Origin of the sequence: Pseudomonas sp. TMW22091 (assembly GCF_022496705.1) — a bacterium.
GTDB lineage: Bacteria > Pseudomonadota > Gammaproteobacteria > Pseudomonadales > Pseudomonadaceae > Aquipseudomonas > Aquipseudomonas saxonica.
Window position 1 is genome coordinate 1 of the sequence record NZ_SCFI01000007.1, and the last position, 57671, is coordinate 57671.

General features: G+C 56.3%; 46 protein-coding genes (1 of these 46 running past the window's edge). 17 read left to right on the top strand and 29 right to left on the bottom strand.

The genetic code is table 11. From position 1 onward, the window contains the following. Positions 1-365: 365 nt before the first annotated feature. Both rhtA and EQV93_RS14500 read left to right on the top strand, forming a co-directional pair. Positions 366-1265: a threonine/homoserine exporter RhtA gene (rhtA, locus tag EQV93_RS14495; protein ID WP_122781995.1), complete on the top strand. Its 900-nt coding sequence runs from the start codon at positions 366-368 to the stop codon at positions 1263-1265. Positions 1266-1427: 162 nt separating this feature from the next. Then, positions 1428-1709 (top strand): hypothetical protein, encoded by a 282-nt coding sequence (locus EQV93_RS14500; RefSeq protein WP_122781996.1) that lies wholly within the window; start codon positions 1428-1430, stop codon positions 1707-1709. Positions 1710-1764: 55 nt separating this feature from the next. Here the strand turns inward: EQV93_RS14500 and EQV93_RS14505 are convergent, their stop codons facing one another. Both EQV93_RS14505 and EQV93_RS14510 read right to left on the bottom strand, forming a co-directional pair. Further along, complete coding sequence (locus EQV93_RS14505) at positions 1765-3585, bottom strand: aminopeptidase P family protein (protein WP_240891797.1); 1821 nt, start codon at positions 3583-3585, stop codon at positions 1765-1767. 56 nt (positions 3586-3641) lie between these two features. Continuing rightward, the gene (locus EQV93_RS14510; RefSeq protein ID WP_146386892.1) at positions 3642-4811 is read right to left on the bottom strand and encodes a cysteine desulfurase family protein; all 1170 of its coding nucleotides are present in this window, start codon (positions 4809-4811) and stop codon (positions 3642-3644) included. Between the two features lie 330 nt (positions 4812-5141). Between EQV93_RS14510 and EQV93_RS14515 the strand changes: the two genes are divergently transcribed. Together EQV93_RS14515 and EQV93_RS14520 are read left to right on the top strand one after the other, a co-directional pair. Then, positions 5142-6233: a sigma-54 interaction domain-containing protein gene (locus EQV93_RS14515; protein WP_240891798.1), complete on the top strand. Its 1092-nt coding sequence runs from the start codon at positions 5142-5144 to the stop codon at positions 6231-6233. Positions 6234-6362: 129 nt separating this feature from the next. Next, positions 6363-7142, top strand: a complete 780-nt coding sequence (locus EQV93_RS14520) for a TSUP family transporter (RefSeq protein WP_122782000.1) — start codon at positions 6363-6365, stop codon at positions 7140-7142. On the opposite strand, the gene nudC is transcribed toward EQV93_RS14520, so the two are convergent. From nudC to gnd, 5 genes are all read right to left on the bottom strand, one after another. Then, complete coding sequence (gene nudC, locus EQV93_RS14525; protein WP_146386888.1) at positions 7110-7940, bottom strand: NAD(+) diphosphatase; 831 nt, start codon at positions 7938-7940, stop codon at positions 7110-7112. The two genes, EQV93_RS14520 and nudC, sit on opposite strands and share 33 nt — an antisense overlap. Positions 7941-7970: 30 nt before the next feature. After that, on the bottom strand, positions 7971-8783 hold the full coding sequence (locus EQV93_RS14530; protein WP_240891799.1) for a crotonase/enoyl-CoA hydratase family protein: 813 nt from the start codon (positions 8781-8783) through the stop codon (positions 7971-7973). 94 nt (positions 8784-8877) lie between these two features. Continuing rightward, positions 8878-9690 (bottom strand): HAD family hydrolase, encoded by an 813-nt coding sequence (locus EQV93_RS14535; RefSeq protein WP_240891800.1) that lies wholly within the window; start codon positions 9688-9690, stop codon positions 8878-8880. Next, positions 9687-11210 (bottom strand): glucose-6-phosphate dehydrogenase, encoded by a 1524-nt coding sequence (gene zwf, locus EQV93_RS14540; RefSeq protein ID WP_240891801.1) that lies wholly within the window; start codon positions 11208-11210, stop codon positions 9687-9689. Before zwf ends, EQV93_RS14535 begins: the two co-directional genes overlap by 4 nt. Beyond that, on the bottom strand, positions 11207-12187 hold the full coding sequence (gene gnd / locus EQV93_RS14545) for a phosphogluconate dehydrogenase (NAD(+)-dependent, decarboxylating) (protein ID WP_122782004.1): 981 nt from the start codon (positions 12185-12187) through the stop codon (positions 11207-11209). The genes zwf and gnd overlap by 4 nt, the downstream gene beginning before the upstream one ends. Before the next feature lie 288 nt (positions 12188-12475). On the opposite strand from gnd, the gene EQV93_RS14550 reads away from it, so the two are divergent. Together EQV93_RS14550 and EQV93_RS14555 are read left to right on the top strand one after the other, a co-directional pair. After that, positions 12476-12640, top strand: coding sequence for a DUF6026 family protein (locus tag EQV93_RS14550; RefSeq protein WP_167654287.1), 165 nt, complete (start codon positions 12476-12478; stop codon positions 12638-12640). Between the two features lie 186 nt (positions 12641-12826). Beyond that, a complete protein-coding gene (locus EQV93_RS14555; protein ID WP_122782005.1) occupies positions 12827-14569 on the top strand; it encodes a phosphoethanolamine transferase CptA in 1743 nt (580 codons plus the stop codon). Between the two features lie 204 nt (positions 14570-14773). On the opposite strand, the gene EQV93_RS14560 is transcribed toward EQV93_RS14555, so the two are convergent. From EQV93_RS14560 to EQV93_RS14585, 6 genes are all read right to left on the bottom strand, one after another. Further along, on the bottom strand, positions 14774-15259 hold the full coding sequence (locus tag EQV93_RS14560; protein ID WP_122782006.1) for a GNAT family N-acetyltransferase: 486 nt from the start codon (positions 15257-15259) through the stop codon (positions 14774-14776). A gap of 113 nt (positions 15260-15372) precedes the next feature. Further along, entirely contained in the window at positions 15373-18567 is a 3195-nt protein-coding gene (locus EQV93_RS14565; protein ID WP_240891802.1) for a transporter substrate-binding domain-containing protein, read from the bottom strand. Positions 18568-18645: 78 nt separating this feature from the next. Further along, positions 18646-19272: a response regulator transcription factor gene (locus EQV93_RS14570; protein WP_122782008.1), complete on the bottom strand. Its 627-nt coding sequence runs from the start codon at positions 19270-19272 to the stop codon at positions 18646-18648. 352 nt (positions 19273-19624) lie between these two features. Continuing rightward, positions 19625-22387 (bottom strand): magnesium-translocating P-type ATPase, encoded by a 2763-nt coding sequence (gene mgtA, locus EQV93_RS14575; protein ID WP_240891803.1) that lies wholly within the window; start codon positions 22385-22387, stop codon positions 19625-19627. 660 nt (positions 22388-23047) lie between these two features. Next, a complete protein-coding gene (locus tag EQV93_RS14580; RefSeq protein ID WP_240891804.1) occupies positions 23048-24385 on the bottom strand; it encodes a lysine N(6)-hydroxylase/L-ornithine N(5)-oxygenase family protein in 1338 nt (445 codons plus the stop codon). A 117-nt stretch (positions 24386-24502) separates the two neighbouring features. Beyond that, on the bottom strand, positions 24503-24985 hold the full coding sequence (locus EQV93_RS14585; protein WP_272492651.1) for a sigma-70 family RNA polymerase sigma factor: 483 nt from the start codon (positions 24983-24985) through the stop codon (positions 24503-24505). 321 nt (positions 24986-25306) lie between these two features. On the opposite strand from EQV93_RS14585, the gene EQV93_RS14590 reads away from it, so the two are divergent. The 3 genes from EQV93_RS14590 to EQV93_RS14600 are packed head-to-tail and all read left to right on the top strand — an operon-like array spanning position 25307 to position 29861. Next, on the top strand, positions 25307-26485 hold the full coding sequence (locus tag EQV93_RS14590) for an efflux RND transporter periplasmic adaptor subunit (protein WP_240891805.1): 1179 nt from the start codon (positions 25307-25309) through the stop codon (positions 26483-26485). After that, positions 26486-28453 carry a MacB family efflux pump subunit gene (locus EQV93_RS14595; protein WP_240891806.1) on the top strand — a complete coding sequence of 656 codons (1968 nt, stop codon included), beginning with the start codon at positions 26486-26488 and terminating at the stop codon, positions 28451-28453. 7 nt (positions 28454-28460) lie between these two features. Then, a complete protein-coding gene (locus tag EQV93_RS14600) occupies positions 28461-29861 on the top strand; it encodes an efflux transporter outer membrane subunit (protein WP_240891807.1) in 1401 nt (466 codons plus the stop codon). Between the two features lie 140 nt (positions 29862-30001). Here EQV93_RS14600 and pvdP read toward each other — a convergent pair whose 3' ends face one another. Then, positions 30002-31633 carry a pyoverdine maturation tyrosinase PvdP gene (gene pvdP / locus EQV93_RS14605; protein ID WP_240891808.1) on the bottom strand — a complete coding sequence of 544 codons (1632 nt, stop codon included), beginning with the start codon at positions 31631-31633 and terminating at the stop codon, positions 30002-30004. A 192-nt stretch (positions 31634-31825) separates the two neighbouring features. Between pvdP and dkgB the strand changes: the two genes are divergently transcribed. After that, a complete protein-coding gene (dkgB, locus tag EQV93_RS14610) occupies positions 31826-32629 on the top strand; it encodes a 2,5-didehydrogluconate reductase DkgB (protein ID WP_240891809.1) in 804 nt (267 codons plus the stop codon). Positions 32630-34093: 1464 nt separating this feature from the next. Here dkgB and zapE read toward each other — a convergent pair. Further along, positions 34094-35209, bottom strand: a complete 1116-nt coding sequence (gene zapE / locus EQV93_RS14615) for a cell division protein ZapE (protein WP_146386870.1) — start codon at positions 35207-35209, stop codon at positions 34094-34096. Between the two features lie 310 nt (positions 35210-35519). Between zapE and EQV93_RS14620 the strand changes: the two genes are divergently transcribed. The 3 genes from EQV93_RS14620 (at position 35520) to EQV93_RS14630 (ending at position 37002) form a co-directional block, all read left to right on the top strand. After that, positions 35520-35777: a DUF2790 domain-containing protein gene (locus tag EQV93_RS14620; RefSeq protein ID WP_122784904.1), complete on the top strand. Its 258-nt coding sequence runs from the start codon at positions 35520-35522 to the stop codon at positions 35775-35777. A gap of 306 nt (positions 35778-36083) precedes the next feature. Continuing rightward, a complete protein-coding gene (locus EQV93_RS14625) occupies positions 36084-36341 on the top strand; it encodes a DUF2790 domain-containing protein (RefSeq protein ID WP_122784905.1) in 258 nt (85 codons plus the stop codon). A gap of 112 nt (positions 36342-36453) precedes the next feature. Continuing rightward, positions 36454-37002 carry a GNAT family N-acetyltransferase gene (locus EQV93_RS14630; protein ID WP_240891810.1) on the top strand — a complete coding sequence of 183 codons (549 nt, stop codon included), beginning with the start codon at positions 36454-36456 and terminating at the stop codon, positions 37000-37002. 78 nt (positions 37003-37080) lie between these two features. Here the strand turns inward: EQV93_RS14630 and EQV93_RS14635 are convergent, their stop codons facing one another. Then, entirely contained in the window at positions 37081-37365 is a 285-nt protein-coding gene (locus EQV93_RS14635; RefSeq protein WP_122784906.1) for a PepSY domain-containing protein, read from the bottom strand. A gap of 162 nt (positions 37366-37527) precedes the next feature. Between EQV93_RS14635 and EQV93_RS14640 the strand changes: the two genes are divergently transcribed. After that, on the top strand, positions 37528-38529 hold the full coding sequence (locus EQV93_RS14640; protein WP_122784907.1) for a FecR family protein: 1002 nt from the start codon (positions 37528-37530) through the stop codon (positions 38527-38529). A gap of 89 nt (positions 38530-38618) precedes the next feature. Here the strand turns inward: EQV93_RS14640 and pvdQ are convergent, their stop codons facing one another. Next, positions 38619-40925 carry a bifunctional acylase PvdQ gene (gene pvdQ, locus EQV93_RS14645; RefSeq protein WP_240891811.1) on the bottom strand — a complete coding sequence of 769 codons (2307 nt, stop codon included), beginning with the start codon at positions 40923-40925 and terminating at the stop codon, positions 38619-38621. Positions 40926-41185: 260 nt separating this feature from the next. Here pvdQ and EQV93_RS14650 point away from each other — a divergent pair, with 260 nt between their 5' ends. Continuing rightward, complete coding sequence (locus EQV93_RS14650) at positions 41186-41572, top strand: fe2+ zn2+ uptake regulation protein (protein ID WP_122784909.1); 387 nt, start codon at positions 41186-41188, stop codon at positions 41570-41572. On the opposite strand, the gene EQV93_RS14655 is transcribed toward EQV93_RS14650, so the two are convergent. The 12 genes from EQV93_RS14655 to EQV93_RS14710 form a co-directional block, all read right to left on the bottom strand. Then, entirely contained in the window at positions 41569-41757 is a 189-nt protein-coding gene (locus tag EQV93_RS14655) for a hypothetical protein (RefSeq protein ID WP_122784910.1), read from the bottom strand. The two genes, EQV93_RS14650 and EQV93_RS14655, sit on opposite strands and share 4 nt — an antisense overlap. A 170-nt stretch (positions 41758-41927) precedes the next feature. Next, positions 41928-42845 carry a LysR family transcriptional regulator gene (locus EQV93_RS14660; protein ID WP_122784911.1) on the bottom strand — a complete coding sequence of 306 codons (918 nt, stop codon included), beginning with the start codon at positions 42843-42845 and terminating at the stop codon, positions 41928-41930. A 247-nt stretch (positions 42846-43092) separates the two neighbouring features. Continuing rightward, positions 43093-43896, bottom strand: coding sequence for an N-formylglutamate deformylase (gene hutG / locus EQV93_RS14665; protein WP_240891812.1), 804 nt, complete (start codon positions 43894-43896; stop codon positions 43093-43095). A 12-nt stretch (positions 43897-43908) separates the two neighbouring features. Continuing rightward, the gene (locus tag EQV93_RS14670) at positions 43909-45330 is read right to left on the bottom strand and encodes a formimidoylglutamate deiminase (RefSeq protein ID WP_336247127.1); all 1422 of its coding nucleotides are present in this window, start codon (positions 45328-45330) and stop codon (positions 43909-43911) included. 23 nt (positions 45331-45353) lie between these two features. After that, positions 45354-45935 (bottom strand): HutD/Ves family protein, encoded by a 582-nt coding sequence (locus EQV93_RS14675; RefSeq protein ID WP_240891813.1) that lies wholly within the window; start codon positions 45933-45935, stop codon positions 45354-45356. Continuing rightward, on the bottom strand, positions 45925-46698 hold the full coding sequence (locus tag EQV93_RS14680; RefSeq protein WP_272492652.1) for an amino acid ABC transporter ATP-binding protein: 774 nt from the start codon (positions 46696-46698) through the stop codon (positions 45925-45927). The genes EQV93_RS14675 and EQV93_RS14680 overlap by 11 nt, the downstream gene beginning before the upstream one ends. Next, positions 46698-47363 (bottom strand): amino acid ABC transporter permease, encoded by a 666-nt coding sequence (locus tag EQV93_RS14685; protein WP_240891814.1) that lies wholly within the window; start codon positions 47361-47363, stop codon positions 46698-46700. Before EQV93_RS14685 ends, EQV93_RS14680 begins: the two co-directional genes overlap by 1 nt. A 59-nt stretch (positions 47364-47422) precedes the next feature. After that, positions 47423-48175 (bottom strand): transporter substrate-binding domain-containing protein, encoded by a 753-nt coding sequence (locus EQV93_RS14690; protein ID WP_146386859.1) that lies wholly within the window; start codon positions 48173-48175, stop codon positions 47423-47425. 51 nt (positions 48176-48226) lie between these two features. Further along, positions 48227-48964 carry an IclR family transcriptional regulator gene (locus tag EQV93_RS14695; RefSeq protein WP_122784928.1) on the bottom strand — a complete coding sequence of 246 codons (738 nt, stop codon included), beginning with the start codon at positions 48962-48964 and terminating at the stop codon, positions 48227-48229. Positions 48965-49708: 744 nt separating this feature from the next. Further along, positions 49709-53383 (bottom strand): translocation/assembly module TamB domain-containing protein, encoded by a 3675-nt coding sequence (locus EQV93_RS14700; protein WP_240891815.1) that lies wholly within the window; start codon positions 53381-53383, stop codon positions 49709-49711. Continuing rightward, complete coding sequence (locus EQV93_RS14705; RefSeq protein ID WP_122784918.1) at positions 53380-55107, bottom strand: autotransporter assembly complex protein TamA; 1728 nt, start codon at positions 55105-55107, stop codon at positions 53380-53382. Before EQV93_RS14705 ends, EQV93_RS14700 begins: the two co-directional genes overlap by 4 nt. Positions 55108-55170: 63 nt before the next feature. Then, positions 55171-55821, bottom strand: coding sequence for a GNAT family N-acetyltransferase (locus EQV93_RS14710; protein ID WP_146386853.1), 651 nt, complete (start codon positions 55819-55821; stop codon positions 55171-55173). Between the two features lie 165 nt (positions 55822-55986). Here EQV93_RS14710 and xthA point away from each other — a divergent pair, with 165 nt between their 5' ends. Both xthA and EQV93_RS14720 read left to right on the top strand, forming a co-directional pair. Further along, positions 55987-56799 (top strand): exodeoxyribonuclease III, encoded by an 813-nt coding sequence (gene xthA, locus EQV93_RS14715; RefSeq protein WP_122784920.1) that lies wholly within the window; start codon positions 55987-55989, stop codon positions 56797-56799. Positions 56800-56903: 104 nt separating this feature from the next. After that, positions 56904-57671 carry the 5' portion of a substrate-binding domain-containing protein gene (locus EQV93_RS14720; RefSeq protein WP_240891868.1) on the top strand. The gene runs 528 nt beyond the window's last position, so the window shows 768 of its 1296 coding nt (coding positions 1-768); it begins with the start codon at positions 56904-56906; the stop codon falls past the right edge of the window.

Below are 57671 nucleotides of genomic sequence, written 5' to 3' on the forward strand. Positions count from 1 at the left end.
ATGTTTTCAAAGTTTCCTCTGTAACATCAACCACTTGCGCTTTCGATCTCTCGTTAGCGGGAGGCGAATTCTACAGCGTTACACGCTGCTGTCAACACCTCATTTCCTGCTTCGATGACTTGAAGCTAGCACCGCCGAAAACCGTATAACTCATTGAATCTCAAGGAGTTTTCCGTTTCGACTGCGCCGGAAGAGGTGCGAATTATAGGCCGTTAGAATTCTGGGTCAAGCACTAATCGAACTTATTAATAGAAGGCCCGCTTTATATAGAAGGACCGCATTTATTGCGCAGTATATTGCACACACCTACCAAGTTAAGCATCATGGTCGGCTTCAAGCACCCTCTCGCTTAGGCACTCTGCGTAATGACAAAGCAACCACATAGCCTTGCCTCTTCCCTGCTGCCCGTTGGCTTGCTTCTCATTGCCATGGCCTCCATACAATCAGGGGCATCACTGGCAAAAAGCATGTTTCCCATCATCGGGGCCCAAGGCACAACTACATTACGGCTCCTTTTTGCCAGCGTCATCATGCTGTTGATACTGCGCCCTTGGAGAGCCAGGCTCACAGCTAAATCACTTAAAACCGTTATTGTTTACGGGATCGCTTTAGGCGGGATGAATTTTCTCTTCTATATGTCACTGCGCACCGTTCCACTTGGCATAGCCGTAGCGCTGGAGTTTACCGGCCCTTTGGCCGTAGCTATTTATGCATCACGCAGACCTATCGATTTCCTCTGGATAGGCTTGGCCATTACAGGGCTTTTGCTGCTTATCCCAACGGGAGCAAGCAATGATGGCATTGACCTGACAGGTGCGGGATATGCCTTGGGCGCAGGAGTATGCTGGGCTTTTTACATCCTCTATGGACAGAAGGCAGGCGCGGATAATGGGGTTCAAACCGCAGCCTTGGGCGTAATGATCGCAGCCCTATTTATCGCCCCTATCGGAATTGCTCACGCGGGCGCCGCCCTATTAACACCGGCCTTGATTCCCATAGCCATAGCCGTAGCAATATTGTCCACCGCTCTGCCTTACACGCTCGAAATGATCGCTCTTACGCGCATGCCTGCGCGCACCTTCGGCACCCTAATGAGTATCGAACCTGCTTTTGGCGCACTTTCTGGTCTTTTGTTTCTGCATGAGATTTTAACGTTCACGCAATGGATAGCTATTTCTTGCATCATCATGGCTTCGGTAGGCGCAACCTTGTCGATGCGCAATCATTCAAAGCCTGTAGTTACCGACAGCTCACCTTCAATTTGATACAGCTCTGGTAATTGACTCTCATTTAAGCGATGTTGGTGCGTTATAAGAGTTGTACAAGGGAGAACTCTGGATCTGGATAAGGACATTCACCTAAAACCATGGACAGATGGTTGGTCGATACCACACCCATGAATCCGACGCATACGCTTAAGGACAGAAATGAAACAAATTTTGATAGCTTTAGCCGTGCTTGCTTTGACCGGCTGCGCTGCAACCTCCGAAACTTCCGTTAAGCACGGCAAACGAGGCATGCATATCAATTGCTCTGGATTGTCCTCATCGTGGAATAAATGCTACGCCGAAGCCGAAAAGTCATGCGGCAAAAAAGGGTACCGGGTCATTGCCAAATCGGGCGACAGCGCTGAAGAACCGGGGGACTATCCTTTTGGTTTGAACCCGGCCGGTTATACCAGCCGGAGCATGATTGTTCTTTGCAAGTAGTCGACTCGTATGCACTGCCGCGCCCGTGGCTGAACTTGTGCGCGGCAGCACAGCATCATACGGTGGCTAAAAGCGGTTGGGTCCGGGCCTGCAACCATTGAAGAGCAGCGCCCTCAAGCAAAGGGCTCAAACGCTCACGCACTTGAGCGTGGTAAGCATCCAGCCACCTCAACTCTTCAACTGCAAGCTGCGACGGCTCGAGACAGCGTGTATCGATCGGACACAGCGTCAGCGTTTCAAAGCGCAGAAAAGCCCCAAACTCTGAAGTATTCGCTTCACGGTTCAATACAAGGTTTTCGATTCGCACCCCCCAACGCCCCGGACGATAGGTTCCCGGCTCGATTGAAGTAATCATCCCCACTTGCATCGCTGTTTGCGGAGCGGCCGCAGCCTGGTAGGCAATGACCTGAGGCCCCTCATGCACGTTCAAAAAGTACCCGACACCATGCCCTGTACCGTGACCGTAATCGACGCTGTCTGCCCAAATCGGTGCTCTGGCTATTGAGTCCAGCAAAGGCGACAAAATGCCTTTGGGAAAATGAGCCCTGGACAAAGCAATGACGCCTTTGAGTACCCTCGTGCAGTCGAGTTTCTGCTCATCCGTGGGAACACCAACAGGGACCATGCGCGTGATATCTGTTGTACCGCCCAGATATTGACCACCCGAGTCGATAAGCAAAAGGCCATCTCCCTCGATCACCGCATGCTCTTGCTCGGTGGCGTGGTAATGAGGCATCGCACCATTAGCATTAAAAGCAGCGATTGTGTTGAAGCTCAAAGATACAAAACCCGGGCGCTTCGCACGGGCAGCGGTCAATCGCTCATCAATAGTCAGCTCGGTAATGCGTTCACGGCCAAGGGCGCTTTCCAGCCAGGCAAAGAATTCGCAAAGGGCGGCGCCGTCTTGCTCCATTGCCTGACGGATATGCTGTGCATCATCAAGACTTTTTTGAGATTTGGCCAAGGTTGTCGGATTCAAACCTTCTATCAGCGTCACATCACTGTGCAGATGACTCAGTAGCCCGCAGGTAACGCGTGCCGGGTCTATCAATAGGCGAGTAGACGGAAGCAGTGCTGCCAATGCGGCCCCTACTTCGCGGTACTCGCGCAGCACAACACCCTGCGTCTCAAGATGCTGTTGCAATGCCCTGCTGACTTTTCGTCCATCCACAAAGATCGTGGCTTGCTCAGACTCAATCAATGCAAACGAAACAAACACCGGATTAAATGAAACATCTGAACCTCGCAGGTTAAACAACCACGCGATGTCATCGAGCGTCGCGATAAAGTGCGCGTCAGCCTTGCGCTCAGCCAGTGTTTTGCGCAGCTGCGCCAGCTTATCTACACGGCTTACTGTCGCCTGCGGTGGCAAGTGTTCATAGACTGGCTTAACCGGCAGCTCAGGACGATCTTCCCAAACCTCATTCAGCAGATCAAAGTCGGTTCGCAGTGAAGCCCCCCGCTCTTTAAGCTTGCTTTCCAAGGTCCGTGCCGAGGCTAGAGCAAGTACGGCCCCATCAACCGCGACGACTGCGCCTTCAGGCGCTTGTTCGGCCAACCACTCCAAAGGGCCCGGCTGGCCCGGCTGTAGCTTGACCAACTCAATGGTGCTACCGGCAAGTTCTTTTGTCGCTTGCTCCCAGTAACGACTGTCTGCCCATAGCCCAGCAAAGGTCGGGGTGACTATTAATGTACCCACTGAACCGAAAAAACCTGACAACCATTGCCGACCCTGCCAATAAGCAGGCAAATATTCCGAAAGATGGGGGTCAGCAGACGGCACCAGCAACGCCTGAATTGCATGGCGGCTCATTAACTCACGTGTGCGCGCCAAACGCTCTAACACCAATCCCGAATTCAACGACTGGGAACTCATACTGTCTCCTGCTCAACACGGCTATTTATTATTCGTTTCGGATAATGGATCAGCCGTCAGGACTGAGCAACCGCCCAAAAAGGAGCTGGCGTGGCAACTGCCGCCTTAATGGCCTGAACCGCGGCATCAATGTCCTGCTCGCGAGTGAAGCGCCCCAGACTCAAGCGAATGGTTCGTGCCGCATCTTCAGCATCAAGGCCTAGTGCAAGCAGCACATGAGACGGCGCTTTGCTGGCCGAGTTACACGCAGAAGTCGCCGAATAGGCCAGGAAAGTACTCAATGCCGAGCTATTGAATTGCCCCTGACTGAACGTCAGGCTCAAAGTGTGAGGGATTCTTTGCGTAGGACAACCGTTACATCGCACTCCCGGAATATCGGCCAACTGCTCCAGCAAACGCTCACGCAAACGGCTGATATGATTGAGGTCTTCCGCAAATGACTCGCTGGCCAGCGCGAAGGCAGCACCCATGCCAGCAATTTGGTGGGTAGCCAGCGTACCGGAACGAAGGCCGAACTCATGCCCGCCCCCATGTATCTGCGCCTGCAAACGAGCCTGTGCTCTCGGCCCCACATATAAAGCACCAATACCCTTGGGCCCATACACCTTGTGACCCGAAAACGACATCAAGTCGACAGCCCAATTCTCCAGATCGATAGCGATCTTGCCTGCACCTTGGGCGGCATCAACATGAAATAACGCACCGTGCTCACGCACTCGCAAACCAATGGCCGGAATGTCATTAACCGTACCCAGTTCGTTATTGACCAACATCAGAGACACCAGCAGCGTATCTTCACGCAAGGCCTCACCGACCTGTTGAACACTGACAAGGCCATTGCTGTCCGGGGCCAGGTACGTCACGTCAAAGCCGGACTGCTCAAGGAAACGCGCAGTATCCAGCACGGCCTTGTGCTCAATTTGACTGGTAATGATGTGCCCGCGCACTTTGCCGCTCGCATGCGCAACACCTTTCAATGCCAGGTTGTTGGATTCTGTGGCTCCAGAAGTCCAGATAATGTGCTCTGGCTGCGCGTTAATCAGTTCAGCGACTTGCTCTCGAGCACGCTCTACCGTGTGGCGGGCCTGTTGGCCAAACACATGGGAGCCAGATGCTGGATTACCAAAATTGCCTTCAAAACCCAGACAATCAACCATCACCTGAATGACACGGGCATCTACAGGTGTGGTGGCGGCGTAATCGAAATAAAGAGGTCGTTTATTCATTTTACAAACCTACTGAGCGCGTTCCGGAACCAGGCAGTGCTTGATACCCGAAAAATGAAGCCACTATAGAAGCGACCATTAGGAATAACCGATTGAGCCAGAGGAATAAAGAGACTGACTTAAGAAATGCCGTAAGAGCTTTCCCAAAATTCCAAACTTTAAAATAATCCACCCTTATAAAGCGCCTTTACCGCTCCCTTCGCAAGTCACATATGCCATAAGGATATATAAATATGGAATTACGTTAGTTTACGGAATATCTAAATAACTTTATAAAGCTGTCTCCGGCTTTCCTTTTGTGGACAGAGCCCCTGCAAAAAGGAGCTTTTAATGCAGCTTTTGACTTTACCTGCAACGCCAGCCCTCGCAACGTCTATCAGAGCCACCGCTCAGGTGTTCGAAGACCCGTCTTCGAAAGCATTACTCACCCATTTGCAGCAAATTGCCCCTAGTGACGCGAGCGTGTTGATCATTGGCGAAACTGGCACCGGCAAAGAGTTGGTTGCACGGCACATCCATCAACTCAGCAACAGGAATCAGCAGCCATTTGTGGCCGTCAACTGCGGCGCCTTCTCCGAGTCGCTTGTCGAAGCCGAGTTGTTTGGCCACGAAAAAGGCGCCTTTACCGGGGCATTGGCAGCCAAGGCCGGATGGTTTGAAGAGGCCAATGGAGGAACCCTGTTTCTGGATGAAATTGGCGACTTGCCCCTCCCCATCCAGGTAAAACTGTTGCGCGTGTTGCAAGAGCAAGAAGTGGTGAGACTGGGCTCTCGCAAAAGCACACCGATCAATGTTCGTGTGCTGGCCGCTACCAACGTCAATCTGGAGCAAGCCATTGATGCAGGGCACTTTCGTGAAGACCTGTATTACAGACTGAATGTTGTGAGCCTGGCGTTACAGCCACTGCGGGAACGGCCGGGAGACATCCTGCCGCTGGCCAGGCACTTCCTCCAGACCTATCGGCAGCGTTTACAACATGGCCCCAAAACGCTGAGCCTGTGCGCTGAAGAGGTGCTCAGGGAACACCCTTGGCAAGGCAATATCCGCGAGCTGGAAAACGTCATACATCACAGCTTGCTTCTGTGCCGCAATCCGACCATCACCGCGAAGGATCTGCGCTTGTCACACTCACGCGGCAGACGATCAGAGCCCGCGATCTTGCCGCAAAGTATCCCGGATACCACGCAGCACTTACTGCAACGCGCCTTTCACAAGCTGTTTGAAGAGGAGCCCGGCGCTTTGCACGAGACAGTTGAGGACAGCCTGCTGCGTGCCGCCTACGAGTTCTGCCATTTCAATCAAGTGCACACGGCAAAACTGCTCGGTTTGAGCCGCAATGTCACACGCACACGCCTGATCAAACTGGGCGCTCTTTCAGTCAACACGCGCCGCGTTGATACACACGCATGCCCGGCGATTTAGCAAGCTCACATTCACAGCGGCAGATAGCAAACGAGGCACACGGTCTATCGCCGCTGCACTGAGTTATCGGTAAGATGGCGTCCTTCCTGCGCGTCAGCGCTGTACGTTCCGTCGAATTAAGCCGATCCCATGCCATTTGAACTCAGCGTAGATGTGACCACCCTCGCCATTCTGGCCGCCGTTGCTTTCGTTGCCGGTTTTATCGATGCCATTGCCGGGGGCGGTGGCTTGCTCACCACACCCGCACTGCTCACTGCCGGCCTGCCGCCCCATCTGGTACTGGGCACCAACAAGCTCAGTTCAACGTTCGGTGCCGCTACTGCCAGCCTAACGTTTTACCGACGCAAACTGTTCCACCCAAGGGAGTGGAAACTGGCGATTTTCGGGACCCTTGCAGGCGCATTGATTGGTGCGGTTGTCGCCCATTACATGCCCGCCGAATGGCTCAATAAAATGCTGCCGGTGATTGTCTTTGGCTGCGGACTGTACCTGTTGTTTGGTGGCACACCGAAAACCCCGATCGACAACGACGCACCGATCAAAAAGAAATGGCAACTGCCGCAAGGCTTCAGCCTGGGGTTTTATGATGGCGTGGCAGGCCCGGGGACGGGTGCATTCTGGACCGTCAGCAGCATGCTGATGTACCCGATTGATCTGGTGAAAGCCAGCGGTGTCGCCCGCAGCATGAACTTCGTCAGCAACATTGCCGCATTGACCGTGTTTATCATCGCCGGACATGTGGACTGGGTGATAGGCCTGACCATGGGGTTTGCCGTCATGGTTGGCGCTTTTTTTGGCGCACGCAGCGCGATCAGTGGCGGCGCCAAATTCATTCGCCCGGTATTTATCACCGTCGTATTGGGATTGACCGTACGGCTAGCTTGGCAGCACTGGTTCGGCATGGCCTAAGCGGCGCGCCACATACAAGTCGATAAGGTAGCGCGCGATTGAGCGCGACGCGGGCAACGGCGGCAAGTGGTGCACATTGAACCACTGCGCATCCTCTATCTCATCGGCTTGAGGCACGATGTCGCCGCCTGCATATTCAGCATGAAAGCCCAGCATCATGGAGTGCGGGAACGGCCAGCACTGACTGCCTACATACTGGATATTCTTGACCTCCAGCTGCACCTCCTCGCGCACTTCACGAATCAGGCACTCCTCGGCAGACTCACCCGGCTCGGCAAACCCCGCCAACGTGCTGTACACGCCCGGCACGAAGCGTGGCGAGCGCGCCAGCAACACTTCATCGCCACGGGTGATCAGCACAATCATACTGGGCGAAATACGCGGATAACTGCGTAAGTCGCAAGCCGCGCAGTACATGGCACGCTCCAGCGGAACTTGAGTCATTGCCTGGCCGCAGCTGCCACAAAACCGATGTTCACGCGACCACGTGCCAATCTGCGCCGCATAGCCCAGCACCTTATAAAGGGTGTGATCACCCTCAAGCATAAATACCCGCAAACCCTGCCAACGACACCCTTCAACCTGTGCCTGCCCTTCCAGCTCCAACAGGTACACAGGTTCGCCGTCCAGATACCCGATGCCGTGCTCGGCCAATACGGGCAGCGCCTGACGCTTGAGCCACTCACGCGCAAAGAGCGGCCCGTTGTCATCCAGCAAAAAACCGTCAGGGCCGCGCACCACTGCCAAGCCGCCAGGTTGCTTTGTATCCAATACTGCCGTGGTCCAACGCGGTGTCATCAAAGGATCCTTGGTCAGGGTGAAAAAATATCAATCCAGAAATTCAGGTTTTTGCTTGGTCATATGCGCCGTCATCGCCAAGCGCAGGTCGTTGGACTGGAGCATGGCTGCGTTCCAGGTCGCTACATACTCCAGGCCATCGTCAACCCGATGATCGCGCATATAGCTGATCATCTGCTTGGTCCCGGCGATGGCAATCGGTGATTTGCCGGCAATCTCCTGTGCAATCGCCATAACCCCGTCGAGCAAGGTCTGTTTATCCGCGAAAACCCGGTTGACCAGACCTATTGCTCGGGCCTCATCAGCAGCAACCATGCGCCCGGTATACGCCAGCTCACGCAGCATACCGTCCCCGATAATGCGTGGTAGGCGTTGCAGGGTGCCGACATCAGCCGCCATACCCATGTCAATTTCCTTGATCGAGAATTGCGCATCTTCAGCGGCATACCGCATGTCGCACGCAGCGATCAGATCGATGGCTCCACCCAGGCAATACCCCTGAATAGCCGCCAGAACAGGCTTTTGGCATTGATCGACAGCGTTGAAAGACGCTTGCATGCGCAGAATTTTGCGTCGTAGCAGCCGCGCGTTACGGCCCACATCTTTGCCCATCTCATTGGCAACAGAGGCAAGTAACATCAGATCAATACCGGCCGAAAAGTGTTTGCCCGCACCGCTGAGCACCACCACTCGCACGGCGTCAATCTCATCGGCCCACTGAAAAATCTCAACGATTTCGGTCCAGAATGCCGCATTCATCGCATTGATCTTTTCAGGGCGATTGATCTGTACATGGGCAATATTGCCCTTTAACTCAACCTGAAAAGCCTGGTAATCGGACATAACCTGAATCCTTTTTGGAGTGCTGCAGCCGGTCAATTAAACGCGGACTATAACAAGCACTGCCGGGGTCAAGCAGGCCGTGATTACGCCAAAACTAGAGAATAAAACGGTCAATGGCCTGCGCAACGCCATCCTCCAGGTTAGTGCCGGTCACCACGTGCGCCTGCGCCCTGACCTCCTCAGGAGCCTGGCCCATAGCTATCGAAAGGCCGGCACGATGAAACATGGCAGGATCATTGCCACCATCACCAATGGCCGCCGTGCGCGACAACGGCACGTTCAAAAACTCGGCAAGTGTCACGAGGGCATTGCCCTTGTTGGCTTGAAGTGCGGTGATATCGAGATAGCGCGCCTGTGAGCGACTGGCCACTGCCAAACCATTCAACAAAGGCTGCAAGCGCTGCTCAAGGTCCATCAATAACGGTGCGTCACTGCAGGTTGCAACGATTTTGTGTACCTGATGCAGATAAGGTTCGAAGCTCTCCACCACCTGAGGTGCATAGCCCAACCCCTCTTGCTCATGGGCCACCATTTCGCCGTGTGGGTCACGCAACAGCCACTGGTCATCGACGAACAGCCAGACTTCTACCTTGTGCTCAGCCAGAAGATCCAGTGTTTTACGTACGGCATCCGGATGGACATGATGGGATTGCAAATAGTCGCCCTGAGGGTTGACCAGCAAACCACCATTGAACCCCGCGAAGGGCAGTTTAATGTCTAACTGACTGATGATTTCGCGCATAGCCCTGGGAGGCCGTCCGGACGCCAGGGTGAAGTAAATACCAGCGGCTTGAAGTGATTTGACTGCCTCACTATTTCGCGAGCTGAGCGTATGATCAGGCAAAAGCAGCGTGCCATCCATGTCACACAACACCAGCTCAATTGCGTCTTTCTTCACGTCTTTCATCCTATTTTCAGCCACACGCGGCCATCACGGGCAAGCAACTCCTTGGCCGCCTGCGGGCCATCCTCGCCAGCCTTGTACGGGTATACCTCGGTGTGTTTACGCCAGGCATCCAGAAACGGCTGAACACCGCGCCAGCCATTTTCGATGTTGTCAGCGCGCTGAAACAGGGTCTGGTCGCCGATTAGACAGTCGTAAATCAACGTCTCATAGCCGGTAGAAGGCTGTACCTCAAAGAAGTCCTTGTAGGCAAAGCCCAATTCGACATTGGCCATTTTCAGACCCGGCCCCGGACGTTTGGCTTGAAGGTCAAACCACATTCCTTCGTTGGGTTGAATCTGGATACGCAAATAGTTGGGCTGCAACCGCTCGACTTCAGTGTCACGGAACTGGGCATAAGGCGCAGGTTTAAAGCAGATCGCGATTTCGGTATCGCGAGCACTCATGCGCTTGCCGGTGCGAAGGTAAAACGGCACACCCACCCACCGCCAGTTATCGATCATCACTTTGAGCGCAACGTAGGTCTCGGTTGTGCTGTCGGGGTCAACGTTATTTTCTTCGCGATAACCCGCAACCGGCTTGCCGCCCGATTCACCCGCGGTGTATTGCCCACGCACCGAATTTTTCAGCGCATCCTCTTTTGACCACGGACGAATCGCACCAATCACTTTGGCCTTTTCACCGCGCACCGCATCTGCGCCAAAGGCGGCTGGTGGCTCCATCGCTACCATCGCCAGTAACTGAAACAGATGGTTGGGCAGCATGTCGCGCAAAGCGCCCGTATGTTCGTAAAAACTGCCACGTGTCTCGACACCGACGGTTTCTGCCGCCGTAATCTGCACATGGTCAATGTAATGATTGTTCCAGAAAGCTTCGAAAAGCCCGTTGGAGAAACGACTGACCAAAATGTTCTGGACTGTTTCCTTGCCCAGATAGTGGTCAATTCGATAGATCTGCTTCTCACTCATCACGGTCAGCAAGCAAGCGTTCAATGCTTGAGCCGACTCAAGATCCGAGCCAAAAGGTTTTTCAATGACTACCCGGCGAAACCCATTCGGGCTTTCCTTGAGCAATCCGCTGGCGCCAAGCCGCTGCACGACCTCACTGAAAAAGCGCGGTGCAGTGGCCAGGTAAAACACCGCATTGCCGGTGCCGCTGGCATTGATTTTCTCTTCCAGCGCTTTATAAGTGCTGTCATCCAGAAAATCGCCTTGAACATAGCTGATGTTTTTCGCCAGCGAAGCCCATAACTCGGGGTTTAAACCCTGGCCGTCAGGATGATCCACTTTGCTGGAGGCCTCATTGCGAATGAAGTCCTCCAACTTTTGGGCGAAGCCTTCATCACTGATTGCATTGTGGTCAACGCCCACAATGCGCAGACCATCGTCCAGCAAACCGTCCCGACTCAAGTTGTAGAGCGCTGGCATCAGCAGGCGCTTTACGAGGTCGCCGTGGGCACCAAACAAAAACAGTGTGGTGGGCGGCGCAGGGTGGGAATCGGACTTGCTGGACTGATCAATCATTTTTTAGACGTCTCCACGTGGCCACCGAAACCAAAGCGCATGGCCGACAGCATTTTGTCGCCATAGAGGCTTTGCTGACGTGAACTGTAGCGGGCAAACAAGGCTTGCGACAGTACAGGTACCGGAGTCGATTGCTCCATTGCAGCTTCAATAGTCCAACGGCCTTCACCGCTGTCTGCAACGGCGCCCGAGTAGCCATCCAATGCTTCGTCAGTAGCCAGAGCATCGGCGGTCAGGTCGAGCAACCAGGACGACACGACGCTGCCGCGACGCCATACCTCGGCGATATCACCCAGGTTGAGGTCAAAGCGCTGATCTTCGGGCAGGTTTTCACCGCCCTTCATTTTCATCAGGTTGAAGCCTTCGGCATACGCCTGCATCAAACCGTACTCGATACCGTTGTGAACCATTTTCACAAAGTGCCCTGCGCCTGCAGGGCCGGCGTGGATGTAGCCACGCTCAGCACGGTCGTCATCTGACTTGCGGTCTTTAGTGCGAGGAATGTCGCCCATGCCCGGTGCCAGCGCTGCAAACAATGGGTCCAGGTGTTTTACCACCTCGGTATCACCGCCGATCATCATGCAATAACCGCGTTCCAGCCCCCACACGCCACCGGACGTTCCGACATCGACGTACTGGATGCCTTTTGCAGACAACGATTGCGCACGACGAATATCGTCTTTGTAAAAAGTGTTACCGCCATCGATGATGATGTCATCCGCGTCAAGCATCTGGCTCAACGCCTCGATGGTGTCTTCGGTGGGTGCACCTGAAGGTAGCATCACCCACACTGCACGCGGTTTGGACAGGCCGTCGACCATCGCTTGCAGGTCGGCAACAGCGGTTGCGCCTTCCTTTTCCAGCGTGTTGACGAAGTCGGTATTGCGGTCAAAAACCACGGTTGTATGCCCATTGAGCATCAGACGCCGTGCGATGTTACCGCCCATACGGCCCAATCCAATAATTCCCAACTGCATGTACTGTTGCTCCCAACGACAAATAAATAGGTGTGCAGCACCTTACTGCAGCATTGCTTAAGGTGCCCGGCTTGGATTAGTCCTAGCGCATGGTGCGTAGTTTCGCACAAGCAGCCACTCAGATTCGCGATTCAATGCGTCCAAAAGACGAACGAACGTGCGCAGACAGCAAAAAATATAAAAGTTCCCTTCGCAAGCAAAAGAAATCAGAATTGGCGCTGACAGTGATCCACGACCCTAAATGGGTCGTTCGGGTACTTGATGAAGACACCAAGGGCTTAACGAACCATGAACACCGTATTGTCTGCACGACCTGCACAAACGCTGTATGTCACCATCCGCCGCGATGAACTGCGCCAGCTCAAAGACGAGCGAGCGCAACTGCAACTTCAGGTCGAACAGCTGCGCCAGCAGCTACTCATCGCCCAGTCAGGTTTAACGCCTTTGCGTTAAAGGCCTTATCGCCTGCACCTCAGGCGTGGCCCGCTGCTATTTTTTGCGTCATCTCACTACAAAGTTTTCACATGGCCTTGGCAATAATGAAACACTTTGCGGCTGCTCATCATCGAAGCAGCCCTCATGTGTTGTGCCGGGCTATTCGGCATTAACAATTCAAGTTGTTATCAGCTGGAGCGCTGTATGGGGATGTTCAAACGCAGTCAAACGTCTGCGAAAGGTTTCGATTGGGCCGGGTTGGGCTGGCTGTTTCTGTTCTTCTGGTATTTTTCCGGCATCACCCAACTGCTTATCCAGCTGACAGGCACTTCCGGGTTTTCAGGCTTTCGCCAAGCGTTCATCATGAGCGCCGTCTGGCTGGCCCCGATGCTGATGTTCCCCAAATACACCCGCACAATGGCTGCCGTAATTGGCGTCGTGCTGTGGGCATGCTCCATGGCCAGCCTCGGTTACTTCTTCATTTATCAGCAAGAGTTCTCGCAGAGCGTCATCTTCATCATGTTCGAATCGAACATCTCTGAAGCGGGCGAGTACATGACGCAGTACTTCGCGTGGTGGATGGTTCTGGCGTTTCTTGCGCATACCGCTTTTGCAATCTTCCTGTGGACCCGCCTGCGCCCTGTTTACATGCCCCGCCCGCAAGCCTGGGCCGCAGCCATCGCCTTGCTGGTCGCGATTGTGGGCTACCCGATCATCAAACAGACGATTAAGCACGACACAATGGCAGCCGCCATGGAAAGCTTCGAAAGCCGTGTAGAGCCTGCTGTTCCTTGGCAAATGGTCGTCGCTTATCGCCGTTATCTTGAGCAACTGGACAACATGCAAGGCATGCTGGCCACTGCCAGCAAGATCCCGCCCCTGACAAACCTCAAGGACAACGAGGCCGGCAAGCCCGCCACACTCGTGCTGGTAATTGGTGAATCCACTAACCGGCAACGCATGAGCCTCTACGGCTATCCTCGAAAAACCACGCCCAATCTCGACAAATTGCGTGATCAACTGGCTATTTTCGACAACGTTGTAACGCCACGCCCCTACACCATCGAAGCGCTGCAACAAGTGCTCACCTTTGCTGACGAAGAGAACCCTGACCTTTACCTCAGCACGCCGTCACTGATCAGCGTCATGAAGCAAGCGGGTTACAAAACCTTTTGGGTGACTAACCAGCAAACCATGACCAAGCGCAATACCATGCTCACCACATTCTCGGAACAGGCAGACGAACAGGTTTACCTGAACAACAACCGTAACCAGAATGCGCGGCAATACGACGGTGACGTGATTGAGCCGTTCAACAAGATCCTGGCCGATTCTGCCCCACGCAAATTGATCGTGATTCACCTGCTGGGTACTCACATGAGCTACCAGTACCGCTACCCTGCGACCTTTGACACGTTCACCGATCGAACAGGCGTACCCGCAGGGCTGACCGATGATCAGGTGCCCACGTACAACAGCTACGACAACGCTGTTTTGTATAACGACTTTGTTGTTTCCAGCCTGATCAAGGACTTTGCCAAAACCGATCCGAATGGCTTTCTGCTGTATCTGTCCGACCACGGCGAAGACGTATTCGACTCGGTGGGCCACAAAACCTTGGGCCGTAATGAGGCCAAGCCGACCGCTCCGATGTACACCATTCCATTTATGGTCTGGGCTTCACCTAAATGGCGTGAGGATCATGCGTGGAACTTCACCAGCGATCTTGACCGCCCTTACAGCAGCTCGCAGTTCATTCACACCTGGGCTGACCTGGCGGGCTTGAGCGCCGACGAGCTGGACGACAAGAAGAGTCTGGTCAGCGATCAATTTGTCGCTCGCCCACTGTTGATTGGTGACCCCTACATGCGTCCGCAGAAGGCTTTGATCGACTTCAGCCTGATCAAACCCAAGCATCCGGCTCCAGGCGAAGTAGCCAAGCAGTAAAACTGCTGCGGGAGAAACACCCGGAATCGAGCATTATTTGTTTGATTGGCCAGTGCCCTGGTCATGGTCATGACGTTATCAATAACTTCATGACCATGACCAAGGACACATCTCAAGCCCTGAGTGAGACCAAAACTGCTTGCTGCGTGCAGATTTGATGGGCAACGCCATCAAAACCTACGACTCTCGCAAACACAGGTAACCCTATAAATACTTGTTCCAGAACAACATCCGCCCGTGTGCCGGATCGAGTTGCCCCTCACTAAAGCCGAATTTGCGATAAGAGCCTTGAGCGACCGGATTACCCTCCAACACCTCAAGGGTGATCTTGCAACATCCGCGCTCACGAGCGATGTCCTCAACCTTGAGCAGCATCTTCTGACTCAGCCCCAAGCCGCGAAACGTGTTAACCACCGACACGTCGTGCACGTTGACCAAAGGCTTGCCAGCAAAGGTTGAAAAACCTTCAAAACAATTCACCAGACCTGCAGCTTTACCACCAACAAACGCCAGCACGCTGAAAGCATGAGGACGCTTGGCCAACTCACCCGGTAGATGCTCAAGCACCTCTTGCGACAAGGCCTCACCACCCCCCATCGGGTCTTTGGCGTAGTGATTCAGTACATCTCTCAGCGCTTGGGCATGAATCGGATTTTTATAGTCTGCTTGCACTACCACGACTTCGGACATTGCTCGTTTTCCTCAACCACACAGGTCATTGGTGCCCATTTGTGACAACGCCAGACATTAGCGCGAGCACAGCGAGACAAACAAGACGTCGTGTCAAAACAGGCGGTTGAGCATCACTGGTGCAGCCCACTGCCCTGTTCGTAATGCTCCAGCACGTCCCCCAGTTGCTCCAAGAAAAGGTGTAACGAGTCGACATTCGCTGTAATCAGGGGTAAGTCCCCCAACCTGCAAGCTGCCTCAAGCTTCTCACAGCAGGTAAACAGCGCCTTTGATCTAATCATTCCGGCCATCCCCTTTACGGTGTGAGCTAACGTCATCAACCCCTCAAAATCGTCATTCACGAATAGCTCAATCAGTCGTTTCAAGTCTTGACGGTTACTGGCAGCCAGCTCACTTATCAGGTTTTTCACAACGGCATCATTTCCCTGACTTAGCTGCTTGAGATAAGTCAGGTCAATTCCATTGGCAGGACCCGGTAATGTCGCGTCATCAAATTCTTCGCTGGAGTGCTCGGGCATTGCGCACGCCAGAGAAACACTTAAATCCTTGAGGCTGATGGGCTTGAACAAGCACTGATCCATCCCGGCCTCGCGACAGCGTTCGACTTCTTCAGGTTGAGCATTGGCCGTAAAACCAAAAATCTGCGACGGTTGCAGGCCGGACGCGCGCTCTTCGGCGCGTACGCTCCGAGCCAGCTCATAACCGTTCATGACCGGCATGTTGCAGTCGGTGATGACCACATCGAAATCATCCGCACGCCATTTACTCAAGCCCATTGCACCGTTTTCAGCGTCAGTCACGCGGTGCCCCAGGTACGTTAACTGCTGGGCCAATAGCAGGCGGTTGGCTGGATAATCGTCCACCACCAAAATGTTCAGCGCACGGGAGTTTGCCCAAGGATTTTGTTCGTCAACATCGCTGGACGCTTCAGGCACAAGCCGTGGCACCTCCAGCATGACCTCGACCTGAGTGCCCTCCCCCAGCGTACTCACAAGAGTCAACCTGCCGCCCATCATTTCGCAGAGTGTACGGCTGATCACCAACCCCAACCCCGAACCACTTCGCGCCGACTGAGTGTTGTTGCTGGCCTGAACAAACGGGCTGAACAAACGCTGTTGATCTTCCTGTGAAATGCCCATCCCGGTGTCTTCAACGCGCAAGCAGATCGACACATTCGGTTCATCGGGGGCGTGCGTCATGACCACTGACAGACGAACCTCGCCCGTGTCGGTGAACTTGATGGCGTTGCTCAATAGATTTGAAACTATTTGTTTGAAACGCATGGGATCAAGCAATACATCTGGTGCCGTCAAGGTAGAACGCAGATCACACTCCAGACTCAGACGCTTCTCACGGGCCAGCCCATCGAACATCCGTACCACAGACTCCACAAGCGTCTGAACATTGGCGCGCTTGGGACTTAATGACAAATGCCCGGACTCAATGCGCGCAATGTCTAAAATATCGCCAATCAAATCCAGCAGCTCGCGGGCTGAGCCCGATGCCACTTCAATTGCAAAACGATCTACAACACCTTCCTCGGCCTTTTTCATGGCCAACTCAAGCATGCCAATCACCGCATTCATCGGCGTGCGAATCTCATGACTCATGGTCGCCAGAAAGGTTGTTTTAGCCCGATTGGCCTCATCGGCACTTTGCTTGGCGATTTGTAATTGCTCCAATAAATGCTGGCGCTTTGCAATCGTTCGCCGCAAGTAGGCAATCCATCCCAAAGCGAACAGCAGCAGGGCTGCGGCAATGGCGAACCCCTGAACAATGGCGCTACGGTTTCGTAACCAATAGCTCTGCTCCTGCGTGTCATCGCGCCAGCGGCTGGTCAGCACACTCATTTCTTCTGGCGTAATGCTCAGCAGCGCCTTATCAAGAATCGAATTCAACAGCGGCACCTGGGGCGAGGTGGCAAAACCAATTTGAGCAGGCTGGGTACCCACTGTACTGGTGATCTGCAACTGCTCGCTGAAACGCCGGGAAATCATGTAACGCGCACTGATCAGCGCATTGACGGCAGCATCCGCCTTGCCCTGCGCCACCATGTCCATGGCCTGGGCTGCATTATCGGCCTCCAACAGTTGAATACGCGGATAATGCTCGCGGATAAACGCCTGCAACACATTTCCTTTGACCAACACCAATCGCTGACCGTCCATGTCATCCAAAGTCGCCGAGCTGGACGGGTGTTTACGTGTGACCAGCACAAAGGGTGTGGTGAGATAAGGACGGGTAAAGTGCAGATGGTTTTCACGATGGCTGCTGGGGGTAAAGGCACCTACCAAATCGGCGTCTGAACTGCCTACCTGTTTAATCATGTCCTCAACGGTGACGGCTTTCACTGCATCGAATGTGAGGCCTGTGAGGGTGCTGATTTTGTTCAGCACATCGGCACTGACGCCCTTGAAAACACCTTGCTCATCAAAAAAAGACAAGGGCAAGTATTGATCGTTAATCACCACGCTCAGACGCGGATGCGCTTCGATCCAGCGGCGCTCCTCGGGTGTCAGGTTCAATTGGGCATGGGTATTGACTTGCGGCCCTTCAGAACTCCAGCGACGCACAATCGTCATCCGCTCACTGGGCGGTATCGCCGCCAGTGCAGCATTAACAATCCGCAGCAATCGCTCATTGGGGCGCGATACGGCAAATGAGAAATGACTGACGTCAATACGCGAGAAGTCAGCCAATTGCACATTGTTGAGATAGTTTTTGTTGATCAGGTAACTGGCACTGATGAAATCCCCCAGATAGGCATCCGCCTGACCGAAAGCGACCGCGCCGATTGCACTTAATGTTGAGGAGTACAGCTTCAAGGTGGCTTTAGGGTAAAAAGCTCTGACGGTCGTCGGGGGTAAATAGTGATCAAGCATTGCCAAACGCTTGCCTGCCAGATCGATCGGTAACACCTCTCGATTATTACTGCGGGTCACTAACGTGGGCGAATCATCGGCATAGGCAAGCGACAGTTTCAACCTGGGGTCTTGTGCCTCAAAAGCGTTGGCGCTACTGAGAAAATCGAGTTCACCACGCTTCAGTGCATCCATTGCCAAGGGTCTGGAAGCGTACCGTCTGACCTCAATTTTTACCTGTAGCATCTCGGACAGGAGCCGCGCGTAATCCGCGGTCAGGCCTTCAAAGTCTTGCCCGTTGGCCGTTATGTCGAACGGTGCGTAATCGGGTGCGGACACCCCCAAATACAACGTTCCTTTTTGCCTTATCCATTGCCAGTCAGCAGGCTCAAGTACCACGCCATAGGCTTCAACACTTGAGCGCCCCAACAGTTTCAGGTGCTGCACCGGTGACTCAGAGTAAGCGTTCTGTTGCCCCAACAAGAGCAACAGCCCGAATACTATCTTTCGTGCGAGGGTGTTCAATTAGATCAAGTCGTTGCGCTTGGCAAAATCTGCCAAATAAACCACAGACTTCATATTGAGCTTTTCGATCAACCTGGCCTTATAGGTGCTGATGGTTTTACTGCTCAACGTCATGTCTTGAGCAATCTGTTTATTACTGGAGCCACGGGCCAACTGTTGCAGAATGCTCAGCTCGCGGGCGGATAAACCCTCGATCATTTCCATGTCAGTCAAGGTGATATCGCTGTTGCGCACTGAACTGATAGCCAGATTGGGAAAGAAGGTGTAGCCATCCATGATCAATTTGACGGCTCTGATCAACTCACAGAGATCCTGCCCCTTTGTGACAAACCCTGCGGCGCCAGCTTTCATGCATCGTTGTGAATAAAACAACGGTGATTGAGACGTCAGTACCAACACACGGCTGGTGACCCCGCTCGCTTTGAGCCGCCCAATGACCTCAAGGCCATCCAGGCCCGGCATGGTGATATCCAGCACAATCAAGTCAGGTACATGCTGACGTGCCAATTGAATGGTATCGATGCCGTTAACGGCTTCAGCCACCACCCTGTAGCCTTGGTTTTGCAGCAGTAATTTCACAGCTGACCGAATAAGCGAATGGTCGTCAGCAATCAGTACGTTAAACATTTGAGCCCCTGCTATAAACCTGAATCACAGTGCGCGCCAGGCGTAGACATGTCTTTTTGAATAGGTTAATCCAGCTAAAGTCTGCGAATGGATATCTCAGGAGCGCCAACGTAATTATAGGATATTTCCTACGTTCGACCTTTTCACACCCCCTACCGACCAATGGCAGCCTGCTGAAGTCCCGTTGAAATTTAGCCGCGAATAATCGCTACTAGACTGCTGCGCACAAGAAGGGAATGGTCTACAGAACTTGTAGGGAATTTCCTAAAGAAGCAGGAATTGGAATCAATACCTGCTTCCTCAGGAACAAAGCACCTTTCTCAGGCTTCTACGCCCGACACGTAGATACTCGTCACTGCCAGCCAAATTTGCGGATATAAAATCCTTTAACGGCTTGGGTCAGCGCCATGTACGCCAACAGAATCATGGGCAAAAACACAAAGTACAGCGGCGGTAATGCCTGCAATTTGAAGTAAGAAGCCAGCGGCCCCATCGGCAGAAAGATACCGACAGCCATGATCACGCCTGTCATGACCATCAACGGCATGGCTGCACGACTCTGCAAGAACGGTACTTTCGGGGTCCTGATCATATGCACGATCAGCGTCTGAGTGAGCAACCCCACGACAAACCAGCCTGACTGGAACAAGGTTTGGTGTTCAGGCGTATTGGCCTGGAATACATACCACATCAGAGCAAACGTCAAAATGTCGAAAATCGAACTGATCGGTCCAAAAAACAACATAAAGCGCCCCACCTCCGCCGGCTGCCAGCGCTGCGGCTTTTTCAGCATTTCCTCGTCGACGTTATCAAACGGGATGGCGATTTGTGACACGTCATACAGCAAGTTCTGAACCAACAGGTGCATCGGCAGCATCGGCAAAAATGGAATGAATGCACTGGCCACCAACACGGAAAAGACATTGCCGAAGTTCGAGCTGGCGGTCATTTTGATGTACTTGAGCATGTTGGCAAAGGTACGGCGCCCTTCCAGCACGCCCTCCTCCAGCACCATCAGGCTTTTTTCCAGGAGGATGATATCAGCGGCCTCTTTGGCAATATCCACCGCGCTGTCGACTGAAATCCCGATATCCGCTGTCCGAAGCGCTGGCGCATCGTTGATCCCGTCGCCCATAAAGCCGACGACATGGCCATTGGCTTTGAGCAGCCGCACAATGCGTTCCTTATGAGTCGGCGTCAGTTTGGCGAACACGTTGGTGGTTTCCACAGCCCGCGCTAATTCAGCATCACTCATGCGCTCAATGTCGTTACCCATTAACAAGCCCTGCTGCTCCAACCCCACCTCGCGGCAGATTTTTGCAGTCACCAGCTCGTTATCGCCGGTCAAGACTTTCACCGCCACACCATGCTCTGCCAGTGCCTTTAACGCAGGTGCTGTACTTTCCTTGGGCGGATCCAGAAACGCCACATACCCAATCAATGTCAGCTCTTGCTCATCCGCCAGGCTATAGGTATCACGCCCGGCCGCCATCGACCGTGCAGCGACGCCGACAACGCGCAGGCCTTCTTCGTTGAATGCTGCCGTGACCTGGCGAATGCGGGCCAGCAGTTCGTCGGTCAGGACTTCTTGCGACTCACCATGGCGAACGTGTTTGCACACTGACAGCACTTCTTCGACCGCGCCTTTGCAGATCAACAGGTGTGGCTGATCCTGCTGAGCTACCACCACCGACATGCGACGACGGGTGAAGTCGAACGGGATTTCATCCACCTTCTGGAATGCCGTCCCCACATTCAATTCGCGATGGACTTCAACGTGCTCCAGCACGGCCACGTCCAGCAAATTTTTCAAGCCAGTCTGGTAGTAGCTATTGAGGTAGGCCATTTCCAGAACGTCGTCAGACTCTTGCCCCCAAACGTCCACATGACGGGCCAGAAATATTTTGTCCTGCGTCAGAGTGCCGGTCTTGTCCGTGCACAACACGTCCATCGCACCGAAGTTCTGAATGGCGTCCAGACGTTTGACAATGACCTTTTTGCGCGACAGAAACACCGCCCCTTTGGCCAGCGTCGAGGTCACAATCATCGGCAGCATTTCCGGGGTCAGACCCACCGCCACCGACAAGGCGAACAGCAGGGCTTCAGTCCAGTCGCCCTTGGTAAAACCATTGATGAACAGCACCAGCGGGGCCATCACAAACATGAAACGAATCAGCAGCCAGCTGACCTTGTTGACCCCCATCTGAAACGAGGTAGGCCCGCGATCAGTCGCCCCTACCCGCTGCGCCAACGCGCCGAAATAGGTGCTGTTGCCGGTGGTCAGCACCACCGCCGTTGCGGCACCGGACACCACGTTGGTGCCCATGAACAAAATATTGTCCAACTCCAGTGGGTTGATGACTTCACAATTGCCCTGGCGTGCGAACTTCTCTACCGGCATCGACTCGCCCGTCATGGCCGCCTGGCTGACGAACAGATCTTTTGCGCTGAGCACTCTGCAATCAGCTGGGATCATATCCCCCGCAGACAGCACGATAAGATCGCCCGGCACCAATTGTTTGATCGGCAGCTCGACGCGCTGCGCGCCCTTGATACGCAGCGAAGTCCCATAAAACTTGCCGAAAATCGGTGCCGCATCGGCACTGAAATCCCGTCGCATTACCGTCGCGGTGTTACTCACCATTGCCTTGAGGGCATCGGCAGCCTTGTTTGATTTGGCCTCTTGCCAGAACCGCAACACGGTGGACAACACCACCATCGTACCGATGACGACAGCCGCTTGAACGTCATCAGTGGCCAGTGACACGGCAGCCAGCAACGTCAGCAACAAGTTGAACGGGTTTTTGTAGCAGTGCCACAGATGGACCCAACGGCTGAGTGGCTGTTCGTGCTCAACCTCGTTAAACCCATGCTGCTGGCGCAGCGCATCAGCTTCGGTCTCACTCAAACCATCGGTATGAGTGCCCAACGTGTCGATCAACACCGCACTGTCGCTGTTGGCCGCGGCCACCAGCGTGTGGGCCAGCGTAGGCGGTACTTCTCGGCTGACGGTGGTATCCGTCAGGCTGTCCAGCACTGCGAGGCGTCGAAAGTGCCGGGCAATGTGGCGGTTACGCAGAAAGCCTGCGAAAAATTCTTTCAGGGTGAGCTTCATGATGGTTCTCCTGCGCCGCCTGCGCTCACCCTTCAGGGTTTACGCAGGCGGCCTTAATCTTGTGCCGTCATTCATGGTGATCAGTCTCGTGTGCGAGCCGGCTGGCCGCGTTCAATGGGCAATCGCACGCCACCCGGCAAGGCGGGACGATGTTGGCGGCGGCGGATTAGCTTAAAAGTGTGACCCATAGTCATTCCCCTGACGATTTGCATCAGCGGTGTTCCACAGCAGGTACAGTCGAGCACTGGGCCAAATGCCATTAAGGCAAGGCACACGTCTGCGCTCTGTTGCGACCACACCCTTGTCACAGGTGCAATCACACAGCTCTGAGTATCGATGAGAGGACTTCAAAGGTCGGGTCATCAGTGACCCGATCAGGATGCCGCTTCTCGCTGTTTGGCAAGAAAACGACAGGGGAATCTGCGCGTTAGCTTGCCGAGATGATGCCGGTTATCAGAACCGGCCCACTACTGTCACTCGAACTGGTACCCACTGAGGGACTCCGCTATTGATTAAAACGTGGGCAGCTTACGCCCGACATTCCGGGGAGTAAACCGCAGAATGACGCCGATTTGAGGATTCAGAAACGGCTTCAGGAAACGTTCAGTTTCACCTCATGAATGCCGGAAAAACCCGGCATTCATAGGCGCATTTGCAGATTCAGCCAACATTGGCCAGTGCACGATCAGCCATTTCCAGAAGTTTGCTGCGGCTCTTGTCGCAGGCATACAGTGATGCCGAAATTTCCTCGGCGCGAATCGGCAACACGGACAACAGTGTGTCACTCAGACCATGGCTTGCCTGGCTGAAACCCTGCATGTAAATACCGGCCTTGCAGCGCGGATCGGTGACAATGCGGTAATCGCGGTCCACTTCAAAGTCACCCAAATATTCAGCCAGCGGGGCCAGCAGATGACGGTGCATTTGCCGTTCGTAGCCTGTGGCCAGTATCACCGCGTCGTAGTGCTGCTCGACCGACTCGCCGTTGGCCGTGTTACGTAAAGTCAACTTGATGCCCTGCCCGTCTGCCACTGCACGTTCAATGCGGGTGAGGCTGCGGAACGTATGACGTGCTATTCCCGACACTTTCTGACGGTAGAGAATGCCGTAGATACGCTCAATCAGATCAATGTCGACCACCGAATAGTTGGTGCTCTGATACTCGTTGATCAGCCGCTCACGCTCTAGCGTGTCCTGTGCGAAGACCAGGTCGGTGAACTCCGGTGAAAACACTTCATTCACGAACGGGCTGTCATCAGCAGGTTTAAGCGCCGAGCCACGCAGGATCAGATCCACCTGGGCAGATGGAAAGCTGTCATTCAAATCGATAAACGCTTCGGCAGCGCTCTGCCCGCCGCCAATGATCGCGATGCGCATGGGCTTGCCGCTCACACACGGCTGCTTGGCCATGCGTTCCAGGTATTGCGAGTGGTGGAACACCCGGCTGTCGTCTTTGAAGGATTTGAACGGCGCAGGAATGCGCGGCGTACCACCGGCACTGACGACCACGGAACGCGTAGTACGAACGTGCTGCAACCCTTGGCTATCACGGGAAATCACGCGCAAAGCTTCAACCTGTTGCTGATGCAACACCGGCTCGATGGCCAAGACCTCTTCGCCGTAGCGGCTTTGCGCCTCAAAGTGCGATGCCACCCAACGCAGGTAATCATTGAACTCCATACGACACGGGTAAAAGGTCCCCAGATTGATGAAATCAACCAGACGCCCGTGAGCTTTCAGGTAATTGACGAAGGAATACGGACTGGTCGGGTTGCGCAGCGTGACCAGATCCTTGAGGAAAGAAATCTGTAACTCACTTTGCGTGACCAGTGTATTGCCGTGCCAGCGGTAGTCAGCCTGCTTGTCTAAAAACAGCACGTCCAACGGACCTTCGATTTGCCCACGCTCTTCCAGGGCGATGGCCAAGGCCAGATTGGAAGGTCCAAAACCGATGCCGATCAGATCATGGACGACGGCCGAAGCGATAGCCTGTGTCATTTTCAGTGTCCTCTGGATTGCCCCTCAACAGAGGGAAGAAAAAGCCCATGACACGACCGCTCTATAGCAGGGCAGCCGATCACCTGTTGAGTAGGAACGAGGCTACAGAAATGAAATTTAGGCGTTGTCCCACAGCCGAATACGATTTCGGCAATGCTTCATGGCATTAACGATGTGCTTCTCAACCACACTGCGCGAAACCCCGAGGCGCTCAGCGATTTCGGGATGTGACAAGCCCTCCAGCTTGCGCAGCAAAAAACTCTCTCGACACGCCACCGGCAATTCTGCCAAGGCCCGCTGAACCATTTCAAGGCGCTGACCATGATCCATCGATGCGTGGGGCGAAGGGCTGAAAAACCGTTCATCGCAATCCAGCACCTCAAGAGGTTCTACTTGGCGCAAAGTATTGCGCCGGTGACCGTCGATGACCAGATTCAAGGCCGTGCGATACAAAAAAGCACGAGGCTGCTCAATCGGGTCATCGGCGCTACGCTCCAGCACTCGCACGTACGCGTCATGCACCACATCTTCGGCTGCATGAGCATTGCCCATCCTGGCGCTTAACACGCTGACCAGTTCGCGATAGTAGTTTTCCAACATGACTCCTGGCCGCAATAACTGCGGCAACTTTCCATGAGCGCTGAAACATGGCCAATTGGCATAGCGGCATGATGATGGCACTTTTGCCGATGTAATTTATAGTAATTCTCATATAGATTTAACTTTCTTGGCGTAAAACATCCGAAAAAACTTACGAATTATTCAGTAACCCCCCAGCCTGACCCTCAGTAAATTCCTCGCGCACCGTTTCGTTTACTCAGCAGCTCCCCGTGTCTGTCGCTGCGTCGACAACGTTGTCTCTTGGGCTTTAAGTGCTCAACTGCTAAACGACGGGCCGATCCCTTTTGGCCGGAACCCTGCATGAAACGCCCCCGACAGACCCGCCGCGCGCTGCTCATTTGCCTGTTTTTACTGTTGGTTGCCAGCCTTGTAGCCTGGCTTTTACTGGCTCCCGGCCGCGAAGCGTACGACACGGTGCCGGTGACCCGTGGCGACATTGAAAACAGCGTAACGGCCCTTGGCACCCTGCAACCTCGGCAATACGTTGACGTAGGTTCACAGGCGTCGGGGCAAATTCATAAAATTCATGTCGAGGTCGGCGCCGAGGTCAAAGAAGGCCAGTTACTGGTAGAGATCGACCCGTCAACGCAAACGGCCAAACTCGATGCCAGCCGCAATGCCATCGATAACCTCAAGGCCCAGTTGCAAGAACAACGCGCCCTGCACGACTTGGCCACACAGAAATATCAGCGCCAGCAAAACCTTGTCAAAGGCGGTGCCACGCGCGATGAAGACGTTCAAATAGCCTTGGCCGAAGTACGCACCACACAGGCCAGAACCGACATGTTCCAGGCTCAGATCCGTCAAGCACAGGCCAGTTTGCGCAGCGATGAAGCCGAGCTGGGCTACACCCGCATTTTTGCCCCAATGTCAGGCACCGTCGTGGCCATTGACGCGCGCGAAGGGCAAACCCTCAACGCACAGCAACAAACGCCTCTGATCTTGCGTATTGCCAAACTCTCACCCATGACCGTCTGGGCTGAGGTTTCTGAGGCCGATATCGGTCACGTCAAACCCGGCATGCAGGCTTACTTCACCACCTTGAGTGGCGGTAGCCGCCGCTGGAACAGCACCGTGCGGCAAATCCTGCCCGTGCCACCCAAGCCCCTCAACGAAGCCAGCCAGGGCGGCGGCAGCCCCGCCAGCTCAGGCAAAAGCGGCAGCGCCCGTGTGGTGCTTTACACCGTGCTGCTGGACGTGGACAACACCGATCAGGCGCTGATGGCCGAAATGACGACCCAAGTATTCTTCGTCGCCGATCAGGCAAAAGACGTGCTGCTGGCCCCCATCGTAGCGCTGCAGGGCACAGCCACAGGGGATCGCCAGACCACATATATCGTCGCCAAAAACGGCAAGATCGAACCCCGAGAAATCCGCACCGGCATCAGCGATCGCCTGCGCGTGCAAATACTTGAAGGGTTGAATGAAGGCGATCACCTGCTGATAGCCCCAGCCACCGGCAACGGCAACGGAGGCTGAATGCCTACTCCCTTGATCGACCTGCAAGACATTCGCAAGGTCTACGGCGGCATCGACACGCCTGAAGTTCATGTACTCAAAGGCGTCAGTCTGTCGATCCATGCCGGTGAGTTTGTGGCCATTGTCGGCGCCTCAGGGTCGGGCAAATCGACGTTGATGAATATTCTTGGCTGCCTGGACCGGCCTACCTCGGGCCGCTATTTATTTGCTGGCGAGGATGTCGCCCACCTCGACTCCGACGCGTTGGCCTGGTTGCGCCGCGAAGCCTTTGGCTTTGTGTTTCAGGGTTATCACCTGATCCCCTCGGCCTCAGCTCAGGAAAACGTCGAAATGCCTGCCATTTATGCCGGCATGCCCGCCGCCGAGCGTCACGCCCGCGCGGCCGCCCTGCTTGACCGGCTAGGTCTGGCCGAACGCACAGCCAACCGCCCGCATCAACTGTCAGGTGGCCAACAACAACGGGTGTCCATCGCCCGCGCCTTGATGAACGGCGGGCATATCATTCTCGCCGACGAACCCACCGGCGCCCTCGACAGCCACAGCGGCGCCGAGGTCATGACCTTGCTTGATGAGCTGGCCAGCCAAGGCCATGTGGTGATTCTGATTACCCATGACCGCGAAGTCGCAGCGCGTGCCAAACGCATCATCGAAGTACGCGACGGCGAGGTCATCAGTGATAGCGCCAATGGCGACCCGGCCCCCACTGACAACCCGCAGGCGCTGCAAGCCCTCGACCTGCGCAAGCGCCTCGAAGAGGGCAGTGAAGCTCGTGGCGCGTGGAAAGGCGAATTGGTGGACGCAGTGCATGCCGCCTGGAGAATCATGTGGATCAACCGCTTTCGCACTGCCCTGACCCTGCTCGGCATTGTCATTGGCGTCGCCTCGGTGGTGGTGATGCTGGCCGTGGGTGAAGGCAGCAAGCGCCAGGTAATGGCCGAAATGGGCGCGTTCGGTTCCAATATCATTTACCTCAGCGGCATGTCCCCTCGACCACGAGCGCCACTGGGCATCATCACCCTGAGCGATGTGGCTGCGCTGTCGACCTTGCCCCAAGTAAAAATGATCATGCCCATCAATGGCGCAGAGATTGGCGTGCGTTACGGCAATGTTGATCACACGATGTACACCGGCGGCAACGGTATCGATTTCTCGGCCATCTTCAACTGGCCTGTGGTGCAAGGCAGTTTCTTTACCCAGGCCGACGAAGATGCCGCCGCTGCTGTCGCGGTTATCGGAAAGAAGGTGCGCGATAAAGTACTCAAGGATGTGCCCAACCCGATAGGCCAATACATCCTGCTGGAAAACGTGCCGTTTCGCGTCGTCGGGGTTCTGGCCGAGAAAGGCGCCAGCTCCGGCGACTCGGACAGCGACACGCGCATCGTGGTGCCCTACTCCGCCGCCAGCGTGCGCCTGTTTGGCACGCACAATCCGGAATACGTAGTGATCGCAGCGGCAGATGCCAGCAAGGTCAATCAGACCGAAAAGGCCATCGAACAGCTGATGCTTAAACTGCACCACGGCATGCGCGATTTTGAAATCACCAACAACGCGGCGATGATTCAGGCCGAGGCCAAGACGCGCAACACCCTGTCATTGATGCTGGGCTCAATTGCAGCGATCTCACTGCTGGTCGGCGGTATCGGTGTCATGAACATCATGTTGATGACCGTACGCGAGCGCACCCGTGAAATTGGTATTCGCATGGCCACCGGCGCCCGCCAGCGCGACATCCTGCGCCAGTTTCTGACTGAAGCCCTGATGCTTTCGGTCGTGGGCGGCGCAGCCGGCATCGCTCTGGCCTTTGTGGTGGGCGCGGTGCTGTATCTGTGCGATGTAGCCGTCGCCTTTTCCTGGGTTGCCGTGCTGGGCGCATTCGCTTGTGCACTGGTGACCGGCGTCATTTTCGGCTTTATGCCGGCCCGCAAAGCTGCCCGGCTTGATCCGGTCACGGCCCTTACCAGTGAATAAACGATTGATGAAGCCGTCTTTGAGTCTGTTGTCCCTGTGCATGCTGCTGGGCGCTTGCAGCACGGGGGTCACCCATGACAATAACCCTGTGATCGTACCGCCTGCCTGGCAGATGGCTCACGGGATGAGCCGCCAGCAAAGTACCCAGCAATGGTGGCAGCAATTTGGCAGCCCTGAGCTGGATCAACTGATCGCTCAAGCCAAAACCGGCAGTTACGACCTGGCGGCAGCTGTTGCACGGGTGCAACAAGCACAAGCCAGCGCCGTGATTGCCGGGGCGCCATTGATGCCCGAAGTCAAATGGGACGCTAGCGGCAATCGTCAGAAATTGTTGCGTGGCAAAGGCTATAGCCAACTGGATGCGACGGATGAGAACAAGGCGGTGGATTACTTTGAGGCCAACTTGACCGCCAGCTATGAAGTGGATTTTTGGGGGGGCAAAGCCGCCGCCCGGGACAGCGCCGAACAAGCGCTCAAAGCCAGTCAGTATGATCGCGACACGGTCGAGCTGACCTTGCTCAGCAGCGTCGCCAACAGCTATGTCCAAACCCTTGCTCTCAACGAACAACTGCGTATCGCCCGGCTTAACCTGAACAATGCACAGCGGGTGTTACATGTCGTGCAAACTCGCCATGACGCAGGCTCTGCTACAGCGCTGGAACTGGCTCAACAGAAAAGCCTGGTGGCTGCACAGCAACGTCAATTGCCGCTGATGGCACAGCAGGCACAAGATGCACGCATTACCCTAGCGGTATTACTGGGCAAACCGATTAACACCCTTGCTGCGAGTGATACCCCCTTCTCACGGCTGCGCTGGCCCGATATTGGCAGCGGCGTGCCCAGCGAGCTACTCACCCGGCGCCCTGACATCGCCAGCGCCGAAGCCAAACTGGCGGCGGCTCGTGCGGACGTCAGCGTCGCCCGCGCTGCCATGTTGCCCAGCCTGACATTAAGCGCCAGCCTGGGATCGGGAGCCGACCGGCTCAGCGATGTGTTACGCAGCCCGTTTTATAACCTGACGGCGGGATTGGCCGGGCCGATCTTCAACAACGGTCGCCTCAGTGCCGAGCGTGACAAAGCCACGGCGCGGCAACAGGAACTGCTACAAACCTACCGTTCGAGCATCATCAGTGCCTTTGCCGACGTCGAAAAAGCCCTGAACAGCGTCACAGGTCTGGATCAACAGCGGCAGTGGCAAGACGAAGAGCTCAAGCAAGCGCAGCAGGCTTTCGACATTGCCGAGCGCCGCTACAAGGCCGGGGCCGAGATGTTGCTGACCGTGCTTGAGACTCAAAGAGTGTTGTATGCGGCCCAAGACCAGCACGTACAACTGCGTATGGCGCGACTGCAGGCCAGCATCGCGATGTACAAAGCGCTGGGCGGGGGCTGGAACACCCAACCTTTGTAGCCGCTCTATTCCTGTAGGAGCTGACGAGCTCTGCGAGGCTGCGATCGGCGGCGAAGCCGTCGTAGCACCTGACACACCGCGCTGGCCCAATCTTACGAGCGCTACGCGCTCGAACGCAGCCTCGCGCTGCTCGTCAGCGGCTACAAAATGTGTGTGTTGCGCTTGACCACCAGATGCCGCGCGTACCACGGGCGACGCGGTACGCGCTGAAACAGATTGCCCATCTTTTTTTCATCGCCAAAGGTGATACGCAGCGCGAGCTTCATCGTCTCGGGATCCATTTCAACGGTTTTTCCCGTCGCCAGTCCTGGCGTGGTACTACAACCGTGAGTCACTGGGCCCAGCCACGGATCTTCCACTTCCACCCAACGACCCGCCGCAAACCAGGGCACACCATTGATCTCTTCGCGCTGGAGCTGCCCTGGATGAAAACGCTCATGGGCACGAAACCAATCCTCTAAACGATCATCGATCCAGCCATGAAAGCTCCAGAACACCGGATTGACATGAGAGGAGAACGGATCGCCCAAAAAGTCATTTTCGGCCTCGTACCAACGCGCCGCGAAGTCGGCTGGATCACGGGCCATCGGCACGGGTGCGCCGTTTGAGGGATCACGTGGCACCGAGGCCCAGCGCATATGCAACCAGTCATGCAGGCCCAGTTCAACCTCGGAACCGAACTGGCCCAACGTCAGCGTCGACAAATAACGCGGGTCGCGATAGCGCGATTCCCACACCTCGAAGTTGGAATGAAAAGTTTCAGGCTGTTTGATATCACTCAGCCATTGGGTATACACCGCATCGCCTTCAGCCAGCCACGTCGGCGGCAAGGCACTGCCGTCGTGATTGTCAAAGTAGCGGGCAAAACCTGCACGGTCGCGTTCAAGTTCAGGTTGAGGCAACGGGAACGCCGTCCACGACGGTAGATCCTGCATCGAACGAGCGGCCCGCAACATATGCCGATGCATAAAGAAAAAATCGACCCCGGAACCATTTCGGTCCTTGCGTGGCCCTCGCGCATCCCGCTCCCGGTCTCTCTGGCCGGGTTGCCAGCCGAGTCCACGCAAGGCGTTGCGTTTGTCATCCGAGAGCTCATGCCAAGTGTCGCGCGAAGCGTGCCATAACTGATGGAATAAACGATGCTCCGGCGCCACCAGCCAGGCCAGTAAATCTGGATTTAAACCGATGCGCTCCCGCGCCTCTGGGAAAGTGCGCTTAATCGCAACAAATCGGTTGTCTTGTTCAGGCAGTGCCAAGGGCCGGTCCAGACGTTGCACAGTACCGCTGAGGGTGCCACTGCCAGCATTGCCGTACATACCCCAGACTTCGTCCAGACTAAAACTGAACTCGTAATCCGCCTGACCGTTGGCAGAATCACTGCGGGTGATTCGCCAGTGCATCCTTTTAGGGTCGGGCTCGACCAGATCCCCCAGAACGCGGTAACGCGGCGTTTGCGTGCTGTTCAATACCGCGGCACTGTCCAGATAACCGCGAACACCTCGGCCACGCGGGGCAATGTCGAGCCACACCTCAAGGCCTTCTTGAGGCACCCCCTCCAGCCCGCCATCGGCGCCACTGAAAGAAATGCTCCAAAGCCCGCGTAATTGATCAGCCAGTTGCTGCCCCGCCGTGTCTGCCAACTCGACCGTTGCCTCACCCGGCGTGATGGGCTCGTCCACCCGCGTCAACTCGCGATGCCCATAGAACACTGCTGGCGCTGCTGCGCCGGTGATCGCTAAGCCAGCGATGAACCATCGTCGAGAAATCGTCATTGCCCTACCTGTCCCGGCCTGAATGCAGGCGTTATCCAAGCTAGAACGTACTGTGCGCGCTCAAATTTAGCCTGAGGGCCTCAGTTGAATTCATGACGTGCAGTCAAGACTGCTTTGCGTGAGCTACGGTGTTTCGTGCGGCTCAAGGCGAGGATACTCGACCTTATTCTTACAGCACTCCAGGAGTTATCCATGACAGTTCCAGCATTCGGTCTCGGTACATTTCGCTTACAGGGCCAAGTCGTTATTGACTCGGTCAAAAATGCGCTGGACGTAGGTTATCGGGTGATCGACACCGCGCAGATTTATCAGAATGAACCAGAAGTCGGACAGGCGATTGCCGAAAGTGGCATCGACCGTGAAGCGCTGTATATCACCAGCAAAATCTGGATCGACCATTTTGCCGAAGGCCAGTTGATCCCGAGCCTCAAAGACAGTTTGGCCAAGTTGCGCACCGACCATCTGGACCTGACACTGATCCACTGGCCATCACCCGACAACGCCGTGCCGGTTGCGGTATTTATGAAGCAACTGCTGGAGGCAAAAAAACTGGGGCTGACCCACGCCATCGGCGTGTCCAACTTCACCATCGCACTGATGAAAGAAGCGATTGCTGCGGTCGGTGCCGAGAACATCGCCACTAACCAGATTGAACTGCATCCCTACCTGCAAAACCGCAAAGTGGTGGAATTCGCCAAGAGCCAAGGCATTCATATCACTTCGTACATGACGTTAGCCTACGGCGAAGTGTTGAAAGATCCGGTGATCAATCAGATTGCCAAGCGTCATGACGCCACAGCCGCACAAGTGACACTGGCGTGGGCCATGCAATTGGGTTATTCGGTCATTCCGTCCTCAACCAAGCGCGCCAACCTTGAAAGCAACCTCAAGGCGTGCGAACTGATGTTGAGCGAAGACGACATGGCGCAGATCGCAGCCCTGGATCGCGGCCATCGCCTGACCAGCCCTAAAGGCCTTGCACCTCAGTGGGATTGATTGTTGCGGGTGTGCAAAATGCCGCTGACGAGGAACGAAGGCTGCGATCGGCGGCGTAGCCGTCGTAAAACCTGACACACCGAGTCATCCCATCTTGCGACCGCTTCGCGCTCGATCGCAGCCTTCGGCAGCTGCTACAGGTTAACGTGTCGCTGTGAGCAAGGCGCGTAGCCGCCGTAAAACCTGACACACCGAGGCGTCCCATCTTGCGACCGCTGCGCGCTCGATCGCAGCCTTCGGCAGCGGCTACAGGTTAACGTGTGGCTGTGAGCAAGGCGTGTAGCCGTCGTAAAACCTGGCACACCGAGGCGTCCCATCTTGCGACCGCTTCGCGCTCGATCGCAGCCTTCGGCAGCGGCTACAGGTTTACGTGTGGCTGTGAGTAAGGCGTGTAGCCGCTGACGAGGAACGAAGGCTGCGTTCGGCGGCGCAGCCGTCGTAAAACCTGACACACCGAGTCGTCCCATTTTGCGGCCGCTTCGCGCTCGATCGCAGCCTTCGGCAGCGGCTACAGGTTTACGTGTGGCTGTGAGCAAGGCGCGTAGCAGCTGACGAGGAACGAAGGCTGCGTTCGGCGGCGTAGCCGTCGTAAAACCTGACACACCGAGTCGTCCCATCTTGCGACCGCTTCGCGCTCGATCGCAGCCTTCGGCAGCGGCTACAGGTTAACGTGTCGCTGTGAGCATGGCGCGTAGCAGCTGACGAGGGACGAAGGCTGCGATCGGCGGCGTAGCCGTCGTAAAACCTGCCACACCGAGTCACCCATCTTGCGACCGCTTCGCGCTCGATCGCAGCCTTCGGCAGCGGCTACAGGTTAACGTGTGGCTGTGAGCAAGGCGCGTAGCAGCTGACGAGGAACGAAGGCTGCGTTCGGCGGCGCAGCCGTCGTAAAACCTGGCACACCGAGGCATCCCATCTTGCGACCGCTTCGCGCTCGATCGCAGCCTTCGGCAGCGGCTACAGGTTTACGTGTAGCTGTGAGCAAGGCGCGTAGCAGCTGACGAGGAACGAAGGCTGCGTTCGGCGGCGCAGCCGTCGTAAAACCTGGCACACCGCGGGGTCCCATCTTGCGACCGCTTCGCGCTCGATCGCAGCCTTCGGCAGCGGCTACAGGTTAACGTGTGGCTGTGAGCAAGGCGCGTAGCAGCTGATGAGGAACGAAGGCTGCGATCGGCGGCGCAGCCGTCGTAAAACCTGACACACCGAGTCGTCCCATCTTGCGACCGCTTCGCGCTCGATCGCAGCCTTCGGCAGCGGCTACAGGTTTACGTGTGGCTGTGAGCAAGGCGTGTAGCCGTCGTAAAACCTGACACCCCGAGGCGTCCCATCTTGCGACCGCTTCGCGCTCGATCGCAGCCTTCGGCAGCGGCTGCAGGTTAACGTGTCGCTGTGAGCAAGGCCGCTGACGAATAACGAAGCCGTCGTGCATGACTCGTCAGCGGCTACGAAACTGGATGCTGCCTATCAGACCCCGAACCGCTGCAACTGCATTTCTTGCAGGCGGCTCAGGGTGCGGCGAAAGGCAAATTCCAGATAGCCTTGTGTGTATAGCTGTTCCAACGGAACGTGCGCTTCAATCAAGACCGGGACCTTGCGGTCGTAGCACTCATCGATCAGGGCAATAAATCGCCGCACGCTGTCGTCGAAACGTGACAGCTGCGGTAATTCACGATCCCCTGCCTCAACTTTCACCGGGCCGTCTTCAGTCCCCCGGGCAATCTTGCCTTCACGTTGCTCAGCGCTCATACAGGGCACGTCACTGAGTAAAATCGCCTGATAGCGACCACAAAGGTCCATAAACTCGATGGCGGCCAGCGGCTGTTCGCACAATTCATGAAAATTGCACCACAGCACACGTTCACTGGCCCGCACCACGCTCAGTGAACGGTGCGCAACCGCAATCGGCTCATGAGAAACCGACTGCCCCTGGGCCAACTGCGCGAATACGTCCCCAAATACACTGGGCTGCCCCGTGGGTGTCACCCAAAAACGCTGCTGCGCAATCCCGGGGTGCAAACGGTGATCTTCAACCCCATCCACCGACACCACGTGCATATGCTCCACAATGGCGGTGATCGCAGGCGCAAAACGCTCCTTGTTATGGCCTTGGCTATATAACTGCTCAGGGGGCTGGTTAGAGGTACATACCAGCACCACGCCTTCGTCAAACATCACTTTGAACAACCGGCCGAGAATGATCGCGTCACCAATGTCATTGACGAACAGTTCGTCAAAACACAACACCCTCACCTCTTTGCTTAACGCTTTGGCGATCGTTTCAAGCGGGTCAGAGGTGCCGGTCAGTTGAAACAGTCGCTGGTGCACCCATTGCATAAAATGGTGGAAGTGCTGACGCCGTGCAGGCACCCGCAGACTCTTGTAGAACTGGTCCATCAGCCAGGTTTTGCCCCGCCCAACCGGCCCCCACAAATACACACCCTCAGCGGTCTTCTGGGCTTCGTGCAGCTGCTCATGACAATGCTGCAACGCCTGTACCGCCCGCGCTTGAGCCGGATCGTGAACAAAACCGTGCTGCTCGATGGCCTCTTTCCAGGCATGGAGGGGTGACTCGACATTCATGCTGTTGACTGACTCCGGAAGGGAATTGGCAGTATGCCAGCAAGGCAATCGTCCAGCACCCCTTGAAAATCTCACGGGAGCCACCACATTGTTACCCGGGCGGTAATAGAGCATTTTGCCATTAGGTCTTTTTCGATGAAGACATCGGCGTATACTTGGCAGCATGTAAAAAGCTTTACCGAACACGGAATACATAACACGGAACTTCGTACGGCTACTTGATCATTGAAACAGGTGCCGTAACTTCTTCCCGCCGTTGGCAAATGAAGTCAGTCAGCTTTAACTCTTGATTACTTTAGAGGCCACCACAATGAAAACTTTAATTGCTTTAGTCCTGGCTGGTAGTGCATCGATTGCCTTTGCTGGTGAAACAACTGCCGCCACTTCAGCACCGGCTGTAGAACAATACTCTTATGGGTCGACACTGGACATCGCTAAAGTTATCAGCCTGTCCGACATCCCCAAAGTGTGCAAAGTTGTACCGGCGCAAATGACCTATGAAGACCATCAGGGTCAGCGCCACACGGTTGAATATCAAGTGATGGGTGACGGTTGCAGCACTCACTAACTCAACGCTTTGAGCATCAGGTTGCCCGCAAGGATGCGACCCCAGGCCCTCTCTTCGGAGGGGGCTTTTTAGTGAGGGTGCTGGGACAGATTAATTGTTACCGATTTGGAAAGGCTTATTGTCAGTCTTTTGACTTCAATCATTGATTTAACACCGTATGATAGCGACATCCCTTACCAAACATTGAAACATTAAAACAGGGCACGGTACTTCGTGCGGCATCTTCCTTCGAGAACAACGCCGCAACTTCGACCGCCCACTGGGCAACTGAAGTCAGTGAAACGTGATTGTTTTGAGGTGTGAATAATGAACCGTTTGATTGCTTTTGCTTTGTTAGGCTTTTCTACATTGGCAGTGGCTGAAGAGGCTAAAGTTGCACAGGCTCAACCTGTTGTCGAACATTACACTTACTCCACTGACCTCGATATCGCTAAAGTTATTAGTGTTTCGCCCACCCAGGATGTGTGTGAAGTGGTGCCAGCGCAGATGACCTACGAAGACCATCAAGGTCAACGCCATATACTGGAATACCGCATCATGGGTAACGGCTGCTCGAACGGCTAATCGCTGCGCAGCCTTGCAGAAATGCCGAGCCCCCGTTTTTACGGGGGCTTTTTGTATGGCGGCTAATAAGGGTTATGCTCAAAACCACATTCACGGCAAGGAGCGCCCGTTCATGCAACAACCTCCCACGCTCAAAACCTCACGGCTCTTGCTCGAACCACTGTGCATTGGCGACGCGCAGGCCATTCAGGAGCGCTTCCCCCACTGGGAGGTCGTGCGCTATCTCAATGCGTGTGTGCCTTGGCCGTACCCGGACAACGGAGCCCTGAGCTACCTGCAAGATCACGCATTGCCGGCCATGGCACTCGGCAAGGAGTGGCACTGGACGATCCGGTTGATTACAGAACCCGAGGACGTCATCGGTTGTATCAGCTTGATGGACCAGGACAACAACAACCGCGGGTTTTGGCTGTCTCCGCCATGGCAAGGCCAGGGCTTGATGGGGGAAGCGTGCGAGGTGGTGGACAGGTATTGGTTTCACACACTGCAGCGTGACTGCATGCGGGTGCCCAAGGCTGCACCTAATGAGGCTTCGCGCAGAGTATCGCAACGGGGCGGGATGACATTAATCAGCCGCTCACAGGCTGAGTTTGTCAGCGGCTCGTTCACCAACGAGATTTGGGAAATGACCCGTGAACACTGGTTGGCGCAACGAGGATAAAGGCGTTTAAAAAAAGCCCGACTCTGCGTAGGCAAAGTCGGGCTTGAAGCGCTCAACGAGCGCTTCAGGTGCCGAGTATCAGTCTTTCTTCTCGGAAAGCACTTTGCCAGTGTGGTCGATTGTGGTTTCTACCTGAACTTCCACACCGTCGATTGTCTTCACACCTTCAGCTTTCCAGATACCGGTCGCCGGGTTTTCCAGCTCGATGCTCTTGATGGTTGTATAGCCAGCCTTGTTTTTGAAGACTTCGATCGCCTCCTTGGAAAACGCCCAGTTCGGGTCTTGTGGGGCTTGAGCCATAGCAGCCCCGGAAGCCAGCACAACAGCAGCGGTGATCACAGCAGCAAAAGTTTTCTTCAACATGTTCTTAACTCCATTAATTGATGTTGCGTCTGGTACTTGAATGCCGAGATAACCCTAGCAGAGAAAAATCACCTCAGAAGGCTAAATGACATGCTTTTGACATGGCTCATGTTCTCGTATCCCCAAGCGCAGGGTTAGAATGCATCGCACCAAGGAGAACTAATGAGCGAAACACGCCTCACCGAAGCCCAATACGATGCCATCACTGAGGCCGCTGCTCAGTGGTGCATGCGCGTGCACGAGCCTGATTGCACCGACCGGGAACGTGAAGCGTTCGCTGAATGGTTAAACGCCGACCCGCTGCATGCGTTTGAATATGAGGCCATGCTGGACATCTGGGACGTCAGCGAACACTTGCAGCAGCCCCTGCCTATGGCGGCTGGGGTGGTGCAAAAGCTGCCAGTGGCCCGCCGCAAGCGCTGGCAAACATTGGCCGTGGCAGCGGCCATCACCCTGATCGCAGCGCCTGTTGCGGCCTACAGTGGCTGGCAACTGGGGTGGGTACCGAGTTCCTATCAACGCCTGCAAGCCGACACGCAATTGAAAACGGTGACCTTGCCGGACGGCAGTGAAGTGGAACTCAACCTCGGTACGCAGCTGACATTTGCCAACTATAAAGACCAGCGTCGAGTCACCCTGAACAAGGGTGAGGCCTTTTTCAAGGTGAGCCACGATGTCACGCACCCCTTTTTCGTCAGGGCGGGAGAAGGCCAGGTGCGCGTCACCGGCACCCAATTCAATGTGTGGACGTATGAAGATCAGGTCAAAGTGACGCTGCTGGAAGGTTCGGTGCTGGTGACCAGCAACAAGCGCCTGAGTGGCGAAGGCCTGCGCCTCGAACCGGGCATGCAGGCGCGTTACAAAGCGGGCGATTACGCCCCGCAGATCAACCAGACCTACGCCAACGCCCAAGATCTTGCCTGGCGCAACGGCAAGTTGGTGCTGGACAATCTGTCTCTGAGTGATGCATTACCGTTGATCAACCGTTACCTGGATACGCCGCTGGTTCTAGCCGACAGCGCAACCGGCAAGTTGCGCATTGGTGGTGTATTCAACACTCAGGACATTGATCGTCTGGTGACCTCACTGCCCAAAGTCTTGCCGGTCTACCTGAGCATCAGCCAGAACGGCAATCCCGTGATAAACGGGCAGCCACAGGGTTAAGCGCCCTATTTCGCAGCAGTTGCCGCAGGCCACGTCCGATTGCGAAGCGATAGTAAGGCTGCATCGCCGGACTCAGCCTGCGCCAGCGGCTACGGATGTTGGGACTTTATCTGCACACGCTGATAGCTCGGATCGGCCTTGATCTGTTCTTCGGCAAAGGGCAATTTTTGCCACTGCTTATTCGAAAAGGCCCGCGTTTGATCCTGTGAATGTGGGGACGCCGGATCACTGGAAATCGAGAACGCCAACACGCCCTGCGCCTGCGGCCCGTGCTCATCGAATGTGACGGTTTGCAAATAGCTGGTGCCACTGACCACTTCGCGCTTTGCGCCCTCACCCGCAACACTTTGCATCGCGTTGTACACACCCAACGCCGCCGGACCACCATGTATTGGCGTGTGCTGTGTACCCCTGCTGACTTGCTGAATATCACCCCACGTGACGTCTGCGCTCAAACCCGCTTCAGTCACCGCCGCTGCCGAAGCCAGCAATGCTGTACGCACCGCTTCACGCACGGCCGGTTGCTCCACATCCAACCCACGTGGCGTGTGCTGCGGGTCGGACGGGTCAAACGGCACACGCCACACATTCTCTACCTCAAGCAACGGCACCATGATGTTCTGGAAATGCACCAGACCAATGCCACTGTTCAGATTGGCCTGTTGATCCCAATTCTTGAGGCTCGCGCACACCTGCGTCAGTGTGGGCTTATCCGCCGCAGAGGCTCCATCGCAGACCTTGAGCAGGTCAGGCAGTACTTGCCCGGCCAGATACACCCGGTTATCCATCACCATGCCTTGCAAGTCGTTAATACTCAGCCGCCCCGGTTGTCCGAGCCGTTGCAGGGCAAAACGGGCACGCAGCCCCAATGGCTGACTGTCTTGGCTGATCAACGGCGAAAAGCCGGTCTGCGGTGCATTGGGGTTGGCCATCCAGGCCGAGTCATTGGCATGCTGTACGTAATCATTGCGGCGCATTTGCGGCAGTTTGCTTGCCGGGTAGATCCCCTTTTGTGCCGCGCTCGGATCAATCGTCCACGCGCAGGCACTGCGACTGCCATCCAGCAAAATCATCTCAAGGCCTGCACGCGGATCACTGCACGCCGCCAGCTTGGCCGCATCGACATAGGGCACCACCGACGCGTTCATGTACAGCGCTTGCCCCTGGTCATCCACCGCCAATGTATTGACCCATGGAATACCTTGAATCTTGCTCACCGAGGCTTGCAAGGCATCGAGGCTGTTCGCCTGATTCATCGCATACCACTGCTGCAGCACACGGTCGTTTTGCAGATTGGCATCACGCAGACTGAAGGCTGTGTGGTCATTCCAGTCGAGCTTGCCCGGCCACTGCACAACCGGCCCGAATACAGAGCTGTAAATCACCCGCGACACAGGCTGAACGCTGCCATCTGCCTGTTTCACATTCACCGTGACCGTCTGCTTCGTCAGGGGTGTTGACTGGCCGTCCAACAGATAACGTGTCGGGTCTTTGGGGTCGAGTTCCAGGCGATACAGGGTGAAATGCTTCGACGTATCGACCGTGTGAGTCCAGGCCATATGCTGGTTGAAGCCAATATTGATCAGCGGCAACCCAGGCAACGCCGCCCCCATCACATTCAGCTTGCCGGGTATGGTCAATTGCATTTCGTAGAAGCGCATACCGCCCACCCACGGAAAATGTGGGTTGGCCAAAAGCATTGCGCGTCCCGTTTGCGAACGTTCGCTGCCAATGGCCACCGCGTTACTCCCCCGGTCCAGCGCAAAGCGCTGCATGCGCTCAGCTGCGATTTCGAATTGCCCAGCCCGAGTCTCGACCTGTGCTGTGGCCTGGGGTGGCGCAGCAGCAACCAACGCTTCGGCAAACTGACCGACGCCACCTTCGACCAGCAGACGACGGGTCAACTTGACCAGATCCTGCGGTGTGAGAGGCCGAACGGAAGCGTTGTCGCACTCCGCGGGCAGGTTTTTACGCTCACTGAGCTGGCGGTTATACCCGTCCACATAACCTTCGATCAGGTCTCGCACCTCAGGGGTTTGTGCCTGCCAAAAAGCCGCGACCGCCTCGGGCGTGTTCAGCCAGTTGAAAAACACATCACTGGCCAGATTGTCTCGCTGCTCAAGGGTCAACGCCTGAGGCCCAAAGTATTTCGAACGTTCGCCATTGACCGTGACCACTTCGTTGGCCAGCAAGCACAGGTTGTCCTGAGCATAGGCATACCCAATGCCGTAACCCAGACCGCGCTCATCGGCGGCGCGAATATGAGGCACGCCAAACGTCGTGCGCCGAATCTCTGCACTGACATCACTGACGGCGGGCTGGGCCAAGGCTGAAACACTCAGCCCCAGGCACACGGCGCCAAGACACACTTTGCTTAATGGCCGGTAATTAATCACGCGTACTCCTGCTGGATCGAGGGATAAGCCAGGCAGCGTGATCGAATTGAAACCCACCCCCCGGCCCCCTTAAGACGAAGCCGGTGAAAAAAATTTAATCACGGTGTAAACGCCCGTATAGAAAGGGCCGGTGACGGATACAGCACTCGCCATAACAGAATTTCTACACGTAAGGGTTCATGATTTTCACCGCTCATACGTCTAGTTAACTGAGAGCATTTTTTATTTTCCTGATCAGGCTCTGAAAAGGAGTTTTTTGCATGCACAACTCGCAAATACCAACGGATGGTAGTCAACCACATTGCGAAACCGTGTTTCAGCCGAACTCAGGTTTGCTGAAAACGCTCACGCCTTTGCAAGGCAACGAACGCATACGCCACCTGCTTAAATATTTCGGGCTACGTACCAGCCTGGTGCGGCTCAAGGTCATTGATGCGCTGCTGACAGCCGCTGGAAACGATCGACGATTGGGGGTCAGGGGGATGCACAGCCACTTGCAGGCGCTGGATATTCCGCTGTCATTTCTGAGTGTGCGCGAAGTGTTGAAGCGCTTATGCAGCGAGGGTGTGGTGGTGCTCAACAGCGATAAAAGCTACAGCCTGCATCCGCAGGCCGAGGCTGTGCTCATGGGTAAAATCGAGGCTTAAATCTTGGTTTTACGGCGCATCACGCCATTGATCACAACAACCACTACCGCCACACCGATGGCGATGTACTGGAACATTTTCTCGGAGATCATGCCGTGGTTTTGCATGTACGAAAGACCAAACATGATCCCCAGAACCACCAGTGAGATCAGAATCGAGTATTTCAAGCGCTGCGAAGGGGTCATTACCGGTTCCTGAAAGTAAGGCTGAAAATATGCTGAAAAATGTAGCAAACATTTCGTGACTGCGGGTTGGCCCGCGTTGATTCGGGGGCCATGTTACACCGCAAAAAGGCTACAGGGTCTGTTCCCGTTTCATTGCCGCCGGGCGGTTTGCACTGCAAGGGGAACAGATCCTAGCTGGATTTAGCTCGACGAAAGCCGCTGGCTGGACGTGAACAGAGGTCCACCAACCAGTCTACAAACACCCGAACGCGCGGTGACAATTGCCGATGCGCTGGATACAGGGCGGTCAATGCCAGAGGCGGCGGCTCATGCTCGCTCAAGACTTCTTGCAAACGCCCTTCACGTACCAGCTGAGCCACGTGATAGTGCGGTGATTGCACCAGCCCATAGCCCGCCACGCAAGCCGCCAAGTAGCCTTCTGCGCTATTGACCGAGACCTGTTTGGGCAGATCGATCAAACGCACCTCATTGCCGAATTTAAATTCCAGCCCGTAGCGTTTTCCCGATGCGCTGGAAAAGTACTCCACGACTTGATGACCGCTCAACTCGTCAGGGGATTGCGGTATGCCGTGAGCGCGCAGGTAAGCCGGGCTGGCGCAGGTCACCTGATCCATCTGCACCAATGGCCGCGCCACCAGCGAATCATCCATCGTTAACCCGCCGCGAATGACGCAATCAATCCCTTCGCGGATCAAGTCCACGGGGCGGTCATTGAGGCCGATCTCGAGATTGATCAACGGGTAACGCCCGGTAAATTCGGGCAAAGCCGGGAACACCACCAGCCGCCCAACCGCTGCAGGCATTTCAACCCGCAAGGTGCCCTTGGGTTGGTTGCTGCGAAACAATCCTTCGGCCTCTTCCAGATCGGCCAGCAGATGGACACACCGTTGGTAGTAGGCAGCGCCGTCCAGCGTGGGGCTGACTTGGCGTGTGGTGCGATGCAGCAACTGCACGCCTAAATGCGCTTCCAGTTGCTTAATCAGCACGGTGACCGATGCACGGGGCATTTGCAGGCTGTCGGCGGCTTTGGCAAAACCGCCCAACTCAACGATACGGGTGAACACCAACATCGCGTTGAATCGATCCATGAAAGCTCCACTGTCTGGGTTGGATGAACGCAGCTTTCAGATAAAAGCTTCGGACCTGTAGCTTGTAGGTAAGCGGCTGGCGAACACACCTTCCGACCCAGAGTATTAAGGACGATTGTGTCCGCATAAGCGGACACAATCACCATTAATCTCAGGATCGCCAGGTGCCAATGTAAGTCCTGTCCGAAATCCTTCAAGGCCCAAGTCGTTCAAGCGAGCGAACAGCGGATTTTATAGCACTGGGCCATTACACCGGCCTGAAACCCATAAACGCCTCGATCAACGCCTGCAGCACCGGCTTCAACCGCGCCACCCGCTGATCATCCAGCGCATACGGCGGCACTTCCTCCATGTAGCCACGCTGCGCCAGCTCCAGCTGCACGGCGTGCACGCCCTGCGCAGGGTTACCGTACGTGCGAGTGATGTAGCCGCCCTTGAAGCGATCGTTGAGTACGGCGGGCAGGTCGGGCATGCGTGCCTGGGCCGTGGCCAGCAAGCCTTGAGCAACGGCTGGGTCGCAGGAGGCGCCGTCTGCGGTGCCGAAGTTGAACACTGGCAACGTACCTTCGAACAGCCGCGGTATCACCGAGCGTATCGAGTGCGCTTCCCACAGCAGCGCATAGCCGTGAAGCGCCTTTATGCGCGCCAGCTCTGCCTGCAGGGCGTTATGGTAAGGGTGCCAGTAGAGCGCCAGGCGGCGCTGGATTTCGGCTTCATCCGGCTCGCAGGCTTCGCGGTATAGGGGTACGCCGTCGAAGGTGGTCAGCGGGCACAGGCCGGTGGTGTTCTGCCCGGGGTACAGGTTGGCACCGTCGGCGGGACGGTTCAGGTCGACCACGTAGCGCGAGCAGGTCGGCTGCAGGTACGAGGCGCCCAGGCCGATAGAGAAGTCGTAGAGTGCCTCGATGTGCCAGTCGGTGTCGTCGACTGCCAGCCCGGTCTCGCTCAGTTGCGGGCGGATGTCGGCGGGCAGATGAGTGCCCACGTGGGGCATGGAAATCAGCAGCGGGCCTGTGCCTTGCTGCAGGCTGAAAACTGTTTCGTCGTTCATGGGGCCTCCGGGTTATGCGGTTTCATTCAGTAGGTCGGCCAAGGTTGCGCGATACCCTGCGCGGGCCTGCTCTTGCAGGGCGTGCTGGCCGTTATCAATTACCTGCTGACCACCCACGAACACATCGCGCACCGGGTTGCCACCGTGCTCGCAGAACACCAGCGCCGACAGCAGCAGGCCGTGTGGCCGATCGCCGATATTCGGGGCGTCGCGGTCGAGCACTACAAAGTCTGCCCGCTGGCCGGCGGCCAGCCCTGCCACGTTTCGGCCGGTCGCCCGGGCGCCGCCCGCCAGTGCCTGACTGAACAGGCGGTCGGCTACCACTGGGGTGGCCTGGTCGGCCAGCACATTGCGCCGGCGCTGGCTCAGGCGCTGGCCATATTCCAGCAGGCGGAACTCGGCAAATGGGTTGACGCAGGTATTGCTGTCCGAGCCGACGCCCCATTGGCCGCCGGCCGCGAGGTACTGGCGGGCGTCGAACAGGCCGTCGCCCAGATTGGCTTCAGTGGTCAGGCAGAGCCCCACGGTGGCACCGCTGCGGGCTACCGCGGCGTATTCACTGTCGTCCATATGGGTGGCGTGCACCAGGCACCAGCAGCTGTCTATCGCCTGGTGTTCCAGCAGCCACTGCACCGGCCGCTGGCCCAGGTTGGCGAGGCAATCATCTACCTCGCGGGTCTGTTCGGCGATATGGATGTGAATCGGTGCCTGCGGGTCAGAATGCTGCAGCCCTTCGACCAGTGCTTGCAGGGAGGCCTGCGATACAGCGCGCAACGAATGCGGAGCTACGCCATACCGGCGATTGCCGTTTTCCGGCAAGGCCTGTTTCATGCGTTCGCGCAGGCCCAATATCCACTCGGGCGAGGAAATAAAACGCTGCTGATGTGCCAGCGGTGCGCTTTGGCCGAAACCGCTGTACTGGTAAAGCACCGGCAGCAGGGTCATACCGATGCCGACTTCCTCGCCGGCGCGCACGATCTGTTCGGCCAGCTCTGCCGGGTTGTCGTAGGGCTGGCCATCGGCGCCGTGGTGCACGTAGTGGAATTCACACACCGAGGTGTAGCCGGCCTTCAACATCTCGATGTACAGGTGCCGGCCAATGGCGTGCAGGTGGTGCGGCAGCAGGCGCTGGGCAAAGCGGTACATCAAGGTGCGCCAGCTCCAGAACGAGTCGGCCGGGTCACCCAGGGTTTCGGTCAGCCCGGCCATGGCGCGCTGGAAGGCGTGCGAGTGCAAGTTGGGCATGCCGCTGACCACTGGGCCGGCGGCTCTTGGCGTGCCTACCGGGGCTGTAGCCCCCGAGCGGACTTCACACAGGTCGCCAGCATCGTCCCAGCGCAGCATGACGTTCTCTTGCCAGCCTCCGGGCAGCAGGGCGACTTCTGCGAACAGGCTGCGCGCGGTTGTGGTGTTGTGGGGGGCGTGGGTGTTCACGATAACCTCTGGCAATGAGCGATTCACTTCTTGTCGATATGCACCGCGAGCACCACGGCGTCGGTGCCGCACTGCAACTGCGGCCTTGCCTGGCCTTCGCCGAAGCACACCCGGTCACCCGCGCGCAGGCGCTGCATACGGCCATCTGCATCGGTCAACAACGCCTCGCCCCGGGCAACGAACAGCAGGCTGGCATTGGCTGCCAGCAGCAATTGCTGCGGGCAGCTGTACACGGCGATGCTGCCGGTAGCGGCGCAGCGCCGTACCATCAGGTTGAAATCCCGAGTGGCCCCGCCTTGCACCGTTGCCTGCACCTGCAACTCACCGGCGAAGGTAAACGGCTGATAGGCGCTGGTAAGCGGGTGCAGCAGCCCACCCGGAAGTTGTAGATGCAGACCGCTGCCGTTGAGCAAAACGATGGTGCGATCAATGCCGTCGAAGGTCGAAAACGCAGAGTCGGCCGCCACTTCGGCAACGCTGACGCGCCAGATGAATGTGTTCAGGTCACTGCCCGGCGGCTCGATACACAGCTCGCGGGTAATGCCGGCGTGGTTCTTCCAGGGCACAGCCGGGATGTCGGCAAGGGCCAGCACTTCAAATGGCATGGGACGCCTCGCGGGCCAGGATGCCCTGCAGGAAACTGCGCGTGCGCTCCTGCTTCGGGGCACTGAACAACTGCGCTGGCGGTGCGGCCTCGACGATAACGCCCTGGTCCATTACCACCACAATGTCCGCCACTTCACGGGCAAAGCCCATTTCGTGGGTCACGATGATCATCGTCATGCCCTCGGCGGCCAGGTTTTGCATCACTTGCAATACTTCGCCGACCAGTTCCGGGTCGAGCGCCGAGGTGGGTTCGTCGAACAGCATCACCTTGGGCTCCATTGCCAGCGCCCGGGCAATCGCCACGCGCTGTTTCTGCCCGCCAGACAACGTGCCCGGGTACACATCGGCCTTGTGCCCCAGCCCGACTTTTTCCAGCAGCTGCATGGCCAGGGCATGCGCCTGCTTGCGTGGCGTGGCGCGCAGCGACATGGGTGCCAGGGTGATGTTTTCCAATACGGTGAGGTGCGGGAACAGGTTGAAGGACTGGAACACCATGCCGACTTCGCTGCGCAGGGCGTCGAGTTTTTCTTCGCTCATCATGCGGCCCTGCTCGACCACGGTGTGCCCGCAGGCGACCAGAGTGCCGCCCTCGGCGGTTTCCAGGCCGTTCATACAGCGCAGGAAAGTGCTTTTGCCAGAGCCGCTGGGGCCGATGATCACCACCACCTGGCTGGGCTGGACACTGAAGTCGATGCCGCGCAATACATGGTGAGTGCCGAATGACTTGCTCAGGTTGCTGATATCAATAATGGGCGCGTTCATCAGACTCTTCCTTCAGCACGAAGCAGTTTTTCGGTGTGGCGCAGAATCAGCGTGGTGGTGCCGGTGAGCACCAGGTAAACCGCCGCAATGGCCAAATACACTTCGAGGGAGCGGTACGACACGCTGATGATCTTTTCGCCCTCATGCATCACGTCGGCAATGGTCAGCAGCGACACCAGCGCGGAGTTCTTGATCAGTGCGACAAATTCGTTGCCCAGTGCCGGGATCATGCGCACAAATGCCTGCGGCAGGATCACCTTGCGCATCGCCATCTTGTAAGGCAGACCGAGGGAGCGAGCTGCTTCCATCTGGCCTTTTTCCACCGACTGAATAGAGCCGCGAACAATCTCCGAGACATAGGCCGCGCTATAGATGCCCAGGCCGAAAATGCCGCAGACATAAGCCGGCAGCTGGATGCCGAAGTGCGGCAGGCCGAAGAACAGAATAAACAGTTGCACCAGCAGTGGGGTGCCGCGTATCAGCGTCAGGTACGTGGTGCACACGCCATAGATGATGCGGCGCTTGGGGTTGAGGCGGCCAAGGCCGATCAACAGCCCGAGCACGCAGCCGAGTATCAGCGCCGCCAGGGTGATTTCAATGGTAACGGCGGCGCCGGAAGCGAGCGCGCGCCAGCCATCCCACACCGGGGAAAAATCGAGATCCATGGTTTACTCCGCAGGTAGTGCTTCAGGGAAACACCGGGCGTAATCGCCCGCTGCCGTGGTTATTCCTGGGTACCAAACCATTTCTGAGTCAGCGCGGCGTATTCGCCGTTACTGCGAAGGGTTTGCAACGCGGTATTCATCTGTTGCGCCAGTTCGGCGTCGTTCTTGCGCAGGGCGAAACCGTACAGCTCGGTGGTCAGGCCTTCATCCAGCACGCGCACGCGCGGCTCAGACTTGGCGAACTCGATGGCGGCCGGGCGACCGGTCACTGCGGCGTTTACCCGGCCGATGGTCAGCAGGTCGAACATTGCCTGGTTTTTCTCCACCTCCACCACGCTGGCAGTGGGGTAGTTGTCCTTCAGAAACGAGATGGATTTGGTACCGACTTGAGCAGAGACTTTTTTGTCGCCGCTCAGGTCCGCCGGGCTATTGATGCTCTGGTCATCCTTGAGTACCACTACCGCCAGGCCGCCACGGAAATACGGGTCAGTAAAGTTGACGACCTTGCGGCGCTCGTCAGTCATGTAGATGGCCGACGCTGCCACATCGAAACGGTTGGAAATCAGACCGGGGATCAGCCCCTTGAAGCCGATATCGATCCATTCGACCTTCTTGTTCATCTGTGCGCCCAGCGCTTCGATCAGCTCTACATCGAAGCCGGTGCGTTTGCCGTCCTTGATGAACTCCATGGGCGGGAAGGTGGCATCGGTGCCAACCCGCATCACGTCACCCGCCGCGGTGGCAGCCATCGGGATGGTGGACAGCAGGGTGAATGCGGTTGTAACGGCCGCGAGCAGCCTGGAAAACTTCATAAGGTGTTCCTCGAGATTCTGAGTGGGCCAAATCGTGATGTAACCGGCAGGTTAGAATCGGTTGCAGATGCGGCTGGCCGCTTTTATTGTCATTTTTATAAGCTCTTCTTCCCTGGCGCCTACGCGTAGCGATGGCGCCATCAGGGTTATGGTTCCTTCCAGGCGTTCATTGTCGGAAATCAGCGGCACGCTGATCCCCCACACGCCCTGGTCCACTTCACCTTCGCTGGTGGCGTAGCCCTTCTTGCGGATCTCGGCGACCTGCTTTTCAAGGGCGTCCACGGCGACCGGGTCATGGCCCAGCTGTTCTTCGATCAAGCGTTTTTGCAGCAGACGGGGCAAAAAAGCCAGCAAGGCCTTGGCCGACGCCCCGTACATCAGTGAATGCGCACGGCCCTTGGTAAACGAGCAGCGCAATGACAACGTACTTTCTTCCATGGCGATGCACACCACTTGTTCGTTGGTGTACACCAGCAAGCCGACACTTTCGCCGGTGCTTTCTACCAGCGCGCTGATTTCGTCGCGGCTTTGGTTGATCAGGTAGGAGTTCTGGTCAAACCCCCTGGCCAGTAGCACCCCCGTAGCGCCGGGTTCGTACAGCCCCGTGGCCATGTGTTCCTGAACCAGGCCCCACTTTTTCAGCGCGCCAAGGTGCCGGTAGACGGTGCTCAACGGCATACCAACCTGGGCGGCGATACGTTTGGCGCCGATCGGATGGCCGGCCTTGGCGATACACACCAGGACATGCAATACGCGATCTACGATGCTTTTGTTTTCTGGGTCGGTCATGGCCGCACTATAGGGCATGATTCTCAGACTGTGGTTTTGATTCCCATCCAGCGAGAAAATTGACTGGTTTTTTCAAGGTTCGCAGTGTCAGGGCTCTTAATAGTTCCCTCGCTCCGGCCCCGCTCCGTGGGCACAACACGGAGGCCCCTCACAGGAGGCTGAACGCAGGTGCTGTTATGGGGGGGACGAGGCAGGACGCCGAGCCAGCCTAGGCGAGCTCGGCCGTATGGTAGGGCGCAGACCTTTTGGGTATTTTTGGGATGGTCCGACACTCGGCGTTTGCCAAAAGTACCTCGCCGTAAGGGCGAAACCCGTAGAAAGAATTTACACATCCAATGGATATGTACTCAGTGCTCCAGTTATATAAACCGCGTACATATCCATTGGATGTAATAAGACTTTCTACGGGTTCCGCCCTTACGGCGGCTCACTTTTGGCAAACAGCCCCAAAAGTAAGCAAAAGGTCCTTGCCCCTGCGTACGGCTTTCGCTGCGCTCAAGTTCCCTCGCTCCGGTCCCGCTCCGTGGGCACGCTGCGACGGGCCATCCTTGGCCCGATCGCAGCTCTCCCGGCATCCATGCCGGTCGACCCACTACGCAGAACCTCCACTCGGCCTACCGAAAGGGGCGGCAGATCAAGATCAAAAACCAGATCAAGATCTACTGCAACCGCAACTGCAACTGCAACTGCAACTGCAACCGCAACCGCAACCGCAACCGCAACTGCAACTTCACGCCTTCGGCGTTAGAAATCGCGCTTGTAGAAAATATCCAGCGAACTGGCTATCCCGCTCGCCACTTCCACATATACCCGTTTGCTCAATTTATAACGCAAGGCAATGGTGCTGGCCGGCTCAAACACGCCCACGCCATAGCGCACGCTCAAGCGATCGTTGATCTTGCCACTGGCCACGACCGACGTGCTGTCTCCGCTGCCTTCTGTGTCCAGTTCAAAATCCTTGAGTCCCAGATGGTTCGCCAGGCTGGTGGTCACGCCCGAACTGCCCATCAGGCCTAACCCCAACGCAGCTTGTGCCAGCAAGTTGTCGTCTTCGCCACTGCCCGTCAGAGGGCGACCCAGAATCAGGTACGACAAGGCCTGTTCCTGGCTCATGGCCGGTTCAGAGAAGATTTGCGTTGTAGGTTGCTCAGGGCTGCCGGTCAGTCGAATTCCGGCGATCACGTCATCGGTCTGGCGAATCGCTTCGATGTCCAGGTAGGGCTGATCTATCGGCCCGGTAAACAACAACCTCGCACGGCGAATGGTCAACCGCTGGCCATAAGCCCGGTAGCGACCGTTGTTCAGCCGTAACTCACCACGGGTGTCCATGTTGTTGCCAATGTGCACTTGCCCTGCGATGTCCGCGTTCAGGCCAAAGCCGCTGAAGGTCAGTAGCTCCTGCCCCACCACGACGTCGATGTCCATGTCGATCACCATGGGCGGCTCGCTCTCGGTCGCCTGCTGGCCAATAATGACGGTGTCATCCGACACCTTGACCGTCGATGGTGGTAATTCTCGTACGGTGATTTCACCTTTCGGGATGTTTACCTTACCCGCAACCAAGAGCGTGTTATCAGGTTTTAGCGTGATTCTCAGGTCAGGGGCTACGTCCAGTTTGGCGTAAGGTTCAACCGTTACAGGCAGGTTATTACCCTTGACCAGCACGTTAACGGACATCGCTTTGCCCCACGCAACGTCGCCGCTGATGCTGCCCTGCCCTTGTTTGCCGCTGGTCCAGCCGCCATTGAGCAGCGCTGTTTCACCGTTGATCACGGCGCTCAATTGCAAGTTTTCAAAGTTGGTCGGTAACTGTGGCCCGGAAATCTCACCACCGCTCAACGCGACATTGCCGTTGATATGGGGCGCGAGCAGTCCACCAGAAATAGTCCCTGAACCGTTCAACTGGCCGGTGAGTTTCTCGACCATCGGCACAAAAGGACGAATCACAGAAATATCCAGACCGCTCAGTCGGAAATCACCCGTCACCGGCTTGCTTTGGGGCAACGGATTAAGCCGTGCATTGAGCACCAGTTGGCCCAGTTTGCCGCCATTGAAGTTGAACTGAGTATCGACGCGGCTCGGGGTTAAATTGCTGGTGAGTTTCAAGGTCTGGTACGGAAAATCCAGCCACTGGCCTTTATCTTTAATCCGCAAGGTGCCACCGCTGGCATCGACCACGACCTGACCTTTCGGGCCACTGGCTGGCACGTCCAGCAGAAGGTCGGCGTTAAGTTGCCCTTGCCATTGGAAGTCTTTGGGGAACCATTGCGCCAAGCTGTCGAGAGGGAACTGCTTGAGGTGGAAGCGCAGCTTGGGATCCGGCATCAGCCGCTGATCTTCACTGCACAAACTGGCCGGGCCAGAGGTCCAGCACTGCGCGCCCAAATTGATTTTGCCGTCGGCCAGTCGCTCCAGCCGCGCCGGGTTTTGCAGCACCCAATCTTGTCCACCCGCCTTCACGTCGCCGCGGGTCAGTCGGCCCCGCCAATTGTCGTTATCCAGTGCGCCTTCCAGCGCCAGCCCAAGTTGAAGCATCGGCCCTTGCAGCGCCAATTGCAGTTGCTGGCGTTTGATGTCACCGCTAGCACCCACCGTCAATACACCCAGCTGGGTGTCACCCGCCTGAATACCGCTGCCCTTGAGGTCAAGCCGGCCACGCTGATTGCGATCCAGTGTGGCGTCCAGCGTCAGGCTTTGCAGGCGATTGTCGGCAAACGCCAACTGCTGACCTTGCAGCGCTACTTTGCCCTCAGGGGCCTTGAGCGTGCCGGCCATGTCCACTCGGCCTTTAAGCTGACCGCGCAGGTCGGGCCATAACTGGCCCAAACGCGGCAGGTTCAATTCCAGCTGCGCTTTGAGTTGCTTCTGCAAATTGGCCGTGCCATTGATGCGGTTATCACCCAGACGAATGTCCAGCGTGCTGACCGTCCATGCCTCGCCAGCACCTTGCGCCTTGGCTTGCAGCAGTGCCGGCAACCCACGTAAACGCCCTTTGAGATCAAGGTTGGCGTCCAGTTCCAGCCGCTCATTTTTAAAGGAGCCTGTGCTGCGCAACGGGCCTGCCAATGTCCCCGGCAATTCAGCCACCCAATACGCCGGGTTGAGCGCACTCAAATCCAGCGCCGTATCCCACGCCACGCCGTCGGTGAACTTTACGTTAACGTGCCCCTCAGCCTTGCCCTGCCCTGCCACCAGTTTTAGCTCTGGCAGGAAGATTTGCCCCAGGTCACCACTGAATGGGCTGGCGACACTGAAAGCACCTGCCGGGCCATCCAGATCCGCCTTGAAGTTGCCCAGGTACTTGCCGTCGGTGTAAGACACTTCACCGTTGAATGTGCGCAGATCCACGTCCGGTTTGGCGATCACGGGGTACAGGTCATGCCAAGGGAACTCGAGCCAGTCGATGGTGGCTTCGGCGCTCAGCCCTTTTTGCCAATCCACTTTCCCGGCTAGCTTTAAACGCTGCTGAGCACTGGAGGTCAGGTCAAGCGCTGAAACCTGTGCGCCTTTGCTGTCCACTCGACCTTCAAGCAACACACTCACCGGGCTGTTTTCAGCAGGTAAGCTGGCCGTGCCCTTCAAGGCATAGCCGGTCTTGAGATCACCTTTGGCGGTGAGCAGCAATTGATTGAGTTGCAAGGTATCAGGCAGATCCGGGCTGGCCTTGAACGCCTCGGAGGTAATGCTCACCTGCGCGGGCAAGTTTTCCGCCAAGGGCTGAACATCGCCCTTCAGGTGGGCGTTGAGATAACCACTGCTGTCAGCCGTCAGGTTCAAGGTTGTGCGTAAATGACCCTCGACGTTCAGCGCCAGCGCCCAGGGCTGTTTGTCCGGGGATGGCAAATTGATCGTCCCCTGTAACGCCAGTGGCCAGTCACCATTGGGTTGCAACAACCCCGACAGGTTCACGCTCAGGTCTTCACGTTCGACCTTGACGGCGTCGATCTGCAAACCTTTGGCCGTCCACTGCGCCGCCATCTGCAAGCCTTTGAGCTGCTCGATACCGTTAAACAGCACGTTGCCGACTTTAATCACACCGACTTCAATAGCCAGGGGTAATTTCAGTTCCGGCAAGCTGACCGGGCCGCTGCTGCTGTCTTCGCTCGGCGGGAATTGCAGGCTGACTTGATCCGCCTGTAGCTGGTCGATGCATAAGGTCATACGGGTCAGGCAGCCCGGCGACCAGGCGAAAATCGGCCGGGTCACTTCTACGCGGCTGGTGCCTTGCTCCCACAACAGGTGATCGGCGCTCCACTGCGCACCCAGACGGCCGTTAAAGTTGTCCACCTGCAGACCCGGTACTTGAGCCAGCACCCAACGGCTGCCCGTTTGCGTACCCAAAATAACGCCGAGGCTGACAACGACCAGCAACACCAACACCAAGACGACAAAGCCGGCAATTTTCAAACCACGAATCACAGTTCAGGCCCCATCGAGAAGTGCAGTTGGATACCACCGTCATCGTCCAGCGCATGAGCCAGATCGAGTCGTATCGGGCCTATCGGCGAGATATATCGAATGCCCACGCCTACGCCCGTCTTCAAGCTGGGCAGTTCCAGATTATTGAATGCATTGCCTTGGTCAACGAACGTGGCCCAGCGCCATTTCTCTGCGAACTGGTATTGATACTCGAGGCTGCCCGTCAACATGTAGCGCCCACCGATGCGGTCACCTTCGGAGTTCTTGGGTGACAGACTCTGATAGGCATAGCCCCGCACGCTTTGGTCACCGCCCGCAAAAAACCGCAAGGAAGGCGGTACTTGCTTATAGCCGTTGGTGGCGCTGCCGCCGAATTGAACTCGCCCCAGAAAACGGTGTTTTTCCCACAAGGTGGTCAACGCCTTGAATTGCACGTCACCGTGTAACAGGTTGGTGTCCGACATCAGGCCTTCTTTGGCCACTTCTATGCTGGAGGTCACGCTGTAGCCGTGGCTCGGGTCTATACGGTTATCACTGCGCACCACCGAAAAACTCACCCCCGGCAGCAGCAACGTGCTCAACCCCGAGTCATCCCCCAGGCGGTACTGTTCATGTTGCCAGCGCAGGAACACTACCCGCGTCCAGCCGTTGTCCATTTTGCTGTGCCATTCAGGGCCCAGGGTGAGCAACTTGCTCAACGTGTCGGTATTGGCGATTTCTTCGTATTGATAGCCTGCAGCAAAGCGCAATTTATCGGTCAGAGGCGGGTCAAGCGGGATGTCATACCAGGCCCCGACGTTCTGCTTGGGCTGAGAAATTTCGGACTCAAAACCATAACTGTCGCCACGGGGGTTGTCCCAATGGCGCGTCCAGCTGGCTTTGCCGCGCGGCCCCATGTCGGTCGAATAGCCCAGACCCAACGTCATGGTGCGCGGTTTACGGGTATACAAATCGACGTCAACCGGAATGACCGTACCGACGGCCGTACTCGGCGCGGCACCCACTTGCACCGTTTCAAAATAGCCACTGCTTTGCAGGTTTTGATTGAGCTCTGCAATCAGTTGGGAGTCGTAGGGAGTATCGGGTTTGAAAGGCACCAGCCGATCAAGCAAGGTCTGATCAAAGGGCGCATTGCCCGCAAATGTGACCTTCCCGAGTGTGTAACGGGGGCCGCTGTCATACACAAGGTTGATATCGGCAAACCCGCCTTTGGGGTCTACCAGCAATTCGTGCTTGAGGAATTTGCCATCGAAAAAACCATAGCGCAGCGCACGGTTGAGGATCATGCGCTTGGCGTCTTCGTAGTTGCCTTGATTGAGCACAGCGCCCGGTTTCAGGTCATCACTGGCCGGTATTTGAAAGGCCTTGAGTGATGAAGCCGGGCCTTCGACACGCACATTGACGTTGCGCAGATGCACCGGCTCGCCGGGATCAATGTTCAACTCCAAACGCGGTGGATCGCCGGCTTTAACCTCGGCATCAATGGTGGGTTGATAATAACCCAAGGCCTGGGAGGCTTTCAGGGCCTGCTCTATCGCGCCACGCTTGAAGCGCAACAAGGCCTCCTCGTCGCGATCGCCGAGGCTGCCGATATAGCCTTCCACATTGGCCTTGAGGGCATTGTTTGCGGGTTTGACCCTGACCACCAGTTCGCTTTGGGCAAATGCCGCGCAACTGCTGATCAACAGGACAAAAGCACTGGTGAATCTTCCTGGAAACTTCATAGGCGCGGATGCTATCACGGACAAGGCTGGACTTAGAGCGCGCCACGGAGCATAAACGCGGGCTTATGCTGTTGCAGTGTGTAACACCTGAGGGTTGGCATGGAAAAATACATGCTCCACGACCGGGCCTATGGCCACCTCTCCAATCTGGACATAACCCTGACGCTTATAAAATTCCAGATAGTGTTCATTGCCGGTGTCGAGCACTACACCTTCGGAATGTTCATCCGCTGCGCACCAGTTATGAACGGCTTCCAACAATTGCTCGCCATAGTGCAAACCCTGAAACTGCGGGTGAATTCCGAGCAGCGGTAACATATGCACGGCATCACCGGGAATGCACGCCAGCACGGCGTTATGGTAGTTCAGATAACGGCGCGTGCCACGCAGACCGGCCGTGAGCAACATGCGCAGTTGCCATGCCCAACTTTCAGTGATGCCCAGACGCCTCAGGGGCGGTGCAATCAAGGCAATACCCACCAAGCGATCATCGACCAAAAGCCCCAAGGCCGGTAAGTCCTGAAAGAAATGCTGTTTGACCAATGCCCGAATGGTTGCCCGCATCCGTCGTTCATAGCCCGGGCGACTCGCTTCGAACAGGTACTGAAACGTCGGTTCCTGACGATACGCCTGATACAGCAGCGCACGTGCTTCCTTTGAATAGCCGCTGTCCAGCATCTGAATCTGGCATGTGGCGTTCGACGCTTGTGTCATGAATGTCCCCTCGGTGGCGCCTGGATAGCGACACGTCTTAATGAGTACGAGCCCCCGAGGCGCATAACAGTTCAATCGGGGCTGCGAGTTTCCTACGTTAGCAGTGCATTTGCCCCACTGCACGCTGACCGCTAACATCGCAGTTTTATTCAGGACTGCCTGCCCATGAAAATCGTTTCATTCAACATCAACGGCCTGCGCGCTCGGCCACATCAGCTGGCAGCGCTGATCGAAAAACATCAGCCCGACGTCATCGGCCTGCAAGAAACCAAAGTCCACGACGATCAATTCCCCCTCGCCGACATTCAGGCGCTGGGTTATCACGTCTATTTCCATGGTCAAAAAGGCCATTACGGCGTCGCCCTGCTGTCGCGAAAAGAACCCCTTGAGTTGCACAAAGGCTTTGCCACCGACGAAGAAGACGCACAGCGCCGTTTTATCTGGGGCACTTTCGCCGACGAAAATGGCCAGCCCGTGACCATCATGAATGGTTACTTCCCACAGGGCGAAAGCCGCGACCACCCCACCAAGTTCCCGGCCAAACAACGTTTTTACAGTGACCTGCAACAACTGCTCGAAAGTCAGTTCAGCAATGAACAACCGCTGGTAGTTATGGGCGATATCAATATTTCTCCGCAAGACTGCGATATCGGTATCGGCCCGGACAATGCCAAGCGTTGGCTGAAAACCGGCAAATGCAGCTTCTTGCCTGAAGAGCGCGAGTGGATGGAGCGCCTCAAGGGCTGGGGCCTGGTGGACAGTTTTCGCTACCTGCACCCGGACGTCACAGACCGCTTCAGCTGGTTCGACTATCGCAGCCGTGGCTTTGAGGACGAGCCAAAACGTGGTCTGCGCATCGACGTGATTCTGGCCTCCCAAGGGCTGGTGCACCGCATCAAGGACGCGGGTGTCGACTACGACCTGCGCGCCATGGAAAAGCCGTCCGACCATGCACCTGTCTGGCTTGAATTGAGCTGAGTTGCAAGCACATTAACCTCCACCGTCATGCGCCGGTAACACACCTGACTTAAATTGCTGGCTCATTTCTGGCTCCAGGAAGGTGGCCGCTGATGCTGCGATTGATGGTGTGGATGGTGGTGTGTTCAATAACCGGCATGGCCTTTGCGAGCGACTTGCGCATTCAAGGGTCTAATACCATTGGCGCCAATCTCGGCCCGGCACTGGTGCGCGCCATGCTGGCCGAACAGGGCCTGCGCAACATTCACAGCGTGCCCGCCACGCCCCCTAACGAGCACAGCATTGTCGGCACCAACGCCTTGGGGCAGCAGGTTCGCGTGGATGTTTCGGCCCACGGTTCAGGCACCGGCTTCGCGGCACTCAACGCAGGGCTGGCGGATATGGTTGCCTCCTCACGCCCCATCAAAGACGCTGAACTGGTCGAGCTTGAGGCGCTGGGTGACCTGAAAAGCCCGGAAGCCGAACACGTCATCGCCATTGACGGCCTGGCAATCATTGTTCATCCCGGCAACCCGCTCAATCAACTCACGACAGAACAACTGGCCGACATCTTCAGTGGCCGGGTCAGCACCTGGGAAGCACTGGGTGGGGTCGGCGGGACAATTCATCTCTATGCCCGCGATAATCAGTCCGGTACATGGGACACCTTTAAAGAGGTGGTGCTTAACCGCGCGAATCTGAGTTTAAGTCTCGCGGCGCAGCGCTTTGAGTCCAGTGAGCAGTTATCCGATGCGGTCAGCCATGACCCGCAAGCGATCGGCTTTATTGGCCTGCCGTACATTCGTGCGGCCAAAGCCGTAGCGATTGCCGATGGCCCTTCGCAACCGATGTTACCGCTCGACAGCCTGATCGCCAGCGAAGATTACCCACTG

Coding starts and splice junctions, on each gene's coding strand:
- pvdP (WP_240891808.1), bottom strand. CDS start 31,633: ATGACGATTTCTCGACGATGGTTCATCGCTGGCTTAGCGATCACCGGC.
- EQV93_RS14570 (WP_122782008.1), bottom strand. CDS start 19,272: ATGTTTAACGTACTGATTGCTGACGACCATTCGCTTATTCGGTCAGCT.
- EQV93_RS14620 (WP_122784904.1), top strand. CDS start 35,520: ATGAAAACTTTAATTGCTTTAGTCCTGGCTGGTAGTGCATCGATTGCC.
- EQV93_RS14550 (WP_167654287.1), top strand. CDS start 12,476: ATGAACACCGTATTGTCTGCACGACCTGCACAAACGCTGTATGTCACC.
- EQV93_RS14560 (WP_122782006.1), bottom strand. CDS start 15,259: ATGTCCGAAGTCGTGGTAGTGCAAGCAGACTATAAAAATCCGATTCAT.
- EQV93_RS14585 (WP_272492651.1), bottom strand. CDS start 24,985: ATGTTGGAAAACTACTATCGCGAACTGGTCAGCGTGTTAAGCGCCAGG.
- EQV93_RS14555 (WP_122782005.1), top strand. CDS start 12,827: ATGGGGATGTTCAAACGCAGTCAAACGTCTGCGAAAGGTTTCGATTGG.
- EQV93_RS14705 (WP_122784918.1), bottom strand. CDS start 55,107: ATGAAGTTTCCAGGAAGATTCACCAGTGCTTTTGTCCTGTTGATCAGC.
- EQV93_RS14590 (WP_240891805.1), top strand. CDS start 25,307: ATGAAACGCCCCCGACAGACCCGCCGCGCGCTGCTCATTTGCCTGTTT.
- gnd (WP_122782004.1), bottom strand. CDS start 12,187: ATGCAGTTGGGAATTATTGGATTGGGCCGTATGGGCGGTAACATCGCA.
- EQV93_RS14505 (WP_240891797.1), bottom strand. CDS start 3,585: ATGAGTTCCCAGTCGTTGAATTCGGGATTGGTGTTAGAGCGTTTGGCG.
- EQV93_RS14535 (WP_240891800.1), bottom strand. CDS start 9,690: ATGAAAGACGTGAAGAAAGACGCAATTGAGCTGGTGTTGTGTGACATG.
- EQV93_RS14625 (WP_122784905.1), top strand. CDS start 36,084: ATGAACCGTTTGATTGCTTTTGCTTTGTTAGGCTTTTCTACATTGGCA.
- EQV93_RS14695 (WP_122784928.1), bottom strand. CDS start 48,964: ATGACCGACCCAGAAAACAAAAGCATCGTAGATCGCGTATTGCATGTC.
- EQV93_RS14655 (WP_122784910.1), bottom strand. CDS start 41,757: ATGACCCCTTCGCAGCGCTTGAAATACTCGATTCTGATCTCACTGGTG.
- zwf (WP_240891801.1), bottom strand. CDS start 11,210: ATGATTGATCAGTCCAGCAAGTCCGATTCCCACCCTGCGCCGCCCACC.
- EQV93_RS14685 (WP_240891814.1), bottom strand. CDS start 47,363: ATGGATCTCGATTTTTCCCCGGTGTGGGATGGCTGGCGCGCGCTCGCT.
- EQV93_RS14635 (WP_122784906.1), bottom strand. CDS start 37,365: ATGTTGAAGAAAACTTTTGCTGCTGTGATCACCGCTGCTGTTGTGCTG.
- EQV93_RS14500 (WP_122781996.1), top strand. CDS start 1,428: ATGAAACAAATTTTGATAGCTTTAGCCGTGCTTGCTTTGACCGGCTGC.
- EQV93_RS14640 (WP_122784907.1), top strand. CDS start 37,528: ATGAGCGAAACACGCCTCACCGAAGCCCAATACGATGCCATCACTGAG.
- EQV93_RS14675 (WP_240891813.1), bottom strand. CDS start 45,935: ATGCCATTTGAAGTGCTGGCCCTTGCCGACATCCCGGCTGTGCCCTGG.
- EQV93_RS14650 (WP_122784909.1), top strand. CDS start 41,186: ATGCACAACTCGCAAATACCAACGGATGGTAGTCAACCACATTGCGAA.
- zapE (WP_146386870.1), bottom strand. CDS start 35,209: ATGAATGTCGAGTCACCCCTCCATGCCTGGAAAGAGGCCATCGAGCAG.
- EQV93_RS14595 (WP_240891806.1), top strand. CDS start 26,486: ATGCCTACTCCCTTGATCGACCTGCAAGACATTCGCAAGGTCTACGGC.
- dkgB (WP_240891809.1), top strand. CDS start 31,826: ATGACAGTTCCAGCATTCGGTCTCGGTACATTTCGCTTACAGGGCCAA.
- EQV93_RS14630 (WP_240891810.1), top strand. CDS start 36,454: ATGCAACAACCTCCCACGCTCAAAACCTCACGGCTCTTGCTCGAACCA.
- EQV93_RS14515 (WP_240891798.1), top strand. CDS start 5,142: ATGCAGCTTTTGACTTTACCTGCAACGCCAGCCCTCGCAACGTCTATC.
- hutG (WP_240891812.1), bottom strand. CDS start 43,896: ATGAACGACGAAACAGTTTTCAGCCTGCAGCAAGGCACAGGCCCGCTG.
- EQV93_RS14680 (WP_272492652.1), bottom strand. CDS start 46,698: ATGAACGCGCCCATTATTGATATCAGCAACCTGAGCAAGTCATTCGGC.
- EQV93_RS14710 (WP_146386853.1), bottom strand. CDS start 55,821: ATGACACAAGCGTCGAACGCCACATGCCAGATTCAGATGCTGGACAGC.
- EQV93_RS14520 (WP_122782000.1), top strand. CDS start 6,363: ATGCCATTTGAACTCAGCGTAGATGTGACCACCCTCGCCATTCTGGCC.
- nudC (WP_146386888.1), bottom strand. CDS start 7,940: ATGACACCGCGTTGGACCACGGCAGTATTGGATACAAAGCAACCTGGC.
- EQV93_RS14690 (WP_146386859.1), bottom strand. CDS start 48,175: ATGAAGTTTTCCAGGCTGCTCGCGGCCGTTACAACCGCATTCACCCTG.
- EQV93_RS14530 (WP_240891799.1), bottom strand. CDS start 8,783: ATGTCCGATTACCAGGCTTTTCAGGTTGAGTTAAAGGGCAATATTGCC.
- mgtA (WP_240891803.1), bottom strand. CDS start 22,387: ATGAAGCTCACCCTGAAAGAATTTTTCGCAGGCTTTCTGCGTAACCGC.
- EQV93_RS14510 (WP_146386892.1), bottom strand. CDS start 4,811: ATGAATAAACGACCTCTTTATTTCGATTACGCCGCCACCACACCTGTA.
- EQV93_RS14600 (WP_240891807.1), top strand. CDS start 28,461: ATGAAGCCGTCTTTGAGTCTGTTGTCCCTGTGCATGCTGCTGGGCGCT.
- xthA (WP_122784920.1), top strand. CDS start 55,987: ATGAAAATCGTTTCATTCAACATCAACGGCCTGCGCGCTCGGCCACAT.
- EQV93_RS14660 (WP_122784911.1), bottom strand. CDS start 42,845: ATGGATCGATTCAACGCGATGTTGGTGTTCACCCGTATCGTTGAGTTG.
- rhtA (WP_122781995.1), top strand. CDS start 366: ATGACAAAGCAACCACATAGCCTTGCCTCTTCCCTGCTGCCCGTTGGC.
- EQV93_RS14580 (WP_240891804.1), bottom strand. CDS start 24,385: ATGACACAGGCTATCGCTTCGGCCGTCGTCCATGATCTGATCGGCATC.